A 55,871-nucleotide genomic window follows, 5' to 3' on the forward strand; every position below is an offset into this window, starting at 1 on the left:
CGCCGAGCTGAAGATCTGGGTCTCGGGCAGCTCGGTGCCGATCGAGAAGACCTTCACCAAGGGCGTCGACATCTACGAGGTGCAGGCGATCCTCACCCAGTTCGTCGCGAAGTAGCAGCAGCGGCAGAAGCGGCGAAGCAGAAGCCGAAGCAGCGGGCCACGGCCCTCCCGCCTCCCCCTCCGCACTGGCCGGAAGTTGACCAAGTCTTGGTAATATCCGGCCACTTGTGCGAGGGCGGGGGCCCTCGCAGGGGAGGGAAACTCACGTGGGCAGACACGCCCTGAGACGGGGCGGTCTGACCGCCGCCGTCTCCTCGCTCGCGGTCGCCGTGGCGACCGCGTCCGTCGTCGTCCTCACCGAGGGCGACGACTCCGCGCAGGCCGCCGAGACCGCCGTGGCCACCACCGCGGTCACGCTCGTCGACCCCAGCTCGACGACCCCGCGCACCGACCGGCCCTACGTCGACGGGGACACCGGGTTCCTGCACCGGCAGACGGGCCGCGACGGACTCCTGTGGACGGACTTCACGACCGGCGCGACGGTCACCGTCGAGAACGAGACCGGCGTCTACACCCCGGGCACGGGCTGCACGACGATCGGCGCCGAGTGCCGTACGGCCTGGTACGGCACGGACGGCGACCTCGTCGCCCTGCCGACCACCGCCAACGACGCGTACGCCACCCTCTGGGACCCGGCGACGGCCACCTCCCGGAAGGTCGGCTGGAGCTCCAGCGGCCAGGGCTACTACCGTGCGCTCGCCGGGGACACGATCGTGACCTCCTACTCCCTGATCGACGAGGTCGACGGTGAGTGGCGCACCCGCAGGGTCACCGGGGACACGGCGACCGTGACGGCCGGCGGTGTCCTGGCGGCGGACGCCTCCGGGCTGCTGGTGCAGAACACCACCTACGGCTCGCTGCACTACATCGACGTCGAGTCGGCGGTGAGCACCGAGGTCTTCCCGGAAGCCACCGGCAACTCCTCGTTCGTGATGAGCGAGGACCTGGTCGGCTGGTACTACAACGGCACCGCCGAACTGCATCTGAAGTCCCGCACCGATCCGACCGCCGCCGAGCGGGTGGTCACGCTGCCCGAGAACCCGGGCGCCCTGGACGGCGACCCGGTCCTGGTCGGCCACTGGCTGCTGCTGCCGCTGTCGTCCAGCGCGCTGGGCTCCCAGCTGGTCGCGGTCGACATCGACGACCCGTCCGTGCGGCAGACCCTGCTGACGAGCGCGAACCCGTACGCCCTCGCGGCCGGTGACGGCACCGCCCTGGTCACCGGCGGCACCGACGCCACCGACTGGTGGGTGCAGCGGGTGGGCCGGGCCGAGGACGGCGGCCTCACCCTGGAGAAGGTGCAGCAGTCCCCGGCGATCGAGAACGCCAAGACGGGCCTCTCGCTCAGCCGCGGCAGCCTGCGGGTCGCCGAGTCCGACCGCACGACGTCCGTGCGCACCCTCACCACCGACGGCTCCGGCCTGCTGACGGCGTCCGACGCGACGGCGAGCTCCTCCGTCTCCTCCACCGCGGTCTGCCCCTACACCGGCACCACCTGCGTGCAGCTGTGGGGCAACCTCGACGACGAGGACGTCTACCTCTCGACGTACAACGGCGAGGACCGCCTGGTCTCCATCGGGTACGTCCCCCTGGAGTTCGGCACCAAGGGCGGATCGGTCGTCGACGTCTCCGACGACTACGCGGTCTACGACGCGGGTTCCACCCAGTACGTCGGCCAGTTCGGCTACGCGACGAAGCTGACGCGGACCGTCCGCGCCGCCGCCCTCAACGGCCCCACCCTGTGGAGCGCCACGACCACCGCGGGCAGGCTGACCTCGTACGACATCGCGCGGGAGAAGACGCTCGGCACGGTCACGGTCCCGAACCTGTCCTGCGTCCCGAGCGAACTCCAGGCCGCCGGACGCTGGTTGTACTGGGCGTGCGGCACGGACTCGGCGGGCGTGTACGACACGAAGGCCGGTACGTCGACGGCGGTCACCCCCGGTGACGTCCTCCTCGGCGACGGCTTCACGGTCCGCCACGACCACACGGCCGACACGCTGGTCCTGACCGAGGCGGCCACCGGCACCACCCGCACGATCGCCTCCGGCCTCGCCCCGAACGCCCTGGACCAGGACCGGCGTTACCGCTGGACGGTCGACGAGTACACGGGCCTGGTCGCGTGGACCGACGCCTACGAGCGCACGCACGTCACCACGACCGGCATCGCCCCGTCGGCGGTGACGGCCTTCGAGGCGTCGGCCGATTCCTACCTGTCCGCGGGGACGTCCCTCACGGTCGAGGCGGTGCTGTCCCGCCCCGCCACCTCCTGGTCGCTCACCTTCACCTCGGTGCAGAGCGGCCCGACCGGCAAGGGCACCCGGACGATCACCGGCGGCGCGACCACGGCCCGGCTGTCGGCGTCCTGGAACGGGAAGACGGCGAGCGGGAGTTACTTCCCCAACGGCCATCTCACCTGGACCCTGAGGGCGAAGGGCCTCGGCAGCGCGACGACCGACACGGTCACCTCGGGCGAGGTCTTCCTCCAGCAGGGCTCCCCGGTGCGTCACGACCATGTCAGCGTCGACGGCGTCGACGGCCGCGGCGACCTGCTCACCCTCAACTCCTCCGGCGGCCTGACCTTCCACGAGGGCACGGGCACCGGCAAGTTCGGCGACAAGTTCACCGGCTCCGGCTGGGCGACCAGCGTCAAGGCGATCCCGGTCGGCGATCTGAGCGGCGACCGCTGCAACGACGTCCTCGTCCGGTACAGCTCGGGCGCGCTGCGCCTGTACAAGCCGGGCTGCAACAAGACGGTCAAGCCGTCGACGTCGTACACGACCCTCGCGACCAGTGGCTGGACGCAGTACGACGTGCTGACGGCTCCCGGTGACGTCAGCGGGGACGGCCGTCCCGACCTGATCGCCCGCAACGCCTCCACGGGGACCGTGTACCTGTACAAGGGCACGAGCACCGGCAAGCTGTCGTCGCGCGTGAAGCTCTACGACAACTGGAAGACGTACAAGAAGGTCATCGGCGCCGGGGACCTCAACGGCGACGGCATCGGCGACCTCCTCGCCCAGGACAAGTCGAACAACCTCTACCGCTACGACGGCAAGGGCGACGGCACCTTCAAGGCACGCGTCAAGCTCTTCACCGCCTGGGGCGCCTCCTACAACACCGTCGTCGGCGTCGGTGACATCACCGACGACGGGAAGGCCGACCTGGTCTCCCGCGACACCGGCGGCACCCTGTGGCGCAACACCGGCAACGGCAAGGGGTCCTTCGCGGGCCGGGTGAAGATCGCGACCGGCTTCGGCGGGTACAAGTTCCTCTCCTAGCCGTCTGATCGGCGGCGGGGCGGTGTCACAGCAGAGCGGGCGCCCGCCCCGCCCACCAGGGCGCGCTGTACCAGCCTCCCGGGACGCGGCGGCCGGCGACCACGCCTCCGGCGTAGTAGTACGGCGTCGCGTCCCGGCGGCGGTTGGAGACGACGTAGGTGACGGCTTCGACGAGGACGCGGCCGTCGCGGGCCGTGACGGCGGGGGTGCCGAGGGCGGGCAGGGCGGGGCCGGGGTCGAGTCCGAGGGCGACCCTGGCCCCGCGGACGTAGTGCAGCCCTTCCAGCACGTTCCGGGTGACCCGCTCGTAGTGGCCCGCGGCCAGGTTCTCGCGGGCGGCCCGGCAGCGCTCGCCCGCGTCGGCGAGCGCCTGCGCGGCGGCCCGGTCGGGTCCGGCGTCGAGGCCGACCAGGCCGCCGCCGAGCCGCGCGAGCCACCGTTCGGCCTCGTCCCGTCCGTCGGAGGGCACGGCGGCGGCCACCGGCTCGGCGGCCGGGATCTCCGCGCCGGTCTGCGGACGCTCCTGGCGCCCGCGCCGTTGCCGTCGCTGGGCAACGACGCCGAACACGGCTCCGGCGATCAGCAACAGGGCGAGCAGCACGACGACGACCATCGCTTCCTCCAGCGGTCACAGGGCCCTCTTCGGGTACCCCACGGGCGGGGGCGGACCCGCCCCGGTACGTCCCATGAGAAGCCCGGCCGCTGTGGGGAGTCGTCGGAGCCTCTGTACGGCTCCTGTGAGTCGTCCATGGCACCTCACGCGCGCGGGGCGCCCGGGACCGTCAGGTCCCCGGGCGCCCCGGCGGGTCGGTACGCCGTGCGTACGCCGTGCGTCCTACATCGTGGTGTTGTCGTTCTCGGCGTCCGGGTCGACGCCCATCGTGAGGGAGCCGACGACGCCCTTGGCGATGTTCTTCTTGTTGTACTTCAGCTTGAGGAGACCGCCCGTGGTGCCGCTCTGGTCGTAGATGGTGTCCTCGGTGAGCGTGGTGCGGGTGGTGGTGCTGGTGGAGTACGGATCGACCTCGGCGGAGGCGAGCACCGACTCCTCGCTGAAGAAGAACTGGCCGGTGTGGCAGGTGTTGCCGCCCTCGTACCCGGCGTCCGTCCACTCGCCGTTGACGTGCACCTTGGTGTGGATGTGCACACAGCGGCCCTGGTACCAGCCCGGGAAGACGGTCTGGAAGGTGACCTGGCCGTGCTTGTCGGTCCGCCAGGTGCCGCGCAGGTAGCGCTCGTCGTCGGTGGGCTCCTGGTGGATGGAGCCGCCGGTGCCGCCGGAGGGGGCGCCGGACGGCGGCTCACCGGTGGGCGTGGCCCCGTCGGTGGGCGCGTCGGTGGGCGCGTCGGTGGGCGCGTCGGTGGGGATGCCGCCACCGCCGGTGGACATGGCCTCGTAGCCGGAGTAGATGCCCAGCGCGTCGCAGTGCCAGATGTCGACGGCGGCGTTCGCGATCGGTTTGCAGGTCTCGGAGTCGATCACCTTGAGCTTGAGGACGAGCGGGATGCCCTCCTTGTCCTCGGTGATGTCGTGCCGGATCTTGTCCGCGTCGATGTAGTACGGCCCCTCGGTGGTCTCCGAGGTGAGCTTGTAGCACGCCTCGGCGGCGGAGTCGCTCGCGGTGGCGGAGGCGGTGCCCGTCGTCTCGTCCGCGAACGCGCCCGAGGCGAGTGCGGCGCCCGCGCCCACGGCGACGGCGGCGCCCGCACCCGCCACGACGACCTTGCGGCGCGTCAGGTCCCGCTTGTGCTTCGGTTCGGTGCTCTGCTGATTTCCCGTCATGGGCAAGGAACGTAGGTAAGAATCCTTGGAGGCCCACGGGAACGGCCTGTGATCACATCACAGGCTGAGGATAGGCAAGCCTTTCCTGAGCTTCAGCCCGATGGTCTTCACTTGGCCGCGCGAGCCGTGTCCGCCGTCCCCCCGGCGCCCTGCGCGAGCGCCGCCCCGTCCGTCGCCCGGGCGCCGCGGATGTACCGGGCGGCGACCACCGCCAGCAGCGAGGCCGCCGACAGGGTGTACAGGCCGCCGTTGGTGCTGCCGGTCGTGTCCTTGAGGTAGCCGAAGAGGGTGGGCGACACGAATCCGCCCAGGTTGCCGAGGGAGTTGATGAGCGCGAGCCCCGGTGCGGCGATCCGCAGGTCCAGGCCGGACTGGGCCATCGGCCAGAACAGCGTGGCCGCGCACTTGGACCCCACCCCGGCGAGGGTGATCGCGGCGAGCCCGAACCAGGGCGAGCCGAGGGTGGCCAGATAGGTGCCGATCGCGGACAGGACGAGCATCAGCGCCAGATAGGGGCGCCGGTCGGGCGCGCGGTCGGTGAAGTGGCTCAGCGGGTACATCGCGAGCATCGAGCAGATGGCGGGGATGGCCGAGAGCAGCCCGACCTGGAAGGACGACAGCCCGCCGATCTCCTCGATCAGGCTCGGCAGCCAGAAGGTGATCGCGTACCCGGTGAGCGTCATCGCGAAGAACGCGCCGGTGAGCAGGGCGACCTGGGGGTGCAGCACCAGCTTCCAGCGCGAGGTGCGCGGGGCCCGGCTGCGCACGTCCTCGTCCCGGGCGACGGCGGTGCGCAGCGCCCGCTTCTCGTCGTCGGCCAGCCAGCGCGCGTCCTCGATGCGGGAGACGAGGAAGAACCCGGCGGCGATCCCGACGACGATCGAGAAGGTGCCCTCGATCGCGAACATCCAGCGCCAGCCGGCGAACCCGCCCGCGCCGTGCAGTTCCAGCAGGGCGCCGGTGATCGGGCCGGTGATGATGCCGGCCGCCGCGGACCCGCCGAGGAAGATCGCGGTGGCCCGGCCGCGGTGGGCGTCGGGCAGCCACTGGGTGATGTAGAGCATGGCGCCGGGGAAGAAGCCCGCCTCGGCGACCCCCAGCAGGAAGCGCAGGACGTAGAACATGGTGACGTTGTGGATGAAGCACATCGCCACGATCACCAGCCCCCAGGTGATCATGATCCGGGTCAGCCAGACCCGGGCCCCGAACCGCTCCAGGAGCATGTTGCTGGGCACCTCGAACAGGGCGTACCCGATGAAGAACAGTCCGGCCCCCAGGCCGTACGCCGTGGCGCCGATGCCCACGTCGGCCTGGAGGTCCTCCTGGACGAACCCGATGTTCGTCCGGTCCAGGTTGTTGACCAGCAGCATCAGCACCAGCAGCGGCATCATCCGGCGCAGGAACTTGCCGACGGCGCGGGACTCGGGTGCTGACATCGGCTCTGACATCGTTGTCTTCCCATCTTGCCGTACATCTGTTGTTCATATGCATGAATCACGATCACGTTCTTGGGAACGATATGGAGGCAAGCCCTCCAGGTCAATGGGCTGTCCACGTAACCATGTATGTGAACGACGGAGGGGCCCACGGCACTCGGCCGGGGCCCCTCGGTGCTGCGCTACGGCTCAGCTCGCGGACGCGGACGGGGAGGCCGAGTCGGTCGGCGCCGGGCCGCCGCCCCCGTCCTGGCCGTCGTTCGTCGCCTCCGGGTCCACACCGACCTTGATCGACGCCAGGACGCCGCGGGCGATGTCGTCCTTGCGGTACCGCAGCCTCAGCAGACCGCCCGCGGCGCCCGTGCCGTCGTAGATGGTGTCCTCGTCGAGGGTCGTGCGCTCGGCGGCGTTGGAGGCGTACGGCTCCACGACCGTCGTCAGCAGCACCGACTCCTCGTCGAAGAAGAACTGGCCGGTGTGGCAGGTGTTGCCGCCCTCGTACCCGGCGTCCGTCCACTCGCCGTTGACGTGCACCTTGACGTGGACGTGGATGCAGCGGCCCCGGTACCAGCCCGGGAAGAGCGACTTGAAGGTGACCTGGCCGTGCCGGTCGGTCCGCCAGGTGCCGCGCAGATAGCGGGTGTCGTCCGTCGGCTCCTGGTGACCGCCGCCACCGCCGCCCGGGGGCGGGCCGGTCGGGACGTCGGTGGGCACGTCCGTGGGGACGTCGGTGGGGGTGCCCGTCGGGGCCGGACCGCCACCCCCGCCCCCGCCGTTGCCCATGTCCTCGTACCCGGAGTAGATGCCCACCGCGTCGCAGTGCCAGATGTCCACGGCGGCGTTGCGGATCGGCGCGCAGGTCTCGTTGTCGATGACCTTGATCCTCAGAAGGAGCGGGATGCCCTCCTTGTCCTCGGTGACATCACGGCGGATCTTGTCCGCGTCGATGTAGTAGGGGCCCTCGGTGGTCTCCGAGGTCAGCACATAGCAGTCCTCGCCCGCCGCCGCCGGTTTCGCTCTCCCCGGTGCGCCCTCGAAGGCGTTCGCCGCGAACGCGGTCCCGCCCACACCCACCGCCGCGACCGCTCCGGCGCCCACCGCGACGACCTTACGGCGCGTCACATCACGTACGTCTGTGGCCTCTTGAGGCTGATGATTCGCTGTCATGCGCCTGGAAGTTAGGTATGAACCCTGTCAACAGGCTGAGAAAACAGCAGGAATTCCGGGGCAATGCGAAAGGGACCTGAAATCGACGGGCGATTTCAAGTCCCTTTGCGTTCAAGCGAGTTGCAAGTCTTGCCTTACTTCGGCTGCGGCTTGCGCACCGACAGGTGCAGCTCCCTCAGCCGGGCCTCCTCCAGCTCCGTCGGCGCGCCCATCATCAGGTCCTGGGCGTTGCCGTTGAGCGGGAAGGAGATCGTCTCGCGGATGTTCGGCTCGTCGGCCAGCAGCATCACGATGCGGTCGACACCGGGGGCGATCCCGCCGTGCGGCGGGGCGCCGAAGCGGAACGCGCGCAGCATGCCGGCGAACTTGTCCTCGACGGTCTCACGGTCGTAGCCCGCGATCTCGAACGCCTTCAGCATGATCTCGGGCTCGTGGTTGCGGATCGCGCCGGAGGACAGCTCGACACCGTTGCAGACGATGTCGTACTGCCAGCCCAGGATGTCCAGCGGGTCCTGGGTCTCCAGGGCCTCCAGACCGCCCTGCGGCATGGAGAACGGGTTGTGCGAGAAGTCGATCGCGCCGGTCTCCTCGTCCTTCTCGTACATCGGGAAGTCGACGATCCAGCAGAACCGGAACACGCCCTCCTCGAAGTGCCCGGCGCGCTTGGCGGCCTCGACCCGGACCGCGCCCATGATCTTCGAGACCTCGTCGAACTCGCCCGCGCCGAAGAACACGGCGTGACCGGCGGCCAGCGAGAGCCGCTTGGTCAGCTCCGCCACGTTCTCCTCGGTGAGGAACTTGGCGATCGGGCCGGTGAGCGAACCGTCCTCGGCGACCCGCACCCAGGCCAGACCCTTGGCGCCCTGCGAGACGGCGTAGTCACCGAGCTGGTCGAAGAACTTGCGGGGCTGCGCGGAGACGTCCGGCACCGGCAGCGCGCGCACGTGCTTGCCCGCGAAGGCCTTGAACTCCGAGCCCTCGAAGATGTCGGTGATGTCGACGAGCTCCAGCTGGGCCCGCAGGTCCGGCTTGTCCGAGCCGTACTTCAGCATCGACTCGCGGAACGGGATCCGCGGGAACGGCGAGGTGACCTCACGGCCGCCGCCGAACTCCTGGAACAGCTCCGTCATCAGCCGCTCGACGGGCTGGAAGACGTCCTCCTGCTCGACGAAGGACATCTCGATGTCGAGCTGGTAGAACTCGCCCGGCGAACGGTCCGCACGCGCGTCCTCGTCGCGGAAGCAGGGCGCGATCTGGAAGTAGCGGTCGAAGCCGGAGATCATCAGGAGCTGCTTGAACTGCTGCGGCGCCTGGGGGAGGGCGTAGAACTTGCCCGGGTTGAGCCGGGACGGCACGACGAAGTCACGGGCGCCCTCGGGGGAGGTCGCGGACAGGATCGGCGTCGCCATCTCGTTGAAGCCGAGGGCCACCATCTTGGAGCGGATCGAGGCGATCACCGACGACCGCAGCATGATGTTCTTGTGCATCCGCTCGCGGCGCAGGTCCAGGAAGCGGTACTCCAGGCGCCGCTCCTCGTTGACCCCGTCCTCGGTGTTGATCGTGAACGGCAGCGGCGCGGCGGCGCCGAGCAGCTCGACCTCGCCGACCTCGACCTCGATCTCACCGGTGGGCAGCTCGGTGTTGATGTTCTCGGCACCCCGGGAGACGACCTTGCCGTCGATCCGGACCGTGGACTCCTTGGACACCTTGTCCAGCGCCTCGTAGGCGGGCGTGCCGGGACGGGCGACGAGCTGCGTGATGCCGTAGTGGTCCCGCAGATCGATGAAGAGGATGCCGCCCAGGTCGCGCCGATTGTGCAGCCAGCCACTCAGCCGGACGTCGGTACCGACGTCAGAGGAGCGGAGCTCGCCGCAGGTGTGGGACCTGTACCGATGCATCGTCGTTCATCCAGTCTTCGCGGATCGGGGGGCTTGTTTCACGTGAAACACCCCCAGCCTACCGGGGCCCCCGAGATCGACTCCCCACCATTACCGGGCCCGGCGGCCTGACCGGAGGGCCGCACGGCCCGCGAGAGACCCCCGGCCGGAGCGCGGCCGAGCCGCGATCAGTGGCACTTTCCGATCACCTCTTCTTACAGTGGGGCAATGCGCACTGGTGAGCCCCTGCCCGCCGTGGGGGAGGTCCTCGCCGCCCTCGCGACCGGCCTGTGGCACTGGGACACCGCGAAAGCCCTGGTCACGGTGGACGCCGAGGCCGCCCGGCTGCTCGGGCTGCCCCCCGAGCCGACCACCCTCACCGAGGCCCAGACCCGGGCCCGGCTGCACCCCGTGGACTGGAACGAGATCACCGGCGTCGTCCAGCTCGCCGTCGCCGAGAACACCCTCGCCGAGGTCCGCATCCGGATCATGGACGAGCAGGGCCGGATCATCCGGGTCGTCCGCAGCCGCTCCAAGCCCCGCTACGACCCCGCACGCCGCGCCTACGTCCTCATCGGCGCCATGCAGGAGGTCACCGACCCCTCCCCGGGCACCGTGGCCGCCCGCTCCGCCGCCATCACGGGCGACTGGCGCCGCTCCCGCGAGGCGTTCCTGCTGGACGCCGGCCGCGCCCTCGCCGAGGCCCGCTCCACGGAGGAGGTCCTGCGGGTGGCGGCCGGGCTGTCCATGCCCGGCTTCTCCCCGGACGGACTGGCCGTCTTCGGCGCCGAGGGCGACCGGCTGAAAATCATCGGCCACCACGGACAGCAGCCCGGCGACGAGGACCCCTTCACCCATATGCCGCTGGACACGGACTACCCGGCTACGGAGGTCGTCCGCACCGGCCGCGCGGTCTATCTCTCCTCCCCCGAGCAGTACAAGTCGCGCTACCCGGTCACCTGGCCGCTCGCCGAGCACTTCGGCCGCCAGTCCTGGGCCTTCCTCCCGCTGACCGTGGCCGGCCGCACCATGGGCGCCTGGATGGCCGCCTTCACCTACCCCGTCGCCTTCACCCCCGACGAACGCTCGGTCCTCACCACCGTCGCCCGCATGCTCGCCCAGGCCCTCTCCCGTGCCGAGGCCACCGAGTCCGCCCGCGAGCTCACCGACGGACTCCAGCGCTCCATGCTGCCCAAGCTCGGCCCCGAGATACCCGGCATGCGGGTCGCCGCCCGCTACGTCCCCACCGGCGGCGGCCTCCAGGTCGGCGGCGACTGGTACGACATGATCCCGCTGCCCGGCGGACGCTTCGCCCTGGTCATCGGCGACGTCCAGGGCCACGACGTCCGCGCCGCGGGCCTCATGGGCCAGCTCCGCATAGCGCTGCGCGCCTACGCCTCGGAGGGTCACCGCCCCGACGCGGTCCTCTCCCGGGCCTCCCGCTTCCTGCACGGCATGACCTACGACGACGACCAGGACTCCCCGGACCTGCGCTTCGCGACCTGCCTCTACGTCGAGGTGGACCCCGCGAACGGCACCCTGGACATCGCCCGCGCCGGCCACCCCGACCCCGCGATCCGCATGGCCGACGGCACCGTCCTGCTGCGCCGCACGGACGGCGGCCTCCCGCTCGGCATCGACCCGGACGCCGACTACCCGACGACCCGCCTCACCCTGGAACCCGGCGAGACGGTCATGGTCTGCACGGACGGACTGCTGGAGACCGGCGGCCACGACCTGGACACCGGCTGGCAGCGGGTGCGCTCCATCCTGGAGGGCCACCGGGGCGACGACCTGGAGGCCCTGGCCGACGCCCTGGTCCAGGCGGTCCACGGCCCCTCCTCGCACCACACCAGGGGCCCGCTGACCGACCGCCGCGAGGACGACATAGCGGTCCTGCTGCTGCACCGCGAGGGCGCCGGCTGCGCGTGCGGCGGTCCCGCGCTCACCCTCCCGGCGATCCGGCGCACGATGCTCACCGTGGCCCAGGCGGAGCCGGAGCGGGTCGCGGTCGCCCGCGAGCAGCTGCGGGAGCTGCTGCACGACTGGACCTCCCGCGACCAGGTCGACTCGGCGGTCCTGCTGCTGTCGGAGACGCTCACCAACGTCCTCGTCCACACCGACGCGGACGCGCTGCTGCTGGCCGAGGTCCACGGCTCGGCCGCGGCCCGCCGCATCCGCGTCGAGGTCACCGACACCAGCGACGACCTGCCCCACAAGCGCCGCCCCGGCGAACTGGCCTCCTCCGGGCGCGGCCTGATGCTCATCGAGCTGCTCGCGGACGCGTGGGGCGTCGATCCGCGCGGCAGGGGCAAGAGCATCTGGTTCGAGCTCTACGAGCCGACGGAGCCCGCCGAGCCCGCCGCCTCCTCCGGTGCCTCCGAGGAGTAGCGCAGCCGCAGTTCGTGAACCACCCCGAAGACGGCGGCGGTGAGCGGGACGGCCAGCAGCATCCCGAGGACGCCGGCGACCGAGGCCCCCGCGGTGATGGCCACCATGACGACCGCCGGATGCATCTGCACGGTGCGGCTCTGGATCACGGGCTGGAGCACATGCCCTTCGAGGACCTGCACGGCGAGCACCACCCCGAGCGCCCACAGCGCGATCACGAACCCCCGGTCGGCGAGCGCGACGAGCACGGCGACCGCCCCGGAGATGAAGGCGCCCAGATAGGGGATGTAGGCCCCCACGAACACCAGCGCCCCGAGCCCGACCGCGCCCGGCACGTCCAGGACCAGCAGCCCGACGGTGATGCAGACGGCGTCGATCAGCGCGATGAGGGTGGTCCCCCGCATGAACCCCTCGACCGCCTCGAAGGCCCGCCGGGCGATGGCCTCGGCGAGATCCCCCGCCGACCGGGGGAAGAGCGACCGCACGGCACCGGAGGCCCGATAGGAGTCCCGCAGGAAGAAGAAGACGAGAAAGAGCGCGAGCACGGCCATGGCGAGCGTCTCCCCGACGACACTGACCCCGCTGATCACCCCCGAGGCGGCCGTGCCGCCGAACTTGGTCAGCAACTCCTTGGCGTTGGAGGCGAGATCGTCCAGCGAGGTCCCGGCCGCACCGAAGTGCGCGGCGATGTCCTGCGCGGCGTTCTTCAGCGAGGCGACGATCTGGTCCCCGGTGTCGATGAGCGCCGCGACGACGATGTACACGGCCCCGCCCACCACGCACACGACGGCGACACAGGTGAGCCCGGCGGCCAGCGACCGGTTCATCCGCCGCTCGACCAGCCACCGGTGCAACGGCCCCAGCAGCGCGGTCCCGAGCAGCGCGAGCAGCACCGGCACCACGGCGGTCCGGAACTCCACGCACAACCGGATCCCGACGTAGACGACCCCGGCGAGCAACAGCGCCACCGCACACCAGGCGGCGAACCGCCGAACGACTTCGGGAAGCAAGGGACGCACGGGAGCCTGCATGCTCCCATCTGGCCATACGTCAGTTCCCCTGTCGCGCGGGCTCGGCCGAACGGGAAGGGCCCGAAGACGCGGTCGGTCGCGTCTCCGGGCCCTGGTCGTCCCTCGGGGGTCGGCGTGCCCTTACAGGCCGCCCTCCGACATCCCGTGCACCGCGGGGATCGTCCCCAGGCGGCCCTTCTGGAAGTCCTCGAAGGCCTGCTGGAGTTCCTCGCGGGTGTTCATCACGAACGGGCCGTAGTGGGCCATGGGCTCACGGATCGGCTGTCCGCCCAGCAGCACGACCTCCAGGTCGGGCGTGTGGGAGTCCTGCTTCTCGTCCGCGCGCACCGTCAGGGATCCGCCGTCGCCGAACACGGCGGTCTGGCCGGTGCGGATCGGGCGGCGGTCGGCACCGACGGTGCCCTGTCCGGCCAGCACGTAGGCGAGGCCGTTGAAGTCCTCGCGCCAGGGCAGGGTGACCTCGGCGCCGGGGGCGACGGTGGCGTGGATCATCGTGATCGGGGTGTGGGTGATGCCGGGTCCGGCGTGCCCGTCCAGGTCGCCGGCGATGACGCGCAGGAGCGCGCCGCCGTCCGGAGTGGTGAGGAGCTGGACGCTGCCGCCGCGGATGTCCTGGTAGCGCGGGGCCATCATCTTGTCCTTGGCGGGGAGGTTCACCCACAGCTGGAGGCCGTGGAAGAGGCCGCCGGACACGACGAGGGACTCCGGGGGCGCCTCGATGTGCAGCAGGCCGGAGCCCGCCGTCATCCACTGGGTGTCGCCGTTGGTGATGGTGCCGCCACCGCCCTGGCTGTCCTGGTGGTCGAAGACGCCGTCGATGATGTAGGTCACGGTCTCGAAGCCGCGGTGCGGATGCCAAGGAGTCCCCTTGGGCTCTCCAGGCGCGTACTCCACCTCACCCATCTGGTCCATCATGATGAACGGGTCCAGGTGCCGGTAGTTGATCCCCGCGAAAGCGCGGCGCACCGGGAAGCCCTCGCCCTCGAAACCGCTCGGCGCGGTCGTGACGGCGAGTACGGGACGGGCCACGGCGTCTGCGGGCGCGGTGACGCGCGGCAGCGTCAGAGGGTTCTCGACGGTCACTGCAGGCATGGTTCCTACCTCCTTGATGCGACCACTTTAGTTGAGTGTTGAACTTTCTGCCACCCGTAACAGAGAAAGCCCGGAGGGCATTCCCTCCGGGCTCTCGTCGGTACGCGTCAGCCGTACATCCGGCGCATGGCGAACTCCACCATCTGCTCGACGGCCTTCGCGTCGAAGACCATCCGGTGCTCGCCCTCCATGTCCACCACGAAGCCGTAGCCGGTGGGCAGCAGGTCGATCACCTCGGCGCCGGTGATCACGAAGTACTTGGACTCCTTGCCCGCGTACCGGCGCAGCTCCTTGAGGGAGGTGAACATCGGGATCACCGGCTGCTGGGTGTTGTGCAGGGCGAGGAAGCCGGGGTTGTCCCCGCGCGGGCAGTAGACCTTCGACGTGGCGAAGACCTGCTGGAAGTCCTCGGCCGCCAGCTGGCCCGTGGTGAACGCCCGCACCGCGTCCGCGAGCGACGGCGCCGACGGCTCGGGGTACAGCGGCGGCTGCTGGCCGTACCCGCCGGCCGCGCCGGGCATCTGCTGCTGCGTGGCGTACTGCTGCTGCGCGCCCGCGCTCTGGTCGTAGCCGTACATGGGCGCAAGCGTACCCAGCCCACCGGGAGCGGCGGGGGCGGATGGCGGCCCCGGCCGTTCCGGTGGGAACCGTCACAGATGGCCGGATCGGGGTTGCGGCTTATTACCGACGGGTAGCATCATCGTATCGAAGCTACTTGCCGGTATGTGATCTAGCGCGAGGATCCAGTGCCTCGCCCGTCTCTCCAGGGAGCCGTCGCCATGGGGCACTACAAGTCGAATCTCCGCGACATCGAGTTCAACCTCTTCGAAGTACTCGGCCGCGACAAGCTGTACGGCACAGGTCCCTTCGAGGAGATGGACGTCGAGACCGCGAAAAGCGTCCTCGACGAGCTGACGCGCCTCGCGGAGAACGAGCTGGCGGAGTCCTTCGCCGACTCCGACCGCAACCCCCCGGTCTTCGACCCGGAGACCAACACCGCGCCGGTCACGCCCTCCTTCAAGAAGTCGTACAAAGCGTTCATGGAGTCCGAGTACTGGCGTCTGGGCGTGCCCGAGGCCATCGGCGGCACGACGGCTCCCCCGTCGCTGATCTGGTCGTACGCGGAACTGATCCTCGGCGCCAACCCGGCCGTGTGGATGTACTCCTCCGGTCCGGCGTTCGCCGGCATCCTCCACGACGAGGGCAACGACGTACAGAAGAAGATCGCCCAGATCGCCGTGGAGAAGACCTGGGGCTCCACCATGGTGCTGACCGAGCCGGACGCGGGCTCCGACGTCGGCGCCGGCCGCACCAAGGCGATCCAGCAGGAGGACGGCTCCTGGCACATCGAGGGCGTGAAGCGGTTCATCACGTCCGGTGAGCACGACATGGAGGAGAACATCCTCCACTACGTGCTGGCCCGTCCCGAGGGCGCCGGGCCCGGCACCAAGGGGCTCTCCCTCTTCCTCGTGCCCAAGTACCTCTTCGACTTCGAGACCGGCGAGCTGGGCGAGCGCAACGGCGCCTACGCCACGAACGTCGAGCACAAGATGGGTCTGAAGGCCTCCAACACCTGCGAGATGACCTTCGGCGACCGCCACCCCGCCAAGGGCTGGCTGATCGGCGACAAGCACGACGGCATCCGCCAGATGTTCCGCATCATCGAGTTCGCCCGGATGATGGTCGGCACGAAGGCCATCTCGACGCTGTCGACCGGCTACCTCAACGCCCTGGAGTACGCCAAGGAGCGTGTGCAGGGCACCGACCTGGCCGCCTTCGGCGACAAGGCCGCGCCCAAGGTCACCATCACCCACCACCCGGACGTGCGCCGCTCGCTGATGACGCAGAAGGCGTACGCGGAGGGCATGCGCGCGCTCGTCCTCTACACCGCCTCCGTCCAGGACGCGATCGCCGTCAAGGCCGCCGCGGGCGAGGACACCAAGGCCGAGCACGCCCTGAACGACCTGCTGCTGCCGATCGTGAAGGGCTACGGCTCCGAGAAGGGCTACGAGCAGCTCGCCCAGTCGCTCCAGACCTTCGGCGGCTCCGGCTTCCTCCAGGAGTACCCGATCGAGCAGTACATCCGGGACTCCAAGATCGACACCCTCTACGAGGGCACCACCGCGATCCAGGGCCAGGACTTCTTCTTCCGGAAGATCGTCCGCAACCAGGGCGCGGCGCTGAACTCGCTCGCCGAGGACATCAAGAAGTTCCTGGCGCTGGGCACCGGCGGCGAGGAGCTCTCCACCGCCCGCGAGCACCTCGCCAAGGCGGCCGTCGAGCTGGAGGCGATCGTCGGTCTGATGCTGACCGACCTCGCGGCCACCGAGCAGGACGTCAAGAACATCTACAAGGTCGGCCTCAACACGACCCGGCTGCTGATGGCCTCCGGTGACGTCGTCGTCGGCTACCTGCTCCTCAAGGGCGCGGCCGTGGCCGCCGAGAAGCTCCAGACCGCCTCCGCCAAGGACGTGCCCTTCTACACCGGCAAGATCGCGGCTGCGAAGTTCTTCGCGGCCACCGTCCTGCCCGGTGTCACGGGTGCGCGCAAGCTCGCCCAGGGCGTCGAGCTCGACCTGATGGAACTGGACGAGGCCGCGTTCTAGGACACATCGGCACAGCTGTCCGGAAGTCCGCACCGTCCGCGCCAGGGCCCGCTTCCCATCGCCGGGAGCGGGCCCTCGTACGTCGTTAAGGTGAACACCATGAGCGAACCCCCCCGCTTCGACCGCGGCCACACCGACGACCTCATGTCCTTCCTCGCGACGAGCCCCTCGCCGTACCACGCCGTGGCGAACACCGCCGAGCGGCTGGAGAAGGCCGGCTTCCGGCAGGTCGCCGAGACGGACGCCTGGGACGGGACGAGCGGCGGCAAGTACGTGCTGCGCGGCGGTGCGATCGTGGCCTGGTTCGTGCCCGAGGGCGCCGAGCCGCACACGCCGTTCCGGATCGTCGGCGCGCACACCGACTCCCCCAATCTGCGCGTCAAGCCGCTGCCGGACGCCGGGGCGCACGGCTGGCGGCAGATCGCCGTCGAGATCTACGGCGGTCCGCTGCTCAACTCCTGGCTCGACCGCGACCTCGGGCTCGCGGGCCGGCTGACCCTGCGGGACGGCACGACCCGGCTGGTCAACGTCGGACGTCCACTGCTGCGGGTCCCCCAGCTCGCGATCCACCTGGACCGTTCCGTCTCCGCCGACGGCCTCAAGCTCGACAAGCAGCGCCATCTCCAGCCTGTGTGGGGGCTCGGCAGCGACGTCCGCGACGGCGATCTGATCGCGTTCCTGGAGGAGGAGAGCGGGATCGCCGCGGGCGAGGTGACCGGCTGGGACCTGATGGTCCACTCCGTGGAGCCGCCCGCCTATCTGGGCCGGGACCAGGAGCTGGTGGCCGGGCCCCGGATGGACAACCTGCTGTCGGTGCACGCGGGGGTCGCCGCGCTGGCGGCCGTCTCGGCCGAGACCGGGCTGTCGTACATCCCGGTGCTGGCCGCCTTCGACCACGAGGAGAACGGCTCGCAGTCCGACACGGGCGCGGACGGGCCGCTGCTCGGCAGCGTGCTGGAGCGTTCGGTGTTCGCGCGCGGCGGCTCCTACGAGGACCGGGCGCGGGCGTTCGCCGGCACGGTCTGTCTCTCCTCCGACACCGGTCACGCGGTGCACCCCAACTACGCGGAGCGGCACGACCCGACGCACCACCCGCGCGTCAACGGCGGGCCGATCCTGAAGGTCAACGTCAACAACCGCTACGCCACGGACGGTTCGGGCCGGGCGATCTGGGCGGCGGCCTGCGAGAAGGCCGGTGTGCCCTTCCAGTCGTTCGTCTCCAACAACTCCATGCCGTGCGGCACCACGATCGGTCCGATCACCGCGGCCCGCCACGGCATCCGGACCATCGACATCGGCGTGGCCATCCTGTCGATGCACAGCGCCCGCGAGCTGTGCGGCACGGACGACCCGCATCTGCTGGCCAATTCGCTGGTCGCGTTCCTGGAGGGGTGAACCGCCCGGGGCCGGGTACCCGGCCCCGACGGAATCACCCTCCAGGGAGGACAGCCATGGGTCTCGGCGGATGCATCATCCTGATCGCCGTGGGAGCGATCCTGACGTTCGCGACGGACTGGGACATGCAGGGGGTCAATCTCGACCTCGTCGGCATCATCTTCATGGCCGTCGGCCTGATCGGCGTCGCCACGTTCAGCAGCATCGCCCGGCGCAGGCGGGTCATGGTGCCGCCCGCCACCACCGTCGTCGAGGACGACCGCCGTTACCGGGACATGTGAGCCGCGCGGTGGCACGGCGGACGAACCGGACTTGTGCGGATTCCGTGAAGGCCCGGCCGCTCGGAAGCCGCCCGGGGAACCGGTGAGGACATGAGATTCCTCGTACGCGACCGGCTCCTCGGCTTCGGTGACGACTACTGGATCGAGGACACCGACGGCAACAAGGTGTTCCTCGTCGACGGCAAGGCGATGCGCCTGCGGGACACCTTCGAGCTGAAGGACCGCCAGGGGCGGGTCCTCATCGACATCCGGCAGAAGATGCTCGCCCTGCGCGACACCATGCTGATCGAGCGGGACGGCGAGCCGCTCGCCACGATCAAGCGCAAGCGGCTGTCCCTGCTGCGCAACCACTACCGCGTCGCCCTCGCCGACGGCAGCACCGAACTCGACGTCAGCGGCAAGATCCTCGACCGGGAGTTCGCCGTGGAGTACGACGGCGAACTGCTCGCCGTCGTCTCACGCCGCTGGATGCACCTGCGCGAGACCTACGGCGTCGACATCGTCCGCGACGACGCCGACCCGGCGCTGCTGATCGCGGTGGCGGTCTGTGTGATCCACCTGGCGGAGAAGGAACGCGGCGAGGACTGAGGGGGCGGCGACGGCGGGGCGGCGTCAGCGGCGCGGGGCGTCCAGGCCCAGCACCCGGTCCTTGAGCGCCGGGAACCGCTCCCGGGTCGCGCCCGCCTCGGCGGGGTCGAACTCGACGGTGAGGACCTCCTCGCCGGGGCCCGCCTCGGCGAGGACCTCGCCCCACGGGTCGACCACGAGCGAGTGCCCGGCCTGCGGAACGCCCGCGTGCGTCCCGGCCGTTCCGCAGGCGAGCAGGAACGCCTGGTTCTCCAGCGCCCGCGCCCGGGCCAACAGCGTCCAGTGCGCCCGGCGCCGCTCCGGCCAGCCCGCGGACAGCACGAACGTCTCGGCGCCGGCGTCGACGAGCCCGCGGAAGAGTTCGGGGAACCTCAGGTCGTAACAGGTGCCCAGGCCGAGGGTGGTCGCGGGCAGACGGACCGTCACCAGCTCGTGGCCCGCGCCCATCAGCACGGCCTCGCCCTTGTCGAAGCCGAAGCGGTGGATCTTGCGGTAGGCGGCGACCAGCTCACCGGAGGGGGAGAAGACCAGCGAGGTGTTGTAGAGGGCGCCCTCGGTGGCGCCCTCGGCGGAACCGTCGCCCAGCGGCGCGCGCTCGGGGATCGAGCCCGCGTGCAGCCACACGCCCGCGTCGCTCGCCGCCTTCGCCATCGCCTCGTACGTCGGCCCCTCCAGCGGCTCGGCGCCGGTGGCGAACTCCTCGTAGGCGAACGCGCCGGTGGTCCACAGCTCCGGGAGGACGACCAGATCCGCCCCGGCCTGTTCGCGGACGAGCGAGGCCGCACGCAGCCGACGCGATTCGACCGATTCACCCTCGGTTACGGCGATTTGGATCAACGAGGCGCGCACACTACCACCGTCCTGGCATTCGAGCCGTGAAGACCGGCCTACGATCGTCACACGAAAGCACTGCCGGGGTGCCTCACAGCAGCGTAACTTAGCGTCCCAGACACCCGCCGTCAGCCACCTCCCGCAGGCAACGCCGCCGCCGCTTCATCCGCCCGTGTACCGACCGCCGAGGGGTCCCGTTCCGTGAGTCTGCATCCCACCCTCCAGCCCTACGCCGACGCCTGGACCCACTCCATCGACGCGATATCGGAGCTGGTGACCCCGCTCGTGGAGGGAGAGTGGAACCGGCGTACGCCCTGCCCGGGCTGGTCGGTCCGTGACGTGGTCTCCCATGTCATCGGTCTGGACTGCGAGATGCTCGGCGACCCCCGCCCCATCCACACCCTGCCGCGCGACCTCTACCACGTCACCAACGAGCAGCAGCGGTACACGGAGATGCAGGTCGACGTCCGCCGCCACCACACGGCGCCCGAGATGACGTCCGAGCTGGAGTACGTGATCATCCGCCGCAACCGCCAGCTGCGCAACGAGTCGCGGGACCCGGGCGCCAAGGTGCGCGGCCCCTACAGCACCGAGCTGACGCTGGAGCAGTCGATGCGCCGGCACGCCTTCGACGTCTGGGTGCACGAGCAGGACCTGCGGGCCGCCCTCGGCCGCCCCGGCAACCTCGACTCGCCGGGCGCGCACATCGCCCGCGACGTCCTGCTCGCGGAGCTGCCCGCGGTCGTCGCGGAGAAGGCCGACGCGCCCCGCAGCTCGGCCATCGTCTTCGACGTGCACGGCCCGGTGGAGTTCCTGCGCACGATCCGCGTCGACATCCAGGGCCGCGGCACCCTGGAGACCGCCCCCGCCCTCGGCCCGGCGGCCACCCTCACCCTCGACTGGGAGACCTACGTCAGGCTCGCCTGCGGGCGGGTCACCCCGGACGCGGTGCAGGACCGGCTGAAGACGGAGGGCGACGCCGAACTGACGGCGGCCATCCTGCGGAACTTCACGGTCACCAGGTAGTCCCGGGCGCGCCCGGCACGGCCCGCGGGTCTCCGCGGCGGTCCCACGGCCTGCGGGGTGTCCCCGAGGGGGCACTCACGCGGGCACGTGCACCGTCTCCACCCGGCTCGCCACGAGCCGCTCCCGCTCGCGGCGGATGGCCCGCTTGCGCAGCCGCAGGATCTGGCTGACGCCCAGCGCCTGGAGCACGAACACGGACGAGAAGGCGACGGTGTAGTCCTCGTCGGTGGCGTCCAGCAGGACCCCGACCGCGAACAGCGTCGTCATGGAGGCGACGAACCCGCCCATGTTGGTGATGCCGGACGCGGTGCCCTGCCGCTCGGGCGGGTTCGCGGGACGGGCGAAGTCGAAGCCGAGCATCGAGGCGGGACCGCAGGCCCCGAGCACCGAGCAGAGCACGACGAGCAGCCACATCGGCGCGTGCTCACCGGGATACGCCAGCGTCAGGGCCCACACGAGCGCCGTCGCGGCGACGGTCCCGAGCGCGAGCGGCAGCCGCGCCCCGTGGTGCCGGGCGACGACCTGGCCGTAGACGAGCCCGACGACCATGTTGGAGAGCACGACGAGGGTGAGCAGTTCACCGGCGGTCGCCCGGGACAGGCCCTGCGCCTCGACGAGGAAGGGCAGCCCCCACAGGAGCAGGAACACCATCGCCGGGAACTGGGTCGTGAAGTGCACCCACAGGCCGAGCCGGGTGCCGGGCTCCCGCCAGGACGCCGCGATCTGCCGGCGGACGTAGGCCGCGCCCTGGTGCGGGAACGGCTCCGGCTCGTGGCCCTCGGGGTGGTCCTTGAGGAACAGCACGAGCAGCACCAGGACGACCACACCGGCGAGCGCGCTGCCCGCGAAGGCCGCGGTCCAGCCGATGCCGTGCAGCAGCCGCGCGATGACCAGCGTGGAGACCAGGTTGCCGAGCATGCCCGCGAGGCCGGCGAGCTGGGCGACCAACGGCCCGCGCCGGGCGGGGAACCAGCGGGTGCCGAGCCTCAGGACGCTGATGAACGTCATCGCGTCACCGCAGCCGAGCAGGGCGCGCGAGGCGAGCGCGGTGCCGTAGGAGGGGGAGAAGGCGAAGCCCAGCTGGCCCGCGGTGAACAGCACCACGCCGATGGCCAGCACCTTCTTGGTGCCGAGCCGGTCGACGAGCAGCCCGACGGGTATCTGCATGCCCGCGTAGACGAGGAGCTGGAGGATCGAGAAGGTCGACAGGGCGGAGGCGTTGACGTGGAAGCGGTCGGCGGCGTCGAGGCCGGCCACCCCCAGCGAGGTGCGGAAGATGACGGCGACGAAGTAGACGGAGACACCGACGCTCCACACGGCCATCGCGCGCCGGCCGCCGGGCGGGTCGCCGGGCAGCGCGGTGGTGCCCGCCGAGCTGGAAGCCGGGCTCATCGGACCTCTCCCCGGGCCAGGTGCGAGAACCAGCCCACGTGCCGGTGGACGATGTCGACGGCGGCCTCCGCGTCACCGGAGCGCAGCGCCCGCAGGATCTCCTCGTGCTCGGCGAGGGTCTTGGCGATCCGGTCGGGGTGCGAGTGCAGGACCGCGACGCCCATCCGCAACTGCCGGTCGCGGAGCTGGTCGTAGAGCCGGGAGAGGATCTCGTTGCCGCCGCTGCGGACGATCTCGGCGTGGAAGCAGCGGTCGGTGACGGCCGCTGCGGCGAGGTCGCCCGCGGCGGCCTGCGCCTTCTGCTTCGCGAGGAGCTCCTCCAGCCGCTCGACGAGCCCGGGCGGGGCGGGCACGGCCTTGCGCGCCGCGTGCTCCTCGACCAGCAGCCGGGTCTCCACGACGTCCGCGATCTCCTGCGCGGAGACGGGCAGGACCAGGGCGCCCTTCTTCGGATAGAGCTTGATCAGCCCTTCCGCCTCCAGCCGCAGCAGCGCCTCACGGACCGGGGTGCGCGAGACGCCGACGGCCTCGGCGAGCTCGCCCTCGGTGAGCAGGGCGCCGCCCTCGTAGCGGCGCTCCAGGACGCCCTGCTTGACATGGGTGTAGACGCGGTCGGCGGCGGGTGGCGGCTTGACGGGCAGGGCGGGCGCGGAAGGCATGCGCACATCATAGATACAACAGGTACGCAAGCCGACCGCCGTCCAGGATGCGGACCCGGGGCGGACGGGCGGGCCGGACGAGCAGGGCGGACGTCAGCGGGCGGCCCCGGCGTCACTCTCCCGAGGTTCCTCCCAGTCAATCCCAGCCGCCGCACAACCTTCCGTGCTACTTACATGTCACACAGGTGCGGCCCCACCTTCTTCCCCTCCAACTCGGCCGCACTTCAGGGGCATTCGACGTATTCGGGGTATTTCAGTTGATAACCGCTACAAAGAGTCTCCGTGTCCGCAGGGCCACCGCCGTCGCGTTCACCGCCGGCGCCGTGCTCGCCACCGGAGCTCTCACCGCGGCACCCGCGCAGGCCGTGACGACGCCCACCATCACCGCCAAGAGCGGCTTCCTGATGAACGGCGCCACGGGCACGACCCTGTTCAGCAAGTCCGCGAGCACGCACCGCCTCACCGCGTCCACCACGAAGATCATGACCGCCAAGGTCGTGCTCTCCCAGTCGAACCTGAACCTGGACGCCAAGGTCACCATCAAGAAGGCCTACAGCGACTACATCGTCTCCAAGGGCGCGTCGTCCGCCCGGCTCATCGTCGGCGACAAGGTCACCGTCCGTCAGCTGCTCTACGGGATGATGCTCCCGTCCGGCTGCGACGCGGCGATGGCGCTGGCCGACAAGTACGGCACCGGCTCCACGGTCGCGGCCCGCACCAAGAACTTCATCTCCAAGATGAACAAGACGGCCGCGAGCCTCGGCATGACGAACACGCACTTCGACTCGTTCGACGGCATAAGCAACGGCTCCAACTACTCGTCCGCGAAGGACCTCACGCTGCTCGCCCGCAGCGCGATGAAGAGCTCCACCTTCAAGACGGTCGTCAAGACCAAGTCGTACACGGCGAAGACGACCACCAAGTCCGGCACCACCCGCACCATGGCGGCCTGGGCCAACACCAACACCCTGCTCGGCTGGAACGGCACGCTCGGCATCAAGACCGGCTCCGGCACCGAGTCGAAGTACTGCCTGGTGTTCGCGGCCACCAAGAACGGCGAGTCGGTCATGGGCGCCGTCCTGACGGCCTCCTCGGCGGCCAACCGCACCACCGACGTCAAGAAGCTCATCAACTACGGCTACGCGAAGATCAGCTAGCCGGCAGCGCACAGCACAGAGGGGGCCTGCGGCGGCAGGCCCCCTCTGTCATGTCCCCTGTCGTGTCACGACGGCGGGTTGCCCGTGGAGATGCCGAACTGCATCTCCGGGGCGTTCTCCGGGTCGAAGTCCGTGTCCGCGGCGGGGAACTGGTTCATGACCGTGCCCTGGCCGTACGTGTTCTCGTCGTAGTTCTTCACGTCGTAGTTCCAACCGGCCGCCTGGAGGCACTTCTTGACGGAGTCCCAGTTCTTGTACCGGAAGTCCGGCATCTTGACCTGGTCGGGGTCGTTGTACGACTCCTGCGGCTCGGTGCAGTCCGTGGTCTCGACCGTCTTGGTCGCGTCACCGGTGCGGTAGCCCGAGGGCTCGCTCGACTCGGAGGTCTCGGAGGCGCTCGCGCCGGGGTCCTTGCCGTCGTCGTCCGTGCCGCCCCCGTTGAGCGTCAGCGCGGCGATCAGACCGCCGACCGCGAGCACCGACACGAGGATCGAGCCGATGACGACCGGCCGGTTGCCCTTGCCGCCGCCCCCGGACGGCGCACCGTGCTGCTGCGGCGCGATGGTGTACGGCGGCGGGGTCGAGGCGGCGTACCCGTGCGGCGCGGGCGTCTGGTAGGCGCCCTGCTGCGGATAGCCGTACGACGGAGGAGGCGTCTGGGCCGGGGCCGGGGTGCCGTAGGGGTGGGGCGTCGGCTGGTACGGGGAGTGCACGGGGCCGGTCGGCGCCAGCGTCGACTGGTCGACCGGCGGGAACACCGCGGACCCCACGCCCGCGCCGCTCGCGGTCGGCGCGCCCGGGACGATGCTCGGCGCGGCGGCCTGGAAGGACGCGGCCACCCTGAGGCACTCGGTGCGCATCGCGTCGGCGCTCGGGAAGCGTTCGTTCGGGTTCTTCTTCAGCGCGCGGGCGACCAGCGCGTCGACGGCCGGGGGCAGCGATCTGTTGACGGAGGACGGCGCGACCGGCTCCTCCTGCACATGCGCGTACGCGATCGCCAGCGGCGAGTCCGCGTCGAACGGGAGCCGCCCGGTGACCAGTTGGAACAGCATGATGCCGACCGAGTAGAGGTCGGAGCGCGCGTCCACGCCCCGGCCGAGCGCCTGCTCCGGGGAGAGGTACTGCGGGGTGCCGACGACCATGCCGGTCTGCGTCATGGAGGTGACGCCCGACTGCATGGCGCGGGCGATGCCGAAGTCCATGACCTTGACCACACCGCGCTTGGTCATCATCACGTTGCCCGGCTTGATGTCCCGGTGCACCAGCCCCATCTCGTGGCTGATCTCCAGCGCCGCCAGCACATCGGCGGTGATCTTCAGCGCCTTGTCGGCGGGCATCGCGCCGAACTGCCGTACGTCCTCGTCGAGCACGGAACCCAGCGGGCGCCCCTCGACGTACTCCATGACGATGTACGGCATCGTCGTCCCGTCGAGGTTGTCCTCGCCGGTGTCGAAGACGGACACGATGTTGGTGTGCGTGAGCTTGGCCACGGCCTGCGCCTCGCGGCGGAACCGCTCACGGAAGGCCTGTTCACGGCCGAGTTCGGTGTGCAGTGTCTTGATCGCGACGGGGCGGTCGAGGACGGTGTCGTGCGCGAGGTGGACGGAGGCCATGCCGCCCTCGCCGAGCAGGTCGCGCAGTTGATAGCGGTTGTTCGCGAGCGCCCGCCCCGCGTACCGGCCCTGTGCGCCGTCCTGGCTCATCTTCCGCGTCCCCCATCGGCCTTCAGGCGCCGGCCCGACCGTCGTCGTGTGCGTCCCTGGCTCTGTCATTGATCGAATGAGTCATTCCCGGCCAAGTCTGCCCCACGGCACTGACAGGTCAAGCTCGGTGCCCGTTCCGTGACCGTACGCGAAAGAAGCGTCGCGGAAGAGTTACAGGGGCAGTACGGGCGGTACACAGAATTTGCACGACAGCGCGTGTTACCGCTTTGATGGCCGGTCCGTCCGGGGCCGGTCCACGGGTTCGACCCGGAACGAAGGCTTGCGCCGAGGCTGTAGCGTGGCCGACGGAGACCGTGACAACACCGCGCTCACCGCGGGCAGAAACGACGGCGAGGACTGATGGCACAGCAGCAGCGCGCTCAGGGCCCGTCCGACCCCGAGGCGACTGGCGGCGGGATGTCGGATGCGCCGGAGCTGTGGGGTAACAACGGACTGGTGGGGGACGGCCGGTACCGGCTCACCCGCAGACTCGGCCGGGGCGGTATGGCCGAGGTGTTCGCCGCCGAGGACGTCCGGCTCGGCCGGACGGTCGCCGTCAAGCTGCTGCGCGCCGACCTCGCCGAGGACCCCACGTCCAAGGCCCGGTTCACCCGCGAGGCGCAGTCCGTCGCCGGTCTCAACCACCACGCGATCGTCGCCGTGTACGACTCCGGCGAGGACTTCGTCGGCGGGCAGAGCGTCCCCTACATCGTGATGGAGATCGTCGAGGGCCGCACGATCCGCGATCTGCTGATCAACGCCGAGGCCCCGGGCCCCGAGCAGGCCCTGATCATCGTCTCCGGTGTCCTGGAGGCGCTCGCCTACTCGCACCAGCACGGCATCGTGCACCGCGACATCAAGCCGGCGAACGTCATCATCACGCACAACGGCGCCGTCAAGGTCATGGACTTCGGCATCGCCCGCGCGCTGCACGGCGCGTCCACCACGATGACGCAGACCGGCATGGTCATGGGCACCCCGCAGTACCTCTCCCCGGAGCAGGCGCTCGGCAAAGCCGTCGACTACCGCTCCGACCTCTACGCGACCGGCTGCCTGCTCTACGAACTCCTCGCGCTGCGGCCCCCGTTCGTCGGCGAGACCCCGCTGTCGGTGGTCTACCAGCACGTCCAGGACATCCCGACCCCGCCCTCGGAGGTCTCCGACGGCTCCCCGCCGGAGCTCGACGGCCTGGTCATGCGCTCCCTCGCCAAGGAGCCCGACGACCGTTTCCAGACCGCCGAGGAGATGCGCGGCCTGGTCCAGTACGGCCTCCAGATGCTGTACGACCACGGCGGCCACACCGGCACCTGGAACACCGGCCCGGTCCTCGCGCACGACGGCCGGCAGACCCCGCCGGGCGGCTTCGCCGGCACGACGGTGATGCACCACGCCGACGGCGGCCCCGGCGCCGGCACCACGCAGATCCCGCAGCCGATCCTGCCCACCGGGTACGGCGGCGGTGACGACGGCGGCTTCGAGGGGCACGGCAACCGGGGCAGTGGCCGCGGCAAGCTGTGGATCCTGGCGGTCCTCGCGGTGATCGCGATCGCGGCCGGTGTCGCGCTGGCGCTGAACGGCGGGAACGGCGACGGCGGCGACGGCGGCACCTCCCCCTCGCCGACCACCTCGCAGACCACCGGCGAGGAGACGGCCAGCGAGAGCCCGAGCGACGACACCACCGACGAGCCGACGGACGAGTCCACCGACGACACCTCCGGCTCCGGCTCGGACTGGACCCCGTCCTACACGCCCTCGCCCACCCCGTCGTACACGCCCTCGGAGACCGCGACGGAGCCCACGGACGAGCCGACGACGGCCGATCCGACCACCGCGGACCCGACGAACGTGCCGAGCGAGACCCCGGAACCGAGCGACCCGGACGAGGGAGAGACGAACGGCGGCACGACGGGCATCATCAACGGCGCCGGCTGAGTCGAACGGCCTCCGCGTCGAACGGCCTCCGCGTCAGCGGCGCTGTTGCTCCGCCTGGGTGCGGGCCACGTAAGCCGCCGCCTGTGAGCGCCGTTCCATGCCGAGTTTGCCCAGCAGGCTGGACACATAGTTCTTGATCGTCTTCTCGGCGAGGTGCATCCGTTCGCCGATCACCCGGTTGGTGAGCCCCTCGCCGATCAGGTCGAGGATCCTCCGCTCCTGGTCGGTGAGGTGCGCCAGCCGCTCGTCGCCCTTGGGCGTGCCGCCGCCGCGCAGCCGTTCGAGCACGCGGGCGGTGGCGACCGGGTCGAGCAGGGACCGGCCGGCCGCCACGTCCCGTACCGCCGTCAGCAGTTCGTTGCCCCGGATGGCCTTGAGGACATAGCCGGAGGCGCCCGCCATGATGGCGTCGAAGAGTGCCTCGTCGTCGGCGAACGAGGTCAGCATCAGACAGTGGATGTCCTCGTTCCCGGACCGGATCTCGCGGCAGACCTCCACCCCGCTGCCGTCCGGGAGCCGTACGTCGAGCACCGCGACATCGGGCCGGGTGGCCGGGATGCGGGCCAGCGCGTCGGCCGCCGTGCCGGCCTCGCCCACCACCTCGATGTCGTCCTCGACCGAGAGCAGCTCATGGACGCCACGCCGGACGATCTCATGGTCGTCGAGCAGAAATACGGTGATTTTTCCGTCTTCGGGCACGCCGCAAGTCAAACACACAAACTCTTCCCGTGACCTGGGCACCCGGGATAACGTGCCGTTGCTCCGGCCGCCTGCAAGGCTGTGACCAGCGACTGTTCCCGATTTTGCCTTCTTTACTTGGAAATCCAAGTAAAACCGCAGGTCAGGAGGGGTTTCACAGAATTGTGGACCACTGGGTAACGTGCCTCTTGCAGGGCGCTCGCCGGGGCACCTGTCACGCCTGTGCCCGACCGGACCGCACCCACCCCGTGCGTCCGCGGGGCCACAGGTGAGCCGCACTGGCACCCGGCGAACCCGGATGCCGGACCGACGGAGGAGCACACGTGACCGTGGAGAGCACTGCCGCGCGCAAGCCGCGACGCAGCGCCGGGACCAAAAAGTCCCCCAGCACCGAGCCCGAGCTGGTTCAGCTGCTGACGCCCGAGGGCAAGCGCGTCAAGAACGCCGCGTACGACAAGTACGTCGCCGCCCTCACCCCCGACGATCTGCGCGGTCTGTACCGCGACATGGTGCTCACCCGGCGCTTCGACGCCGAGGCCACCTCTCTTCAGCGCCAGGGCGAACTGGGCCTGTGGGCGTCGCTGCTCGGCCAGGAGGCCGCCCAGATCGGCTCAGGGCGCGCCCTGCGCGACGACGACTACGTCTTCCCGACCTACCGCGAGCACGGCGTGGCCTGGTGCCGCGGGGTCGACCCGACCAACCTGCTGGGCATGTTCCGCGGCGTGAACAACGGCGGCTGGGACCCCAACAGCAACAACTTCCAGCTCTACACGATCGTCATCGGCTCGCAGACCCTGCACGCCACCGGCTACGCCATGGGCGTCGCCAAGGACGGCGCCGACAGCGCGGTCATCGCCTACTTCGGCGACGGCGCCTCCAGCCAGGGCGACGTGGCCGAGTCGTTCACGTTCTCCGCGGTCTACAACGCCCCGGTCGTGTTCTTCTGCCAGAACAACCAGTGGGCGATCTCCGAGCCGACCGAGAAGCAGACCCGCGTCCCGCTCTACCAGCGCGCGCAGGGCTACGGCTTCCCGGGCGTCCGGGTCGACGGCAACGACGTGCTGGCCTCCCTCGCGGTCACCAAGTGGGCGCTGGAGCGCGCCCGCAACGGCGAGGGCCCCACCCTCGTCGAGGCGTACACGTACCGGATGGGCGCCCACACCACCTCCGACGACCCGACCCGCTACCGGGGCGACGAGGAGCGCCAGTCCTGGGAGGCCAAGGACCCGATCCTGCGCCTGCGCCGGTACCTGGAGGCCTCAAACCACGCGGACGAGGGATTCTTCGCGGAACTGGAGTCCGAGTCCGAGACGTTGGGCAGGCGAGTGCGTGAGGCGGTCCGCGCCATGCCGGACCCGGACCACTTCGCGATCTTCGAGAACGCGTACGCGGACGGACACGCGCTGGTGGACGAGGAGCGCGCCCGGTTCGCCGAGTACCAGGCGTCGTTCGCGGACGGAGAGGGGGCCTGACATGGCGGCGGAGAACGTGACCACGAAGAACCTGGCGCTGGCCAAGGCGATCAACGAATCGCTGCGCCACGCGCTGGACGCCGACCCCAAGGTCCTGATCATGGGCGAGGACGTCGGCAAGCTCGGCGGCGTCTTCCGGGTGACGGACGGACTCCAGAAGGACTTCGGCGAGCAGCGGGTCATCGACACCCCGCTCGCCGAGTCCGGCATCGTCGGCACCGCGATCGGCCTGGCCCTGCGCGGCTACCGACCGGTCGTGGAGATCCAGTTCGACGGCTTCGTCTTCCCGGCCTACGACCAGATCGTCACCCAGCTCGCCAAGATGCACGCCCGCTCGCTCGGCACGGTCAAGCTGCCGGTCGTCATCCGCATCCCCTACGGCGGTGGCATCGGCGCCGTGGAGCACCACTCGGAGTCGCCCGAGTCGCTCTTCGCGCATGTCGCGGGCCTGAAGGTGGTCTCCCCGTCGAACGCCTCCGACGCGTACTGGATGATGCAGCAGGCCATCCAGAGCGACGACCCGGTGATCTTCTTCGAGCCCAAGCGCCGCTACTGGGACAAGGGCGAGGTCACCACCGAGGCCATCCCCGGCCCCCTGCACAAGGCGAAGGTCGTCCGCGAGGGCACCGATCTGACCCTGGTCGCCTACGGCCCCATGGTGAAGACCTGCCTGGAGGCCGCGGACGCCGCCGCCGAGGAGGGCCGCTCGCTGGAGGTCCTCGACCTGCGCTCGGTGTCCCCGCTCGACTTCGACACCGTCCAGACCTCCGTCGAGAAGACCCGCCGGCTGGTCGTCGTCCATGAGGCGCCGGTGTTCTTCGGCTCGGGCGCGGAGATCGCCGCCCGGATCACGGAGCGGTGCTTCTACCACCTGGAGGCCCCGGTGCTCCGGGTCGGCGGCTACCACGCCCCGTACCCGCCGGCCCGCCTGGAGGACGAGTACCTGCCGGGCCTGGACCGGGTGCTCGACGCCGTCGACCGCGCCCTGGCGTACTGAGGAGAGGGACGTGACGACGATGACCGAGACGTCCGTACGCGAGTTCAAGATGCCCGACGTGGGCGAAGGGCTCACCGAGGCCGAGATCCTCAAGTGGTACGTCCAGCCCGGCGACACCGTCACCGACGGCCAGGTGGTGTGCGAGGTCGAGACCGCCAAGGCGGCCGTCGAACTCCCCATCCCCTACGACGGGGTGGTGCGCGCGCTGCACTTCCCCGAGGGGACGACGGTCGACGTGGGCACGTCGATCATCGCGGTCGACGTGTCGGGCGGTGCCGCCGCCGAGGCGCCCGCGGCTCCCGCTCCCGCCGCCTCCGAGCCGGAGCCGGAGAAGAAGCCCGAGGGCCGTCAGCCGGTCCTGGTCGGGTACGGCGTCGCCGCCTCCTCGACCAAGCGGCGCCCCCGCAAGGGCCCGCAGGTCCCCGCCCAGGAGGCTCCGGCCGCCGCGGGCGAGGTACCGGCGGAGCTGAACGGGCACGGGGCCGCCGTCAAGGAGCGCCCGCTGGCGAAGCCGCCGGTGCGCAAGCTGGCCAAGGACCTCGGCGTCGACCTGACGACGGTCGTCCCGACCGGCCCGGACGGCGTCATCACCCGCGAGGACGTCCACGCGGCCGTGACGGTCCCCGAGACCCCGGTCGCGGCGCCCGTCCAAACGGCCCCGGCGCTCCCCTCCCCGACCTACGACGGTGCGCGGGAGACCCGCATCCCGGTCAAGGGCGTACGCAAGGCGACGGCGGCGGCGATGGTCGGATCCGCCTTCACCGCCCCGCACGTCACCGAGTTCGTCACCGTCGACGTCACCCGCACAATGAAGCTCGTCGAGGAACTCAAGCAGTCCGCCAAGTACGGCATGCAGGGGCTGCGGGTCAATCCGCTGCTGCTCATCGCCAAGGCTCTGCTGGTCGCGATCAGGCGCAACCCGGACATCAACGCGTCCTGGGACGAGGCGAACCAGGAGATCGTCCTCAAGCACTACGTGAACCTGGGCATCGCCGCCGCCACCCCCCGCGGACTCATCGTCCCGAACATCAAGGACGCGCACGCCAAGACCCTGCCGCAACTGGCCTCGGAGCTCGGGGAGCTGGTGTCGACCGCCAGGGAGGGGAAGACGACCCCGGCGGCCATGCAGGGCGGGACGGTGACCATCACCAACGTCGGCGTCTTCGGCGTGGACACCGGCACCCCGATCCTGCCGCCCGGCGAGTCCGCGATCCTCGCCATCGGCTCGATCAAGCTCCAGCCGTGGGTCCACAAGGGCAAGGTGAAGCCCCGCCAGGTCACCACGCTGGCACTCAGCTTCGACCACCGTCTCGTCGACGGCGAACTGGGCTCCAAGGTGCTCGCCGACGTCGCCGCGATCCTGGAGCAGCCGAAGCGGCTGATCACCTGGGCGTGAGCGGCGGACCCGACCGTCGGACATGAGTGAAGGGGCCGGCGCCCGAGAGCGCCGGCCCCTTCCTGGTCCTGTCCCTGTCCCTGTCCCTGGTCCTGTTCTTGTCCTTGTCGCCGGTCCGGATCCGGATCCGGACTACAGGTAAGGCCCGCCCGTCCGGCCGCCGGCCGGTCCTTCCTCGCCCTCGTGCCCGACGCCCGGCGGCAGCGCGCGGCGCATCTGCTCCAACTGGGCGCGCGCGGCCATCTGCTGGGCGAACAGGGTGGTCTGGATGCCGTGGAAGAGGCCCTCCAGCCAGCCCACCAACTGGGCCTGCGCGATGCGCAGTTCCGCGTCGCTCGGGGTCGACCCGTCGGAGAAGGGCAGGGACAGCCGCTCCAGCTCCTCCACCAGCTCCGGCGCCAGCCCGTCCTCCAGCTCCTTGACCGAGCTGCGGTGGATCTCCTTGAGCCGGGCCCGGCTCGCCTCGTCCAGAGGAGCGGCGCGGACCTCTTCCAGCAGCTGCTTGATCATGCTGCCGATCCGCATCACCTTGGCGGGCTGCTCGACCATGTCCGTCACCGGGATCTCACGGGAGTCGTCGTCCCCGGTGCCACCCAACGCCATCCCGTCCTGTCCCACGACCAGGATCTGGGGCTGCTCGGGTGACCGTTCGTTCCTCGGCATCTCCATACCGTCATTCTCTCGCACCCCTCCACCTCATCACCGGGGTGCCCCCGGTGGAGGGTGATCCACCGTTTTCCCGCGTGCGGCCCAACCCGTGATGCCGAAGCCGGGAGGGGGTGTGACGCTGGGTGCGTGACGCGACGGCTGCGCACGGTGCGCGCTACGGGACTGCTGGTCGCCCTTCTCTCCCTGGGCGCCGGGACGCCCCCTGCCGCGGCGGCGGGCGACCCCTCACCCGGGGTCCACGCGCCCCGTGCGGAGCCCTCCCGGGCGGGCAGCAGGGCCGGGGAGGGCCGTGAGCGCCCGGGACGCCGCGAGCCGGTGCCCGACCCCGAGGCCGCGGCCCCCCGGACGGCCACCCCCAGCGGCGTACCGGAGCCCGTACGGACCCCGGTGCCGCCGCCGTCCCCGGTCGCCCAGCAGGCCGTCACCCCGGACACGCAGCCCACCGGGCCGGTCCTGCGCGTCCTGCCCCTGGGCAGCGGCCTGGTCCTGATCGGTCTGGGCCTGGGCACCGCGCTACTGGGCTGGCGCCTGCGCCGCGGCTGACGCGGGGGAGGCCCGCGCAGGCGCGCGCCGACCCCGCATCCGCGCCGCCCCCGCCCACATCGACACCGGCGTCCCCGCCGCGTTCCGCCGGACCGGGTCCTACGGGGCGACCAGGAGGACCTTGCCCACGTGGGTGCTCTCCTCCAGTACGCGGTGGGCGGCGGCCGCGTCGCTCATCGGGAGCTCGCGGTCGACGACCGGCCGGACCTGACCGGAGTCGATCAGCGGCCAGACGTGTTCGCGCACGGCGGCGACGATCGCCGTCTTCTCGCTCAGCGGGCGGGCGCGCAGGGAGGTCGCGCTGACGGCGGCGCGCTTGCCCAGCAGGGTGCCGATGTTCAGCTCGCCCTTGATGCCGCCCTGCATGCCGATGATGGCGAGGCGGCCGTTGACGGCGAGGGCGCGGACGTTGCGGTCCAGGTACTTGGCGCCCATGTTGTCGAGGATGACGTCCGCGCCGGCGCCGTCCGTGGCCTTCGCGAGCTCTTCGACGAAGTCCTGCTCCTTGTAGTCGATCAGGATGTCGGCGCCGAGGGCCGCGCACCGCTCCAGCTTCTCGCGGGAGCCCGCCGTGACGGCGACCTTCGCGCCGACGGCCTTCGCGAGCTGGATCGCCATGGTGCCGATGCCGCTGGAGCCGCCGTGCACGAGGAGGGTCTCGCCGGGGCGCAGGTGGGAGATCATGAAGACGTTGGACCAGACCGTGCAGGTGACCTCCGGCAGCGCCGCGGCCCTCTTGAGGTCCAGTCCCTCGGGCACGGGCAGGAGCTGGCCCGCCGGGACGGCGACCTTCTGCGCGTAGCCGCCGCCCGAGAGCAGGGCGCACACCTCGTCGCCGACGGCCCAGCCCGTCACGCCGGGGCCGAGTGCGGCGATCCGGCCGGAGCACTCCAGACCGGGGTAGGGGGAGGCACCGGGCGGCGGGTTGTAGAAGCCCTGGCGCTGGAGGATGTCGGCCCGGTTGACGGCGCCGGCCACCACCTCGACCAGCACCTCGCCCTCGCCGGGCACGGGGTCCGGCACCTCGCTCCAGATCAGCGCCTCGGGACCGCCGGGTTCGGGAATCGTGATCGCATACATGGCGCCGACGCTACTCCCCGGCCCCCGCACCGCCGGGTCCCTGGTCGCGGCCTGTCCCGGTCTCCGGTCGCGGCCCGCCCGGGTCTCCGGTCGCGGCCCGCCCGGGTCCCTGGTCGCGGCCCGTCCCGGTCCTTCGGCGGGGCCCGGGGAAATTTCCTGTGCGGCACCGATGAGTTTGCGCGAAGGTAAAGGTCTCCCCATGCGTAGCCCAAGCACATGCCCGCTCCAGCACGTGGAAGCAGCGACAAGCACGCGGAAGGACGACCCACCATGAGCCAGCACACCTCCGGCCTGGCCATCGAGACCGCGGGTCTGGTGAAGACGTTCGGCGAGACCAGGGCGGTCGACGGAGTGGATCTCTCCGTCCCGGCCGGCACGGTCTACGGCGTCCTCGGCCCGAACGGCGCAGGCAAGACGACGACGGTGAAGATGCTCGCCACGCTGCTGCGCCCCGACGGCGGCGAGGCCCACGTCTTCGGCCACGACGTCGTCCGCGAGGCCGACGAGGTGCGCGGCCGGGTGAGCCTGACCGGCCAGTACGCCTCCGTCGACGAGGACCTCACCGGCACCGAGAACCTGGTCCTGCTGGCCCGGCTCCTCGGCCATCACAAGAAGGCCGCGCGAGGCCGCGCCGACCGGCTCCTGGAGGCCTTCGGGCTGACGGACGCCGCGGCCCGCCAGGTCAAGCACTACTCCGGCGGCATGCGGCGCCGTATCGACATCGCCGCGTCCATCCTCAACACCCCCGACCTGCTGTTCCTGGACGAGCCGACGACCGGCCTCGACCCGCGCAGCCGCAACCAGGTCTGGGACATCGTGCGCGCGGTCGTCTCCCAGGGCACCACCGTGCTGCTGACCACGCAGTACCTGGACGAGGCCGACCAGCTGGCGTCCCGGATCGCCGTCATCGACCGGGGCAGGGTGATCGCCGAGGGCACCAAGGGCGAGCTGAAGGCGTCCGTGGGCGCCGGCTCCGTCCATCTGCGGCTGCGGGACCCGGCCCGGCGGCCGGAGGCGGAGGCGCTGCTGCGGCTGGCCCTGGACACGGACGTCCAGCTGGAGCCCGACCCGGTGGCCCTCACCGCGCGGCTCTCCGCCGCGACCGGCGACTCGGCCGCCGAGCAGGCCTCGCGCGCGCTCGCCGAACTGGCCCGCACCGGCATCACCGTCGACAACTTCTCGCTGGGCCAGCCCAGCCTGGACGAGGTCTTCCTCGCCCTCACCGGACACGGCACCCCTGACTCCGAGGAGGTGGCGGCATGACCGCCCCCGCGACCACCGAGGCCAAGGACCTGGCCCCCGTCAGCGCCGAGTCGCTCGCCGCGCTGCTCGTCACCGGCGAACGGCCCCCGCGCCCGAGCGCCCTGTCGGCCTCGCTGACCTTCGGCTGGCGGGCGATCCTGAAGATCAAGCACGTCCCCGAGCAGCTCTTCGACGTGACCGCGTTCCCGATCATGATGGTGCTGATGTACACGTACCTGTTCGGGGGCGCTCTCGCCGGTTCCCCGAAGGAGTACATCCAGTTCCTGCTGCCGGGCATCCTCGTGATGTCGGTCGTGATGATCACGATGTACACCGGGGTCTCGGTGAACACCGACATCGAGAAGGGCGTCTTCGACCGCTTCCGCTCGCTGCCGATCTGGCGGCCGTCGACGATGGTCGGCTATCTCCTCGGCGACGCCCTGCGCTACACGATCGCCTCGGTCGTCATGCTGACCGTCGGCATGATCCTCGGCTACCGGCCCGACGGCGGGGTGGCCGGTGTCCTCGCCGGGATCGTGCTGCTGGTCGTGTTCTCGTTCGCGTTCTCGTGGATCTGGACGATGTTCGGGCTGATGCTGCGCAGCGAGAAGTCGGTCATGGGCGTCAGCATGATGGTGATCTTCCCGCTGACGTTCCTGTCCAACGTCTTCGTCGACCCCCGCACCATGCCGGGCTGGCTCCAGGCGTTCGTCAACAACAGCCCCATCAGCCATCTGTCCTCCGCCGTGCGCGGGCTGATGGCGGGCGACTGGCCGGCCGACGAGATCGCCTGGTCGCTGGGGTGGGCGGGCCTGCTCCTCGCGGTCTTCGGCCCGATCACGATGCGGCTCTACAACCGCAAGTAGCCCGCCCTCCCGTGAACCCCCGTCAGTCCTGCGGCAGCGGACGCGCGTCGGGCGCCACCTGGGTGCCCGGCGTCGCCCGCACGATGGTGATCAGCCGGTCGGTCAGCTGGAGCGACCCGACGTCCGGATCGTCGTACCCCAGCACGCGGTGGCCGCGTACGACGCTGACGACGAGGTCGTCGGTCTGCCGCGGGCTGCGGCCCACCTCGGCCTTTATGACCGGCCGTTCGACGATGTCGAGCCCGCTGCCCTGGTGGATGAGGTCCTCCATCACCATGCCCGCGGCGGGGCTCAGGCAGGAGAGCCCGAGCAGGCGTCCGGCGGCGCTGGCGCTGGTGATGACGGCGTCGGCGCCGGACTGCTTGAGCAGCGGCGCGTTCTCCTCCTCGCGCACGGCGGCCACGATCTTCGCGGCCCTATTGAGCTGCCGGGCCGTCAGCGTCACCAGGACGGCCGTGTCGTCGCGCTGCGTGGCGATGATGATCTTCCGCGCCTTGTGCACCTCGGCCCGCCGCAGCACATCGCTGCGCGTGGCATCGCCGACGACTCCGGCGAAGCCCTCCGCGGTCGCCGCGTCGATCACCTTGGAGCTGGGGTCGACCACGACCACCTGCTCCTTCTTCAGCCCGGTCGCGCAGACGGTCTGGATCGCCGACCGCCCCTTCGTCCCGAAGCCGATGACGACGGTGTGGTCGCGCAAGGTGGACCTCCAGCGGTTGAGCCGCCATTCCTCCCGGGTGCGTTCGGTGAGGACTTCGAGCGTGGTGCCGACCAGGATGATCAGGAACAGCACGCGCAGGGGCGTGATGACGAGGATGTTGGTGAGCCGGGCGGCGTCGCTGACCGGGGTGATGTCGCCGTAGCCCGTGGTGGAGAGGGTGACGGTGGCGTAGTACGCCGCGTCAAGGAAGTCGACATGGCCGTCGGAGTTGTCGTTGTACCCGCCGTTGTCGGCGTAGACGATCAGCGTGGTGGCGACCAGCAGCAGGAACGCCACCGAGACCCGCTTGGCTACCTGCCGGAACGGGTGCTGCACCAGCTTCCTCGGCAGCTTCACCCGATGGGTCACGAGATGCTCGTCGGCCTGCCGGGCGATCGCGTCATGGCCCGGAAGTTTCACGTGAAACACACCTCGATCCCGGCGGACGCCCAGGGCAGATCGAGCAGTTCGACCTCCTGCCCCGCCCGCGCACCCCCCGGCGGTACGACGGCCAGCGCGTCGGCCGCCGCGATCCCGCGCAGCATGGCCGGCCCGTTGTAGTGCAGCGGTACGGCGCTCTCCCCGCGCAGGACGACCGGGATGAGCCGGGTGTCGTACGGATGCCCGTGCACCTCGTCGCGCAGGGGCAGGACGAAGGGCTCGGGGGCGGGACGGGCCGCGAGGGTCCGCAGCAGCGGCTCGGCGAGCGTGAGCAGCCCGGAGACGGCGGCGAGCGGATTGCCCGGCAGCCCGACGACGTACTGGTGCTCCTTGACCCGGGCCAGCAGCATCGGGTGCCCGGGACGCACCTTGACTCCGTTGACGAGCAGTTCGGCGTCGATGCGCCGGAGCGTGGGGTGGACATGGTCGACGGGGCCGGAGGCGGTGCCGCCGGTCGTGACGATCAGGTCGGCGTCCGAGGTGGTGATCGCCTTGTGCAGCGCCTTGGCGTCGTCCCCGAGGCGGCGGACGGCGATGACCTCGGCGCCGAGCGAACGCAGCCAGGGCGGCAGCATCGGGCCGAGCGCGTCCCGGATCAGCCCGTCGTGGGGCAGGCCCCCGGTGAGCAGCTCGTCGCCCAGGACGAGGACGTCGACACGGGGGCGGGGGACGGCGGCGAGCGTGTCGTACCCGGCGGCGGCGGCGAGCCCGAGGACGGCCGGGGTGACGAAGGTGCCGACGGGCAGGAGCTGGTCGCCGCTGCGGCACTCCTGGCCGCGGGGGCGGATGTCCTGGCCGTGGGTGAGGTCCCGGGTGGCGTGCAGTCGGCCCTGGGTGTCGGTGCGGCCGTGCTCGCTGCGGATGACCGCCGTGGCGTCCGACGGGATCCGGGCGCCGGTCGCGATCCGCACCGCCTCGCCGTCGCCGAGCCGCCCGGGTTCGGCGTGCCCCGCGAGCACGCCCTCCTCGCGCACGGCCCAGGGGCCGGGGCCCGCGACCGCCCAGCCGTCCATCGCGGAGGTGTCGAAGGAGGGCAGGTCGGTGAGGGCGGTCAGGGGCGCGGCCAGGGTGAGGCCGAGGGCCGCGTCGAGGGGCACGGAGACGGGGGCCCGGCGGTCGCCCCGCATCGCGGTGCGGGCCGCGCGGGCGGCGACGGCACGGGCCTGGGGCCAGGGGGTCGCCTTGTGGTGGTGCGGCGCGGGCCCGGGTGCGCCGTCCGGTGCGCCGGCCTGGGACGGGGGCGCCTTGTCCGCGGGCGCGGAGCCTTTGTCGCCGTTCACCAGGGCGAGCACCTCCTCGACGTCGAGGTCCTCGGCGTCGGCGGCGTGGGGACGGGCGGTCATCCGGCGTCCGTGCCGGGCTCGGCGGCGGGCCGGGCGTCGGGGGCGTCCTCGTCGGGCCAGGCGAGCGCGAGGGCGGAGGCCTTGCGGGCGGCTTCGGCGACGGCCTCCGGGCCGCCTCCGGCCAGCGCGGCGGCGTAGCCGACGAGGAAGGTGGTCAGCGGCGCCCCGGGGCGGGCCACGTTGTGCGCGGCGTCGCGGGCGAGGTCCAGCAGGAGACGGGTGTCGACGTCGATGTCGATGCCCAGCTCGTCCTTGACTGCGGAGATCCATTCATCCAACACGTGCCCATGCTCCCTGATCCGTGCCCTGGCGGTGGCGATGTCGTCCCAGGTGTCGCAGTCGAAGGACGCGACGGGGTCGGGGACGCGGGTGAGGTCGAGCGCGCCGGTCAGCCGGCGCAGGGGCAGCCCGGTGAGGGCGCCCTCGTGGTCCCGGGCGAGCGTGCCGAGCCCGCCGCGCAGCGCGTCCGCGCGGTACGCGGCGACCAGCGGCTGGTCGCGGCCGTCGGCGTCGGTGAGCAGCGCGCCGTCGCCGCCGCCCGAGCGGAGCGCGGTCAGCAGCCGCCGGACGGTGTCCCCGGTGAGGAACGGCAGATCGGCGGAGAGGACGACGACGTCCGCGGCGGTGGTGTGCGCGAGCCCGGCGCCGAGCGCGGCGAGCGGTCCGCCGCCGGGCGGGTCCTCGCGGGCCCAGGTCACCGGCCGTGCGGTGGGGCCGGGTTCGGCGACGACGACGGTCGTGGCCGCGTCGGCGCAGGCCGCGAGGACACGGTCGAGCAGCGCCCGGCCGCCCACCCGGACCCGGGGCTTGTCCACACCGCCGAGCCGCCGGGCGGCACCCCCGGCGAGCACGACGACGTCGTATGCGGTCACCCCCCGAGTATGCGTGCCGTGGCGATCACAGGGAACGTGCGCGGGGCCACGCGATCACCGGGTGCGCGGCGGCACCGGATTCACAGGGTGCGCAGCAGCACCGCCGGCTGTTCCACGCAGTCCGCGACATACCGCAGGAAGCCGCCCGCGGTGCCGCCGTCGCAGACCCGGTGGTCGAAGGTGAGGGAGAGCTGCACGACCTGGCGCACCGCCAGCTCCCCTTCGTGCACCCACGGTTTGGCGGCGATGCGGCCGACGCCGAGCATGGCCGCCTCGGGGTGGTTGACGATCGGGGTGGAGCCGTCGACGCCGAACACCCCGTAGTTGTTCAACGTGAAGGTGCCGCCGGTGAGTTCGGCGGGGGTGAGGCCGCCCGTGCGCGCGGCCTCGGTCAGCCGGGCGAACTCCGCGGTCAGCGACTCCGCGCCGCGCGTGTGCGCGTCGCGGACGACCGGGACGACCAGGCCGCGGTCGGTCTGCGCGGCGAACCCGAGGTGGACGTGGTCGAGGCGGACGATCTCCCGGGCCTCCGTGTCGACCGTGGAGTTGAGCTCGGGGAACCGGGCGAGGGCCGCGGTGCAGACGCGGGCGAGGAGGGCGATCAGGGCGATCCTCGGCCCGCCCGCCGCGTTCATGGCCGTGCGCGCGCGCAGGAGTTCGGTCGCGTCGGCGTCCACCCAGCAGGTGGCGTCGGGGATCTCGCGCCGGCTGCGGGAGAGCTTGTCGGCGACGGCCCCGCGGACGCCCTTGAGGGGAATCCGCGTGCCTCCGGCGACAGAGGCGGGGGCCGGGACGGGAGCGGGGACGGCGGCCGGGGTGCGGTCCTGGGCGGCGCCGGCGCGCAGCGCGTACTCGACGTCGGCGCGCACGATCAGCCCCTCGGGGCCCGACCCGGTCAGCTCCCGCAGGTCCAGGCCGTTCTGGCGGGCCAGGCGGCGCACCAGGGGCGAGATGACCGCCACGGGGCCCTCGGGCGCCTCCTGGCGGACGGTGACGGGAGCGACGGCGGTCCCGTTGGTCCCGGGCGGCGCGGAGCGCACCCGGCGCCGGCGCGCCGGGGCCTGTGACGTGCCGTATCCCACCAGGACGTTCCCGGAGCCCTCCGGCTCGGCGGCCGGCTCCGGTGCCCCGACCGCCACGGTGATCAGCGGTGCGCCCACCGGGAGTTCGCTGCCCTCCTCGCCGAAGCGGGCGGTGACGACACCGCCGTAGGGGCAGGGCACGTCGACGAGCGCCTTGGCCGTCTCGACCTCGACGACCGGCTGGTCGACGGCGACGACGTCGCCGACCTGGACCAGCCAGCGCACGATCTCCGCCTCGGTGAGTCCCTCCCCGAGGTCGGGGAGCCTGAACTCCAGGACCTGAGCCATCAGTTCTCCGCCTCCCACTGAAGACGCGCGACCGCGTCCAGGATCCGGTCCACGCCGGGCAGGTGGTGACGCTCCAGCATCGGCGGCGGGTAGGGGATGTCGAACCCGGCCACGCGCAGCACCGGCGCCTCCAGGTGGTGGAAGCAGCGCTCGGTGACGCGGGCCGCGATCTCCCCGCCCGGGCCGCCGAACCCGCCCGACTCGTGCACGACGACCGCGCGCCCGGTCCGGCGGACCGAGGCGGCGACCGTCTCGTCGTCGAACGGCACCAGGGAGCGCAGATCGACGACTTCGAGGTCCCAGCCCTCCGCCCGCGCCGCCTCGGCGGCTTCGAGGCACACGGGTACGGACGGCCCGTACGTGATGAGTGTGGCGGTCCGCCCCGGCCGGCGCACCACCGCCCTCCCGATCGGTTCGACCTCGGTGGGGTGCTCGGGGTTCCAGGAGTCCTTCGACCAGTACAGCCGCTTGGGCTCCAGGAAGACGACGGGGTCGTCGGAGGCGATGGCCGCGCGCAGCAGCCCGTAGGCGTCCTCGACGGTGGCGGGCATGACGACGTGCAGGCCCGGGGTCGCCATGTAGTACGCCTCGGAGGAGTCGCTGTGGTGCTCGACGCCGCCGATGCCGCCGCCGTAGGGGACGCGGATGGTGACCGGGAGCGGCATGGCGCCGCGGGTGCGGTTGCGCATCCGGGCGACATGGCTGACGAGCTGCTCGAACGCCGGGTAGGCGAAGGCGTCGAACTGCATCTCGACGACCGGCCGGAGCCCGTACATGGCCATGCCGACGGCGGTGCCGAGGATGCCCGCCTCGGCGAGGGGGGTGTCGGTGCAGCGGTCCTCGCCGAACTCGGCGGTGAGGCCGTCGGTGATGCGGAAGACACCGCCGAGGGCGCCGACGTCCTCGCCCAGGACGTGGACGGCGGGGTCCTCGGCCAGGGCGTCGCGCAGGGCGCGGGTGAGGGCCTGCGCCATGGTGGCGGGCTTCACCGCGGTGGTGGTCATCGGTCGCCCTCTTCCTGTTCCGCCGCGAGTTCGGCGCGCAACTGGGCCCGCTGTTCGCGCAGTTGCGGGGTGGGCTCGCTGTAGACGTGCGCGAAGAGGTCCATGGGGTCCAGGGCCGGGTCCTGGTTCATGCGCTCGCGCAGATCGGCGGCCATGGTCTCGGCGGCGTCGCGGGCGGCCTGGACGCCGGCCTCGTCGAGGAGCCCGCGCTCGGTCAGTTCGTGCTCCAGGAGGGCGATCGGGTCGTGGCCGCGCCAGGTCTCGACCTCCGCCTCGACCCGGTAGCGGGTGGCGTCGTCGGCGTTGGTGTGGGCGTCCACCCGGTAGGTGATCGCCTCGACGAGGGTGGGGCCGCCGCCCGCGCGGGCGCGGCGCACGGCGTCGGTGAGGACCTCGTGGACGGCGGCGGCGTCGTTGCCGTCGACCAGGCGGCCGGGCATGCCGTAGCCGACGGCCTTGTGGGCCAGCGACGGGGCCGCGGTCTGCTTGGCGAGCGGTACGGAGATCGCGAAGCCGTTGTTCTGGACGAGGAAGACGACCGGCGCCTGCCAGACGGCGGCGAAGTTCAGCGCCTCGTGGAAGTCGCCCTCGCTGGTGCCGCCGTCGCCGACCATGGCGAGCGCGACCACGTCGTCGCCCTTGAGGCGGGCGGCGTGGGCGAGACCGACGGCGTGCGGGAGCTGGGTGGCGAGCGGGGTGCACAGGGGGGCGACGCGGTGCTCGCGCGGGTCGTAGCCGGTGTGCCAGTCGCCGCGCAGCAGGGTGAGCGCCTGGACGGGGTCCAGGCCTCTGGCGACGGCGGCGAGGGTGTCGCGGTAGCTGGGGAAGAGCCAGTCGCGCTCCTCCAGGACCAGCGCGGCGGCGACCTCGCAGGCCTCCTGGCCGGTGCTGGAGGGGTAGACGGCGAGGCGTCCCTGCTTGGTGAGGGCGGTGGCCTGCGCGTTGTAGCGACGGCCGCGCACCAGCTCCGCGTACAGGCGGCGCAGCAGGGCGGGGTCCGCCGCGCCGGCCGCCTCCGTGCCGAGGACGCGGTGGGGCTCGGCGTCCGGCAGCAGCGGCGCGGGGTCCATCCGGGGCTGCCAGGCGGGCGGCGGCGATGGCCGGTACGCGCCCCGCTGCTCCATGACCGTCATGACGGCACCTCCTCGTGGGAGCGGCTTACGGCGCGCCACGGGTTGTGATGCGCCTCACCTACCGATTGTTCGGTCGTCGGCACATTTTGGCTACAGGCCCCCTCAGGCTGTGGACAAACGGTTCTCCACAGCCTGAGATGGACGCAGTACGTCCATGGTAGGGAGGCGGGGGGACATGGCACCTGAACAAATGGCCGAAGGCCCGGAGGGCGGCACCCCGCTGCCGCCGCCGCGCCCGCTGGACGCGATCGACCAGGACATCCTCCAGATGCTCCAGGCGGACGGCCGCGCCTCGATACGGTCCGTCGCCGAACGCGTCCACGTCTCGCGCGCCAACGCCTACGCGCGGATCAACCGGCTCATCGAGGACGGCGTCATCCGCGGCTTCGGCGCCCGCGTCGACCACGAGCGCGCGGGCCAGGGCACCTCGGCGTACATCACCCTGAAGATCGTCCAGAACACCTGGCGCACGGTGCGCGAGCAGCTGCGGGCCCTGCCCGGCGCCTCGCACATCGCCCTGGTGGGCGGCGACTTCGACGTCCTGCTGCTCGTCCACACCCCGGACAACCGATCCCTGCGCGAGCTGGTCCTCACCCGCCTCCAGGCCATCCCCGAGGTGCTCAGCACCCGCACCCTGCTGGTCTTCGAGGAGGAGGACCTGGAACCGCAGGGCTAGCACCGGCCAGGAGGTGCCCCGCCGCACCCCTCTAGGCGCTCCTGAGGCCGCCGAAGACCAGGTGGACCACCGCGTCCGCCACCTCGCGCTCGTTCATGCCGCGGCCGTCCGGGCGGTACCACTCGACGATCGAGTTGATCATGCCGAAGACGAGCCGGGTGGCGAGACGGACCTCGACGTCACCGCGTACGTCGCCCTCGGCCGCCGCGGCCTTGAGGAGTTCGGCGACCTCGTGGTCGAAGTCGCGGCGGCGCTCCAGCGCCCAGCGCTCGGTGCCGGTGTTGCCGCGCACACGGAGCAGCAGGGTCACGTAGGGCAGCTCCGCGATGAGGACCTCGACCATGCGGCGCACGACGTACTCCAGGCGTTCGGCCGCGTGGCCCGCGCGCGCGTGCTCCTCCTGGAGGATGCCGAACAGGCCGTCCAGGGCGCGGCTGACCGCGCGGCGCAGGAGCTCCTCCTTGCCGGTGACGTGGTGGTAGATCGACGACTTGGAGATGCCGGCCGCCTTGGACAGGTGCTCCATGGAGGTGCCGTCGTAGCCGCGCTCGTTGAAGACCTGGACGGCGACGGACAGCAGCGTCTCGGGGGTGTACGTGTCCCGCTTGGCGGTGGTCATGAGGTACTGCCCTCCCTCTTGTCGGTGGCGTACGCGTGGCGGTACAGCGCGAGGGACGGGGCGTACCGCCCGGAGGGGTCGCGCAGGTGGAGGTCGTCGAGGAGCGCGTAGGCCCAGTTGCGGCCCAGCCGGCGGCTCCATTCGAAGGGCCCCAGCGGGTAGTTGACGCCGAGCCGCATCGCGGTGTCGATGTCCTCCTCGGTGGCCACGCCCTTGGCGACGGCGTCGTGCGCGAGGTCCACCACCCGGGCGACCGTGCGGGCGACGATCATGCCGGGCACGTCACCGATGACGCTGACGTCCTTGCCGAGCGCCTGGAACAGGCCGATCGCCTCGGCGAGGGTCTGCTGGGCGGTGTCCTGGGAGGCGGAGAGCGCGATCCGGGTGGCCCTGCGGTAGTCCAGCGCGAGGTCGAAGTAGACGACGTCCCGGAACTCCACCGAGGTCTGCCCGTCGGCGAGGGCGAGCTGGCCGCCGCTCGGCAGCACCAGCCGGGTGCCGTGGTCCTCGTCCTCCTCGCGGACCGGGACGCCCGCCTCGCGGATCAGGGCGAGCAGCTCGGACGCGGGGCCCAGGTCGCCCTCGGCGACGACGTACGCGGGCGCCCTGGCCGGTTCCGCGGTGTGCGGTTCGGCGGGCTCGGCGTCGGGCCCGTGCTCGTACCAGCCCTGTCCGCTCTTGCGGCCGAGGCGGCCGGACTCGACGAGGCGGCGCTGGGCGAGGGAGGGCGTGAAGCGCACGTCGCGGAAGAAGGCCTCCCACACGGAGCGCGTCACCGACTCGTTGACGTCCTGCCCGATCAGGTCGGTCAGTTCGAAGGCGCCCATCCGGAAGCCGCCGCACTCGCGCAGCACGGCGTCGATGGTGGCCGGGTCGGCGCCCTGCGCCTCGTGGACCGCGAAGGCCTCGGCGTAGAAGGGCCGGGCGATCCGGTTGACGATGAAGCCGGGGGTGTCGGCGCAGGCGACCGGCGTCTTGCCCCAGGCACGCGCGGTCTCGTACGCGCGCGTGGCCGAGGTGACGTCGGTGGCGAACCCGGAGACGACCTCGACCAGCGGCAGCAGCGGGGCGGGGTTGAAGAAGTGCAGGCCGACGAACCGCCCCGGGTTGCGCAGGGCGCCGCCGATGGCGGTCACCGACAGGGAGGAGGTGTTGGTGGCGAGCAGACAGTCCTCGCCGACCACGTCCTCCAGTGCGCGGAAGAGCTCCTGTTTGACCTCCAGCCGCTCCACGACCGCCTCGATGACGAGGGTGCAGTCGGCGAGCCCGGCGATGTCCTCGACGGGCGTCAGCCGCGCGCGGGCGGCGTCCCGGTCGGCGCCGCCGAGCCGGTCCTTCTCGACGAGCCGGTCCAGGCGGGCGCCGATCGCCTCGGCCGCCTCACGGGCCCGTCCGGGCAGCGAGTCGTACAGGCGTACGGCGTGGCCGGCGGTCAACGCGACCTGGGCGATGCCCTGTCCCATGGTGCCGGCGCCGACGACGGCCACGGGGCTGCTGAGGTCGAGTGCTGTCATGTGCGCGATCCTCCCGCACGGGGTTTTCCACAGATGCGGCGGACCCCCTTGTCCCGACCGATCGTTCGGTTACTCTAACTCCGACGGGCTGGTCCTGCCCATGTTCCTGCCCGGGCCACCGCCCGGGTCCGCCGCCAGGTCATGAGCTCGACGAAGAGTTCTCGACGACTAGGAGTTGGTCCCGCATGACCTCCGAACCGACCGCCCACGCCCTCATCGCCCGGCACCGGCCCACCCTCGACCAGGCGCTGGAGGCCATCCGTACCCGCGCCTACTGGTCCCCGCACCCCGAACACCCCAAGGCCTACGGCGAGAACGGCAGCCTGGACGCGGCGGCGGGCAAGGCCGCCTTCGACGCCCTGCTCGGCACCCGCCTCGACCTCGGCCAGCCCGGCACGGACGGCTGGGTCGGCGGCGAGGTCTCCCCGTACGGCATCGAGCTGGGCGTCGAGTACCCGCACACGGACGCGGACGTGCTGCTGCCCGCGATGAAGGCCGGCCAGCGGGCCTGGCGGGACGCGGGCGCGGAGATCCGCGCGATGGTCTGCCTGGAGATCCTCAAGCGCGTCAGCGACCGGACGCACGAGTTCGCGCACGCGGTCCAGCACACCTCCGGCCAGGCGTTCATGATGGCGTTCCAGGCGGGCGGCCCGCACGCGCAGGACCGCGGCCTGGAGGCGGTGGCCTACGCGTACGCGGAGCAGATCCGCACCCCCGACACCGCGGAGTGGACCAAGCCCCAGGGCAAGCGGGACCCGCTCGTGCTCGGCAAGCGGTTCACGCCGGTCCCGCGCGGCATCTCGCTGATGATCGGCTGCAACACCTTCCCGACCTGGAACGGCTACCCGGGCCTGTTCGCCTCCCTCGCCACCGGCAACGCCGTCCTGGTCAAGCCGCACCCGCGCGCGGTGCTGCCGCTCGCGCTGACCGTCCAGGTGGCCCGCCAGGTGCTGGGAGAGACCGGCTTCGACCCGAACCTGGTCGCGCTCGCCGTCGAGCGGCCCGGCGAGGGCATCGCCAAGAGCCTCGCGACCCGCCCCGAGATCCGGATCGTCGACTACACCGGCTCCACGGCGTTCGGCGACTGGCTGGAGGCCAACGCCCGCCAGGCGCAGGTCTACACGGAGAAGGCCGGCGTCAACACGGTGCTCGTCGACTCCACGGCGAACTACCGGGGCATGCTCTCCAACCTGGCCTTCTCGCTGTCCCTGTACAGCGGCCAGATGTGCACCACCCCGCAGAACCTGCTGATCCCCCGCGACGGCATCCGCACCGACCAGGGCCCGCGCACCTTCGACGAGGTCGTCGCCGACCTCGCCCGCGCGGTCGACGGCCTGCTCGGCGACGACGCCCGCGCCAACGCGTTGCTCGGGGCGATCGTCAACCCGGACGTGAAGGCGCGCGTGGAGGCCGCGGCGGGCCTCGGCGAGGTCGCCCTGGCTTCCCGGGAGATCGTCAACCCGGAGTTCCCGGACGCGGTCGTGCGCACCCCGGTCGTCGTCAAGCTGGACGGCGCCAAGCCGGACGACGAGGCGGCCTACATGAGCGAGTGCTTCGGCCCGGTCGCCTTCGCCGTCGCCGTCGACTCGACCGCCGACGCGGTGGAGCTGCTGCGGCGCACGGTCCGGGACAAGGGCGCGATGACGGTCGGCGCGTACACGGACGACCCCGAGGTCGAACAGGCCGTGCAGGAGGTCTGCTTCGAGGAGGCGGCCCAGCTGTCGCTGAACCTCGTGGGCGGGGTGTACGTCAACCAGACCGCGGCGTTCTCGGACTTCCACGGGTCGGGCGGCAACCCGGCGGCCAACGCCGCGCTGTGCGACGGGGCGTTCGTGGCGAACCGGTTCCGGGTGATCGAGGTCCGCAGGGAGGTCTGAGCCCCCGCCCGCAGCCCGGCCGCAGCCCGCCCGCAGCCCGGCCGCAGCAGCGCCTAGAAGGGCGCCGCGGTCGACGTGCTCCAGTGGTAGAGCGTCATCCCGACGCTCGTCGCCAGGTTGTAGCTGGAGACCTGCGGGCGCATCGGCAACGCCACCAGCTGGTCGGCGCGGGCCCTGAGCGCGGCACTCAGCCCGCTGCGCTCGGAGCCGAACGCGAGGACGGCGTCGTCCGGGACCTTCACGGCCCGGATGTCGTCGCCCTCGGGGTCGAGCGCGAACAGGGGTCCCGGGGGCAGCTCCGGGACCGTCAGCCGTTCCACGGCGGTCGCGAAGTGCAGTCCCGCACCGCCGCGCACGACCGTGGGATGCCAGGGGTCGAGGGTCCCGGTGGTGACCACGCCGGTCGCCCCGAAGCCCGCCGCGAGCCGGATCACGGCGCCCGCGTTGCCGAGGTTGCGCGGCTCGTCCAGGACGACGACGGGCGCGGTGCGCGGCAGCCGGGCCAGCCGCTCCAGATGGGCCGCGCGGGACGGCCGTACCGCCAGCGCGGCGACGGCGGTGGGGTGCGGGCGGGCGACGAGCGACTCGTAGACCGCGCGCGGGACCTCGGTCAGCAGGGCGTCCAGGGTGCCGCGGACATCGGGCGCGAGGTCGTCGGCGAGGGCGAGCGCGGCGGCCCGGTCGGCGGTGACCGCCAGCGGGACCTCGGCGCCGAAGCGCAGCGCGTGCTTGAGGGCGTGGAAGCCGTCGAGGAGCACGCGGGAGTCGGCGAGCCGGTGCCAGGCACCCACGGGGTCGGTCATGCCGTGAAGCCTACGTGCGGCTCCTCGGTGCCCTCCGGGTCCCGGGACGTGCCCTCCGGGTCGCGGGCGCCCTCGGGGTCCCTGGGCGCGGGGACGGCCGCCCCGGAGCCCTTCCCGCGGCCCCTGAGCCGCTCCCGCGCACGGGCGGCGAGGCCCCCGAGGCGGCGCAGGAAGGACGTCGGCAGGAAGACGGCGTCGGCGGCGATCATCGCCAGCGAGAAGAACGGCAGCCCGAGGACGACCGCGATCACCGCGTGCTCGGTCATCATCGCGGCCAGCAGGACGTTCTTGACCCGCCGGTTGAACAGCGTGAACGGGAAGGCGACCTGCACGGCGACGGTGCCGTAGGTGATGAGCAGCACCATCACGGCGCTGGAGGACAGCACGTCGGCCAGGGCCGGCCAGGGCGAGAAGTAGTCCAGGTGCAGCGGGTAGTAGACGGCGGTGCCGTCCTGCCAGCGCGAGCCCTGGATCTTGTACCAGCCGGCCGTCGCGTAGATCAGACAGGCCTCGGCCATGACGACGAGCAGGGCGCCGTTGTGGACGACGGAACCGATGACGTCGAGCAGGATGCGCGGCTCGGCGCCGCCCCGCCGCTCGACCAGCCACCACAGGCCCAGCGCGAGCCACACCGTCCACAGCAGCACGGGCACGAACGGGTCGCCCTCGAAGAGCCGCCCCGCCCCGGTCGCCGCGACCAGCACCAGCCCCAGCGCGACCCAGAGCACGGGCCCCACCCGGTCCCGCGCCCCGGGCGTACGGGCACGGCGCCGGGCGTCCAGCGACCACACCTGGCCGCAGCGCGTGAAGACGAGGTAGACGCTCATCAGGTGGAGCACGTTGTCGCCGCCGTCGCCCATGAAGATGCTGCGGTTCTGGAGGGAGAGCACGCCCACCATGAACAGCACGGACATGGTGCGGGTGCGCCAGCCCACCAGGAGCAGCGCGCTCGACACGACGGCGAGGGCGTAGACCAGCTCGAACCAGAACTGGCTGTTCGACCAGATCAGAGCCGTGAACGCGCCGTTGCCGGAGATGAGCTGCTCGGCGAGGTCCCAGCTCCAGGGGCCGTCGGGCCCGTACAGCTCCTGGCGGTGCGGCAGTTCGCGCAGCAGGAACAGCAGCCAGGTGGCGGCGAAGCCGATCCGGACCACGGCGCTCTGGTAGGGGCCGAGGGCGGACCCGGTGACCCGGGCGATGCCGCGGGACAGGGCCAGCGCGTAGCGGTTCACCGCGCCACCCCCTCGGTGTCGGCGGGCGTCACGGCCCACCAGGGCACCTCGCGGTAGACCGGCTTGTCGGAGACGCTCTCGCGGCTCCAGGAGGGCGGCGGCACGCTGGTCGTGCGCGAGCGCACCTGCACCCGCTCCACGGTCCCCGTCTCCTCGCGGCCGATCCGCATCACCACGATCCGGCGCAGATACGACTCCGAGAGCGCCCCGCGCAGCCCGGAGGGCCGGTTGTCGGCGGTGTGCGTGGCGAGGAAGAAGTCCCAGGCGCGGCGCAGCTCGTTCTGCTGGGTGTGGCTGGGCAGGAGGTTGCCGTCGATGGCGCGGCCGTCCTCGGCGGACAGGTCGTACCAGCCGGTGGTCCGCGTCCCGCCGTCCCGCGTGCGGATCTCGGCACGCGCCTGCACGGCGATGTTCTGCTGGAGGGGGTTGGGGGCGAACAGCTTCCAGTTCTGCTCGAACTCGGGGTAGATCCAGTCGTCGATCGCCGTGCCGTGCTGCTTGGTGACCACGTTCACTGGCGCGACGTGCAGGAACGTCATGCCCAGGTGCACGCAGACGGTGACCGCGACGACCGCGAGGGCCACGGCGGCGGCGATCTGGTAGCGCAGGGAGAGCGCGGCGACGCCGGTGCGGGGTTCGGCGGCGGGCAGGGCGTCGGGGTCGTCCCGCGGCCCGTGCCGGACGGCCGAGCCCGTGTCGTACGCGTCCATTCCGCCCCTGATTTCCCGGTTCCCACCGTTCGCCGGTCCCGTGCGCCGCGCCGTCGGCGCCGGAGGGGAACGGTACTGGGTCGGGCGGCACCGCCGCGATGCCCGTCCCGGGAGGACGCCGGGCAGGGCCCCGGGGACATGGCCGCCCCGTTCCCTTCTTCTAGAACCTGTTCTATCTTGACGGTCCGTCAGATCGGCCGGGGACGCCGATCGGCCAGGCCGTCGGGAGGACCGGGACCGTGGACTTCACCTTCACCGAGGAGCAGCAGGCCGCGGCCGAGGCGGCGCGCGGGGTGTTCGCGGGGGTCGTGCCGGACGGGGTGCCCAGTCCGGCGATGACCGCGGGCGCCGTCGCCGAGGGCTTCGACCGGCCGCTGTGGAACACGCTCGCCGACGCGGACCTGCTGAGCCTGCTGCTGGCCGGCGAACACGGCGGCGCCGGCCTGGACGCCGTCGCCCTGTGCCTGGTGCTGTGCGAGTCGGCGCAGGTGCTGGCCCGGGTGCCGCTGCTGGAGAACAGCGCCGCCGCGGCGGCCGTGCAGGCCTACGGCGGCCCGGAGCTGCGGGCCCGGCTGGTGGCCCGGGCGGGCCGCGGCGAGACCGTGCTGACCGTCGCCGCCAGCGGCCGCACCGGCCACGACCCGGCCGAGCTCGCCGTCACCGCGCGGCGCGAGAACGGCGCCTGGGTCCTGGACGGGGCGCAGACGGCGGTGCCCTGGGCGTACGACGCCGACCTCGTCGTCGTACCGGCGCACACGGCGGCCGGGGCGAGCGTGCTGGCGCTGGTGGCGCCGACGGGCGACGGGGTGGCGCTCGCGGAGCAGTTCTCCACGACGGGGGAGCGGCTCGGGGAGCTGCGCCTGGACGCGGCACGGGTGGCCGCGGGGGACGTGATCGACGCGGAGGGCGCCTGGGAGTGGCTGCGCGGCCTGCTGACCGTCGGGACGTGCGCGCAGGCGCTCGGGCTGGGCCGCCGGGTGCTGCGGATGACCGGCGAGTACACGAGCGGGCGGGAGCAGTTCGGGTTCCCCGTGGCCACGTTCCAGGCGGTGGCCGTGCAGGCCGCCGACCGCTACATCGACCTGCGCGCGATGGAGGCCACGCTGTGGCAGGCGGCCTGGCGGCTCGGCGCGGGCACCCAGGGGGCGCTGCCGGTGGCCGGGGAGATCGCCGTCGCCAAGATCTGGGCCTCGGAGGGGGTGCGGCGGATCGTGCAGACGGCCCAGCATCTGCACGGCGGGTTCGGCGCCGACGTCGAGTACCCGCTGCACCGGTACCACGCCTGGGCCAAGCACCTGGAGCTCTCGCTCGGCCCGGCCGCGGCCCACGAGGAGGCGCTCGGCGACCTGCTGGCGGCGCACCCCCTGGGGTGAGCCGCCGCGCGGCCTAGAGGACGAAGGCGGGCGAGCCGCTGTCGGTGACCATGGGGCGGCCCGCGCCGTCCCAGGCGAGCATGCCGCCGTCGATGTTCACCGCGTCCACGCCCTGCTGGACGAGGTACTGGGTGACCTGCGCGGAGCGACCGCCGACCCGGCACATCACATAGGCGGTACGGCCGTCCGCGACCGCCTCGGTCACCTCGCCGAAGCGGGCCACGAAGTCGCTCATGGGGACGTGCAGCGCGCCCTCGACATGGCCGGCGGCCCACTCGTCGGACTCACGGACATCCAGGACGAGGCCGTCGGCCGGGACACCGGCTACCTGGACGGACGGCACAGCAGCTCCGAAACTCATGGCCCCGAGGCTACCCGAGCGCGTCGCCCGCCCCGGCGTCCGGCTGCTGGGCCAGCAGCTCGCCCAGCTGCTGCTCGCGCTCGGAGACCTGGGTCAGCAGCTGCTCGGCGATCTCCTCCAGGAGCCGGTCGGGGTCGTCCGGGGCGAGCCGCAGCATCGAGCCGATCGCGCTCTCCTCCAGCTCCCGCGCCACCACCGTCAGCAGTTCCTTGCGCCGGGCCAGCCACTCCAGCCGGGCGTACAGGTCCTCGCTGGGCGTCGGGCCCTGCTCCGGCGGCTTGGGACCGGCGGCCCACTCCTCGGCGAGCTCCCGCAGCAGCGGCTCGTCGCCGCGCCCGTAGGCGGCGTTGACCCGGGTGATGAACTCCTCGCGGCGGGCGCGTTCCGTCTCGTCCTGCGCGAGGTCGGGGTGAGCCTTGCGGGCCAGCTCGCGGTAGAGCTTGCGGGCCTCGTCGCTGGGGCGCACCCGCTGCGGGGGCCGCACCGGCTGCTCGGTGAGCATCGCCGCGGCCTCCGGGAACAGTCCGTCGCCGTCCATCCAGCCGTGGAACAGCTCCTCGACGCCGGGCATCGGCATGACCCGGGCCCGCGCCTCGTCGGCCCGCCGCCGGTCCTCCGCATCGCCGCTGCGCTCCGCCTTCACCTCGGCGATGCGCGCGTCCAGCTCGTCGAGCCGGGTGTACATGGGGCCGAGCTTCTGGTGGTGCAGCCGGGAGAAATTGTCGACCTCGATGCGGAAGGTCTCCACCGCGATCTCGTACTCGATCAACGCCTGTTCGGCGGCGCGCACGGCCCGTTCCAGCCGCTCCTCGGGCCGCGGCGCGGCCTCCTCGGGGCGCTCCGCGGCCTCCTCGGGCGGGGTCACGTCGTTCTCGGGCACCGCCCGCGTCCCGCCGGCGACACCACCCTGCTCAGCTTCCGGGGTCGTCACCCGCCCAGCGTAGGCCACGCGCGCCGGGCCCCCGCGAGAAGACCGGGGGCCGCCCGGCCGGGGCCCGCCCGCTCAGTCGCCGGTCTCTGCCTCGATCCGCCCCGACCGCACCGCCGCCACCAGCTGCGCGTGGTCCTTCTCGGTGACGTCGGCGTAGGTGACCGCGAACGCGGCGACGGCCTCGTCGAGCTCCTCGGTCTTGCCGCAGTAGCCGGCCACGAGGCGGGGGTCGGCGCTGTGCGAGTGGGCCCGGGCGAGCAGGGCGCCGGTCATGCGGCCGTAGTCGTCGACCTGGTCGGTGGCGAGGGCGGCGGGGTCGACGCTGCCCTTGCGGTTGCGGAACTGGCGGACCTGGAAGGGGCGGCCCTCGACCGTGGTCCAGCCCAGCAGCATGTCGCTGACGACCTGCATGCGCTTCTGGCCCAGCACCACCCGGCGGCCCTCGTGCGCGACGGCGGGCACGTCGAAGCCCGCGGTCACCAGGTGGGGCAGCAGCGCGGAGGGGCGGGCCTCCTTGACCTGGAGGACCAGGGGCTCACCGCGGTGGTCGAGGAGCAGGACGACGTAGGAGCGGGTGCCCACGCTGCCCGTGCCCACGACCCGGAACGCCACGTCGTGCACCGCGTGCCGGGCCAGCAGCGGCAGCCGGTCCTCGGAGAGCGTGGCCAGGTACTCCTCCAGGGAGCCGGCCACGGCCGCCGCCTCCGCGTCCGGCACCCGGCGCAGCACCGGCGGGGCGTCGACGAAGCGGCGTCCGCCGTCCTCGGTGGGCTCCGTCGACTTCGCCGCGAAGCGTCCGCTGGTGTTGGCCCGCGCCTTCTCGGAGACCCGGCTCAGGGTGCCGACCAGGTCGTGGGCGTCGGTGTGGGAGACGAGTTCCTCGTCCGCGATGGCGTTCCACGCGTCCAGCGCCGGGAGCCTGGCGAGCAGCCGCATGGTGCGCCGGTAGGCGCCCACCGCGTCGCGGGCGGCCCTGCGGCAGGTGTCCTCGTCGGCGCCCGCCTCCCGGCCCGCGAGGACGAGCGAGGCGGCCAGCCGCTTGAGGTCCCACTCCCAGGGGCCCGGCACCGTCTCGTCGAAGTCGTTGAGGTCGATGACGAGGTCGCCGCGCGCGTCCCCGTACAGACCGAAGTTGGCGGCGTGGGCGTCGCCGCAGATCTGGGCGCCGATCCGGGTCATGGGGGTGCGGGCCAGGTCGTACGCCATGAGGCCCGCGGAGCCGCGCAGGAAGGCGAAAGGGCTCGCGGCCATGCGGCCCACGCGCAGCGGTGTCAGGCCGGGTATCCGGCCGCGGGAGGACTCCTCGACCGCGGCGACCGCGTCGGGCCGGCCGGGGTCCGCGTCGAACTCCGCGTGCGCGGCGCGGGGCACCTTGCGCCGCAGGTCCTTGCCCTCCTGCTTGGGCGACCCCGGGGCCGGCCAGGACGCGAAGCCCCGCGCCCTCGGCAGCCTGCCGCCGGCTCCCACGCCCGTCTCCGCACCGATCTCGGTCACACCGACCGCCTCCCCCGCACGCACGCGCCGAACATCAACTCGTGCCGACCGTACCGCCGGTGGCCGAAACTCGTCACGCCCTGTCCGGTGACCGGTCTCAGCAGTGCCCGCCCTGCTGTCCCCCGGGCAGATACCGCGTCGCCCACCGCCCCAGCTCCGCGAGCGCCGGTTCCAGCGCCGCCCCGGCCTCGGTGAGCCGGTACGAGACCCGCAGCGGCGGGCCCTCGTCGACCTCGCGCACCAGCAGCCCGGCCGCGCCCAGCTCGGTGAGCCGGTCGGACAGCATCCGCTCGCTGATGCCGGGGATCGCCCGGCGCAGGTCCACGAAGTACGCGGGTCCCGCGGTCAGCACGGACACGATCGGGCCGGTCCAGCGCTTGCCCAGCAACTGGAAGACCCGGGTGATCCCGTCGTCCACCCGCTTGCACGCGCCCACGTCGTGACTCTCGACCGCCATGCCCCTCAGGGTACTGCCCCGTGACGCAGGGGATGAAAAAAAGTAAGTGGCTATGTTATTAGTAGTGAAGTACGAACTTCTAGCTGCCAACTACTTACTAGTTACGCACTACACTCCAGTTACGCACTGCTCCTTAGGAGACCCCCATGGCCACGCTGCTGCACATCGACTCGTCCGTGTTCCCGCACGGCGCCTCCGCCTCGCGCTCCGTGACGGACGCCTTCCGCAAGGCCTGGCAGGAGCAGCACCCGGACGGCACGGTCGTCTACCGCGACCTGTCCACCGAGCCCGTGCCGCACATCACCGCCG

Annotated in this window: 50 protein-coding genes (2 of these 50 running past the window's edge); 20 read left to right on the forward strand and 30 right to left on the reverse strand. The window is 71.8% G+C overall.

Features of this window, described 5'->3' with window-relative positions:
• Positions 1-115: the 3' end of a PH domain-containing protein gene (locus ACIPSE_RS15545; protein ID WP_401662568.1), read on the forward strand. 251 nt of this gene lie to the left of the window's left edge; the window shows 115 of its 366 coding nt (coding positions 252-366); its start codon lies beyond the left edge, outside the window; its stop codon occupies positions 113-115.
• A gap of 151 nt (positions 116-266) precedes the next feature.
• Positions 267-3,341: an FG-GAP repeat domain-containing protein gene (locus ACIPSE_RS15550; RefSeq protein ID WP_401662570.1), complete on the forward strand. Its 3,075-nt coding sequence runs from the start codon at positions 267-269 to the stop codon at positions 3,339-3,341.
• 25 nt (positions 3,342-3,366) lie between these two features.
• Here the strand turns inward: ACIPSE_RS15550 and ACIPSE_RS15555 are convergent, their stop codons facing one another.
• The 5 genes from ACIPSE_RS15555 to aspS all read right to left on the reverse strand — a co-directional run bounded on the left by ACIPSE_RS15555 (position 3,367) and on the right by aspS (position 9,625).
• Complete coding sequence (locus ACIPSE_RS15555) at positions 3,367-3,954, reverse strand: hypothetical protein (RefSeq protein WP_401662572.1); 588 nt, start codon at positions 3,952-3,954, stop codon at positions 3,367-3,369.
• Between the two features lie 222 nt (positions 3,955-4,176).
• Positions 4,177-5,124 (reverse strand): dioxygenase, encoded by a 948-nt coding sequence (locus ACIPSE_RS15560; protein ID WP_401662574.1) that lies wholly within the window; start codon positions 5,122-5,124, stop codon positions 4,177-4,179.
• Positions 5,125-5,231: 107 nt separating this feature from the next.
• Complete coding sequence (locus ACIPSE_RS15565) at positions 5,232-6,560, reverse strand: MFS transporter (protein WP_401662576.1); 1,329 nt, start codon at positions 6,558-6,560, stop codon at positions 5,232-5,234.
• Between the two features lie 189 nt (positions 6,561-6,749).
• Positions 6,750-7,727: an intradiol ring-cleavage dioxygenase gene (locus tag ACIPSE_RS15570; protein ID WP_401662578.1), complete on the reverse strand. Its 978-nt coding sequence runs from the start codon at positions 7,725-7,727 to the stop codon at positions 6,750-6,752.
• Positions 7,728-7,861: 134 nt separating this feature from the next.
• On the reverse strand, positions 7,862-9,625 hold the full coding sequence (gene aspS / locus ACIPSE_RS15575) for an aspartate--tRNA ligase (protein WP_401662580.1): 1,764 nt from the start codon (positions 9,623-9,625) through the stop codon (positions 7,862-7,864).
• Between the two features lie 207 nt (positions 9,626-9,832).
• On the opposite strand from aspS, the gene ACIPSE_RS15580 reads away from it, so the two are divergent.
• A complete protein-coding gene (locus tag ACIPSE_RS15580) occupies positions 9,833-11,995 on the forward strand; it encodes a SpoIIE family protein phosphatase (protein WP_401662582.1) in 2,163 nt (720 codons plus the stop codon).
• Here the strand turns inward: ACIPSE_RS15580 and ACIPSE_RS15585 are convergent.
• The 3 genes from ACIPSE_RS15585 to ACIPSE_RS15595 form a co-directional block, all read right to left on the reverse strand.
• Positions 11,938-13,026: an AI-2E family transporter gene (locus tag ACIPSE_RS15585; RefSeq protein ID WP_401662584.1), complete on the reverse strand. Its 1,089-nt coding sequence runs from the start codon at positions 13,024-13,026 to the stop codon at positions 11,938-11,940. The genes ACIPSE_RS15580 and ACIPSE_RS15585 overlap by 58 nt on opposite strands.
• Before the next feature lie 120 nt (positions 13,027-13,146).
• Positions 13,147-14,118 (reverse strand): pirin family protein, encoded by a 972-nt coding sequence (locus tag ACIPSE_RS15590; protein WP_401662586.1) that lies wholly within the window; start codon positions 14,116-14,118, stop codon positions 13,147-13,149.
• A 107-nt stretch (positions 14,119-14,225) separates the two neighbouring features.
• A complete protein-coding gene (locus ACIPSE_RS15595; RefSeq protein ID WP_401662587.1) occupies positions 14,226-14,696 on the reverse strand; it encodes an SseB family protein in 471 nt (156 codons plus the stop codon).
• 201 nt (positions 14,697-14,897) lie between these two features.
• Here ACIPSE_RS15595 and ACIPSE_RS15600 point away from each other — a divergent pair, with 201 nt between their 5' ends.
• From ACIPSE_RS15600 to ACIPSE_RS15615, 4 genes are all read left to right on the forward strand, one after another.
• Positions 14,898-16,724, forward strand: a complete 1,827-nt coding sequence (locus ACIPSE_RS15600) for an acyl-CoA dehydrogenase (RefSeq protein ID WP_401662589.1) — start codon at positions 14,898-14,900, stop codon at positions 16,722-16,724.
• A gap of 99 nt (positions 16,725-16,823) precedes the next feature.
• Positions 16,824-18,119, forward strand: coding sequence for a M18 family aminopeptidase (locus ACIPSE_RS15605; RefSeq protein WP_401662591.1), 1,296 nt, complete (start codon positions 16,824-16,826; stop codon positions 18,117-18,119).
• A gap of 56 nt (positions 18,120-18,175) precedes the next feature.
• The gene (locus ACIPSE_RS15610; protein ID WP_401662593.1) at positions 18,176-18,400 is read left to right on the forward strand and encodes a DUF6458 family protein; all 225 of its coding nucleotides are present in this window, start codon (positions 18,176-18,178) and stop codon (positions 18,398-18,400) included.
• A 90-nt stretch (positions 18,401-18,490) separates the two neighbouring features.
• Positions 18,491-18,988 (forward strand): LURP-one-related/scramblase family protein, encoded by a 498-nt coding sequence (locus ACIPSE_RS15615; protein WP_401662595.1) that lies wholly within the window; start codon positions 18,491-18,493, stop codon positions 18,986-18,988.
• 24 nt (positions 18,989-19,012) lie between these two features.
• Here the strand turns inward: ACIPSE_RS15615 and ACIPSE_RS15620 are convergent, their stop codons facing one another.
• On the reverse strand, positions 19,013-19,837 hold the full coding sequence (locus tag ACIPSE_RS15620) for a carbon-nitrogen family hydrolase (protein WP_401662597.1): 825 nt from the start codon (positions 19,835-19,837) through the stop codon (positions 19,013-19,015).
• A 183-nt stretch (positions 19,838-20,020) separates the two neighbouring features.
• On the opposite strand from ACIPSE_RS15620, the gene ACIPSE_RS15625 reads away from it, so the two are divergent.
• Positions 20,021-20,845: a maleylpyruvate isomerase family mycothiol-dependent enzyme gene (locus ACIPSE_RS15625; RefSeq protein WP_401662599.1), complete on the forward strand. Its 825-nt coding sequence runs from the start codon at positions 20,021-20,023 to the stop codon at positions 20,843-20,845.
• A 75-nt stretch (positions 20,846-20,920) separates the two neighbouring features.
• Here the strand turns inward: ACIPSE_RS15625 and ACIPSE_RS15630 are convergent, their stop codons facing one another.
• On the reverse strand, positions 20,921-22,237 hold the full coding sequence (locus ACIPSE_RS15630; protein ID WP_401662601.1) for a nitrate/nitrite transporter: 1,317 nt from the start codon (positions 22,235-22,237) through the stop codon (positions 20,921-20,923).
• Positions 22,234-22,896, reverse strand: a complete 663-nt coding sequence (locus tag ACIPSE_RS15635; RefSeq protein ID WP_401662603.1) for a GntR family transcriptional regulator — start codon at positions 22,894-22,896, stop codon at positions 22,234-22,236. Before ACIPSE_RS15635 ends, ACIPSE_RS15630 begins: the two co-directional genes overlap by 4 nt.
• A 257-nt stretch (positions 22,897-23,153) precedes the next feature.
• Here ACIPSE_RS15635 and ACIPSE_RS15640 point away from each other — a divergent pair, with 257 nt between their 5' ends.
• Positions 23,154-24,053, forward strand: coding sequence for a D-alanyl-D-alanine carboxypeptidase family protein (locus tag ACIPSE_RS15640; protein WP_401662605.1), 900 nt, complete (start codon positions 23,154-23,156; stop codon positions 24,051-24,053).
• A 65-nt stretch (positions 24,054-24,118) separates the two neighbouring features.
• Here the strand turns inward: ACIPSE_RS15640 and ACIPSE_RS15645 are convergent, their stop codons facing one another.
• Entirely contained in the window at positions 24,119-25,756 is a 1,638-nt protein-coding gene (locus ACIPSE_RS15645) for a protein kinase (protein WP_401662607.1), read from the reverse strand.
• 360 nt (positions 25,757-26,116) lie between these two features.
• Here ACIPSE_RS15645 and ACIPSE_RS15650 point away from each other — a divergent pair, with 360 nt between their 5' ends.
• Positions 26,117-27,688, forward strand: coding sequence for a protein kinase (locus ACIPSE_RS15650; protein ID WP_401662609.1), 1,572 nt, complete (start codon positions 26,117-26,119; stop codon positions 27,686-27,688).
• Positions 27,689-27,721: 33 nt separating this feature from the next.
• Here ACIPSE_RS15650 and ACIPSE_RS15655 read toward each other — a convergent pair whose 3' ends face one another.
• Positions 27,722-28,387: a response regulator gene (locus tag ACIPSE_RS15655; protein ID WP_401662611.1), complete on the reverse strand. Its 666-nt coding sequence runs from the start codon at positions 28,385-28,387 to the stop codon at positions 27,722-27,724.
• A 323-nt stretch (positions 28,388-28,710) separates the two neighbouring features.
• On the opposite strand from ACIPSE_RS15655, the gene pdhA (ACIPSE_RS15660) reads away from it, so the two are divergent.
• Genes pdhA (ACIPSE_RS15660) through ACIPSE_RS15670 form a run of 3 tightly spaced genes read left to right on the forward strand, consistent with a single transcriptional unit; the run spans position 28,711 to position 32,252 of the window.
• Entirely contained in the window at positions 28,711-29,859 is a 1,149-nt protein-coding gene (gene pdhA / locus ACIPSE_RS15660) for a pyruvate dehydrogenase (acetyl-transferring) E1 component subunit alpha (RefSeq protein WP_401662613.1), read from the forward strand.
• A 1-nt stretch (position 29,860) separates the two neighbouring features.
• Entirely contained in the window at positions 29,861-30,856 is a 996-nt protein-coding gene (locus ACIPSE_RS15665; protein ID WP_401662615.1) for an alpha-ketoacid dehydrogenase subunit beta, read from the forward strand.
• Between the two features lie 10 nt (positions 30,857-30,866).
• Positions 30,867-32,252 (forward strand): dihydrolipoamide acetyltransferase family protein, encoded by a 1,386-nt coding sequence (locus ACIPSE_RS15670; RefSeq protein WP_401662617.1) that lies wholly within the window; start codon positions 30,867-30,869, stop codon positions 32,250-32,252.
• 132 nt (positions 32,253-32,384) lie between these two features.
• On the opposite strand, the gene ACIPSE_RS15675 is transcribed toward ACIPSE_RS15670, so the two are convergent.
• Positions 32,385-32,921: a bacterial proteasome activator family protein gene (locus tag ACIPSE_RS15675; RefSeq protein ID WP_401662619.1), complete on the reverse strand. Its 537-nt coding sequence runs from the start codon at positions 32,919-32,921 to the stop codon at positions 32,385-32,387.
• A 126-nt stretch (positions 32,922-33,047) separates the two neighbouring features.
• Here ACIPSE_RS15675 and ACIPSE_RS15680 point away from each other — a divergent pair, with 126 nt between their 5' ends.
• Entirely contained in the window at positions 33,048-33,464 is a 417-nt protein-coding gene (locus ACIPSE_RS15680; RefSeq protein WP_401662621.1) for a hypothetical protein, read from the forward strand.
• Positions 33,465-33,563: 99 nt separating this feature from the next.
• Here ACIPSE_RS15680 and ACIPSE_RS15685 read toward each other — a convergent pair whose 3' ends face one another.
• The gene (locus ACIPSE_RS15685) at positions 33,564-34,544 is read right to left on the reverse strand and encodes an NAD(P)H-quinone oxidoreductase (RefSeq protein WP_401662623.1); all 981 of its coding nucleotides are present in this window, start codon (positions 34,542-34,544) and stop codon (positions 33,564-33,566) included.
• Positions 34,545-34,814: 270 nt separating this feature from the next.
• On the opposite strand from ACIPSE_RS15685, the gene ACIPSE_RS15690 reads away from it, so the two are divergent.
• Both ACIPSE_RS15690 and ACIPSE_RS15695 read left to right on the forward strand, forming a co-directional pair.
• Positions 34,815-35,807, forward strand: a complete 993-nt coding sequence (locus tag ACIPSE_RS15690) for an ATP-binding cassette domain-containing protein (RefSeq protein ID WP_401662625.1) — start codon at positions 34,815-34,817, stop codon at positions 35,805-35,807.
• Positions 35,804-36,652: an ABC transporter permease gene (locus ACIPSE_RS15695; protein WP_401662627.1), complete on the forward strand. Its 849-nt coding sequence runs from the start codon at positions 35,804-35,806 to the stop codon at positions 36,650-36,652. Before ACIPSE_RS15690 ends, ACIPSE_RS15695 begins: the two co-directional genes overlap by 4 nt.
• A gap of 22 nt (positions 36,653-36,674) precedes the next feature.
• Here ACIPSE_RS15695 and ACIPSE_RS15700 read toward each other — a convergent pair whose 3' ends face one another.
• The 6 genes from ACIPSE_RS15700 to pdhA (ACIPSE_RS15725) form a co-directional block, all read right to left on the reverse strand.
• Positions 36,675-37,772, reverse strand: a complete 1,098-nt coding sequence (locus tag ACIPSE_RS15700; RefSeq protein WP_401662629.1) for a potassium channel family protein — start codon at positions 37,770-37,772, stop codon at positions 36,675-36,677.
• Entirely contained in the window at positions 37,769-39,136 is a 1,368-nt protein-coding gene (locus tag ACIPSE_RS15705; protein ID WP_401662631.1) for a molybdopterin molybdotransferase MoeA, read from the reverse strand. Before ACIPSE_RS15705 ends, ACIPSE_RS15700 begins: the two co-directional genes overlap by 4 nt.
• Positions 39,133-40,008: an NTP transferase domain-containing protein gene (locus ACIPSE_RS15710; RefSeq protein WP_401662633.1), complete on the reverse strand. Its 876-nt coding sequence runs from the start codon at positions 40,006-40,008 to the stop codon at positions 39,133-39,135. Before ACIPSE_RS15710 ends, ACIPSE_RS15705 begins: the two co-directional genes overlap by 4 nt.
• A gap of 80 nt (positions 40,009-40,088) precedes the next feature.
• Positions 40,089-41,378 carry a dihydrolipoamide acetyltransferase family protein gene (locus ACIPSE_RS15715; RefSeq protein WP_401662635.1) on the reverse strand — a complete coding sequence of 430 codons (1,290 nt, stop codon included), beginning with the start codon at positions 41,376-41,378 and terminating at the stop codon, positions 40,089-40,091.
• Positions 41,378-42,382: an alpha-ketoacid dehydrogenase subunit beta gene (locus tag ACIPSE_RS15720; protein WP_401662637.1), complete on the reverse strand. Its 1,005-nt coding sequence runs from the start codon at positions 42,380-42,382 to the stop codon at positions 41,378-41,380. Before ACIPSE_RS15720 ends, ACIPSE_RS15715 begins: the two co-directional genes overlap by 1 nt.
• On the reverse strand, positions 42,379-43,515 hold the full coding sequence (pdhA, locus tag ACIPSE_RS15725) for a pyruvate dehydrogenase (acetyl-transferring) E1 component subunit alpha (protein WP_401662639.1): 1,137 nt from the start codon (positions 43,513-43,515) through the stop codon (positions 42,379-42,381). The genes ACIPSE_RS15720 and pdhA (ACIPSE_RS15725) overlap by 4 nt, the downstream gene beginning before the upstream one ends.
• 190 nt (positions 43,516-43,705) lie before the next feature.
• On the opposite strand from pdhA (ACIPSE_RS15725), the gene ACIPSE_RS15730 reads away from it, so the two are divergent.
• Positions 43,706-44,191, forward strand: coding sequence for an Lrp/AsnC family transcriptional regulator (locus ACIPSE_RS15730; protein WP_401663117.1), 486 nt, complete (start codon positions 43,706-43,708; stop codon positions 44,189-44,191).
• A 31-nt stretch (positions 44,192-44,222) separates the two neighbouring features.
• On the opposite strand, the gene ACIPSE_RS15735 is transcribed toward ACIPSE_RS15730, so the two are convergent.
• Positions 44,223-44,810: a TetR/AcrR family transcriptional regulator gene (locus tag ACIPSE_RS15735; RefSeq protein WP_401662640.1), complete on the reverse strand. Its 588-nt coding sequence runs from the start codon at positions 44,808-44,810 to the stop codon at positions 44,223-44,225.
• Complete coding sequence (locus ACIPSE_RS15740; protein ID WP_401662642.1) at positions 44,807-46,324, reverse strand: 3-hydroxyacyl-CoA dehydrogenase; 1,518 nt, start codon at positions 46,322-46,324, stop codon at positions 44,807-44,809. The genes ACIPSE_RS15735 and ACIPSE_RS15740 overlap by 4 nt, the downstream gene beginning before the upstream one ends.
• A 185-nt stretch (positions 46,325-46,509) precedes the next feature.
• On the opposite strand from ACIPSE_RS15740, the gene paaN reads away from it, so the two are divergent.
• On the forward strand, positions 46,510-48,201 hold the full coding sequence (gene paaN, locus ACIPSE_RS15745; RefSeq protein ID WP_401662644.1) for a phenylacetic acid degradation protein PaaN: 1,692 nt from the start codon (positions 46,510-46,512) through the stop codon (positions 48,199-48,201).
• Between the two features lie 53 nt (positions 48,202-48,254).
• On the opposite strand, the gene ACIPSE_RS15750 is transcribed toward paaN, so the two are convergent.
• From ACIPSE_RS15750 to ACIPSE_RS15760, 3 genes are read right to left on the reverse strand one after another with little or no spacing between them, the layout of a single operon-like run.
• Positions 48,255-49,004 carry a TrmH family RNA methyltransferase gene (locus ACIPSE_RS15750; protein ID WP_401662646.1) on the reverse strand — a complete coding sequence of 250 codons (750 nt, stop codon included), beginning with the start codon at positions 49,002-49,004 and terminating at the stop codon, positions 48,255-48,257.
• Positions 49,001-50,236, reverse strand: coding sequence for an HTTM domain-containing protein (locus tag ACIPSE_RS15755; protein ID WP_401662648.1), 1,236 nt, complete (start codon positions 50,234-50,236; stop codon positions 49,001-49,003). The genes ACIPSE_RS15750 and ACIPSE_RS15755 overlap by 4 nt, the downstream gene beginning before the upstream one ends.
• Positions 50,233-50,946: a DUF5819 family protein gene (locus tag ACIPSE_RS15760; RefSeq protein WP_401662650.1), complete on the reverse strand. Its 714-nt coding sequence runs from the start codon at positions 50,944-50,946 to the stop codon at positions 50,233-50,235. Before ACIPSE_RS15760 ends, ACIPSE_RS15755 begins: the two co-directional genes overlap by 4 nt.
• A 239-nt stretch (positions 50,947-51,185) precedes the next feature.
• Between ACIPSE_RS15760 and ACIPSE_RS15765 the strand changes: the two genes are divergently transcribed.
• On the forward strand, positions 51,186-52,319 hold the full coding sequence (locus ACIPSE_RS15765) for an acyl-CoA dehydrogenase family protein (RefSeq protein WP_401662652.1): 1,134 nt from the start codon (positions 51,186-51,188) through the stop codon (positions 52,317-52,319).
• Positions 52,320-52,332: 13 nt separating this feature from the next.
• Here ACIPSE_RS15765 and ACIPSE_RS15770 read toward each other — a convergent pair whose 3' ends face one another.
• From ACIPSE_RS15770 to ACIPSE_RS15785, 4 genes are all read right to left on the reverse strand, one after another.
• The gene (locus tag ACIPSE_RS15770; protein ID WP_401662654.1) at positions 52,333-52,680 is read right to left on the reverse strand and encodes a rhodanese-like domain-containing protein; all 348 of its coding nucleotides are present in this window, start codon (positions 52,678-52,680) and stop codon (positions 52,333-52,335) included.
• A gap of 10 nt (positions 52,681-52,690) precedes the next feature.
• Positions 52,691-53,611 carry a J domain-containing protein gene (locus ACIPSE_RS15775; protein ID WP_401662656.1) on the reverse strand — a complete coding sequence of 307 codons (921 nt, stop codon included), beginning with the start codon at positions 53,609-53,611 and terminating at the stop codon, positions 52,691-52,693.
• A gap of 72 nt (positions 53,612-53,683) precedes the next feature.
• Positions 53,684-55,129 (reverse strand): DUF2252 domain-containing protein, encoded by a 1,446-nt coding sequence (locus ACIPSE_RS15780; protein ID WP_401662658.1) that lies wholly within the window; start codon positions 55,127-55,129, stop codon positions 53,684-53,686.
• A gap of 73 nt (positions 55,130-55,202) precedes the next feature.
• Entirely contained in the window at positions 55,203-55,562 is a 360-nt protein-coding gene (locus ACIPSE_RS15785) for a winged helix-turn-helix transcriptional regulator (protein ID WP_401662660.1), read from the reverse strand.
• Between the two features lie 146 nt (positions 55,563-55,708).
• Here ACIPSE_RS15785 and ACIPSE_RS15790 point away from each other — a divergent pair, with 146 nt between their 5' ends.
• Positions 55,709-55,871 carry the 5' portion of an FMN-dependent NADH-azoreductase gene (locus ACIPSE_RS15790; RefSeq protein WP_401662662.1) on the forward strand. It continues 491 nt past the right edge of the window, so the window shows 163 of its 654 coding nt (coding positions 1-163); it begins with the start codon at positions 55,709-55,711; its stop codon lies off the right edge, out of view.

The sequence above is a fragment of the Streptomyces sp. NPDC090106 genome, from assembly GCF_044747265.1.
Classification (GTDB): domain Bacteria; phylum Actinomycetota; class Actinomycetes; order Streptomycetales; family Streptomycetaceae; genus Streptomyces.

Excerpts from the sequence above, each read along its gene's own strand:
- ACIPSE_RS15665 (WP_401662615.1), top strand. The coding sequence starts at position 29,861 with ATGGCGGCGGAGAACGTGACCACGAAGAACCTGGCGCTGGCCAAGGCG.
- ACIPSE_RS15585 (WP_401662584.1), bottom strand. The coding sequence starts at position 13,026 with ATGCAGGCTCCCGTGCGTCCCTTGCTTCCCGAAGTCGTTCGGCGGTTC.
- ACIPSE_RS15750 (WP_401662646.1), bottom strand. The coding sequence starts at position 49,004 with ATGACCGACCCCGTGGGTGCCTGGCACCGGCTCGCCGACTCCCGCGTG.
- ACIPSE_RS15690 (WP_401662625.1), top strand. The coding sequence starts at position 34,815 with ATGAGCCAGCACACCTCCGGCCTGGCCATCGAGACCGCGGGTCTGGTG.
- ACIPSE_RS15650 (WP_401662609.1), top strand. The coding sequence starts at position 26,117 with ATGGCACAGCAGCAGCGCGCTCAGGGCCCGTCCGACCCCGAGGCGACT.
- ACIPSE_RS15730 (WP_401663117.1), top strand. The coding sequence starts at position 43,706 with ATGGCCGAAGGCCCGGAGGGCGGCACCCCGCTGCCGCCGCCGCGCCCG.
- ACIPSE_RS15760 (WP_401662650.1), bottom strand. The coding sequence starts at position 50,946 with ATGGACGCGTACGACACGGGCTCGGCCGTCCGGCACGGGCCGCGGGAC.
- ACIPSE_RS15715 (WP_401662635.1), bottom strand. The coding sequence starts at position 41,378 with ATGGCTCAGGTCCTGGAGTTCAGGCTCCCCGACCTCGGGGAGGGACTC.
- ACIPSE_RS15720 (WP_401662637.1), bottom strand. The coding sequence starts at position 42,382 with ATGACCACCACCGCGGTGAAGCCCGCCACCATGGCGCAGGCCCTCACC.
- ACIPSE_RS15675 (WP_401662619.1), bottom strand. The coding sequence starts at position 32,921 with ATGGAGATGCCGAGGAACGAACGGTCACCCGAGCAGCCCCAGATCCTG.
- aspS (WP_401662580.1), bottom strand. The coding sequence starts at position 9,625 with ATGCATCGGTACAGGTCCCACACCTGCGGCGAGCTCCGCTCCTCTGAC.
- ACIPSE_RS15615 (WP_401662595.1), top strand. The coding sequence starts at position 18,491 with ATGAGATTCCTCGTACGCGACCGGCTCCTCGGCTTCGGTGACGACTAC.
- ACIPSE_RS15695 (WP_401662627.1), top strand. The coding sequence starts at position 35,804 with ATGACCGCCCCCGCGACCACCGAGGCCAAGGACCTGGCCCCCGTCAGC.
- ACIPSE_RS15555 (WP_401662572.1), bottom strand. The coding sequence starts at position 3,954 with ATGGTCGTCGTCGTGCTGCTCGCCCTGTTGCTGATCGCCGGAGCCGTG.
- ACIPSE_RS15770 (WP_401662654.1), bottom strand. The coding sequence starts at position 52,680 with ATGAGTTTCGGAGCTGCTGTGCCGTCCGTCCAGGTAGCCGGTGTCCCG.
- ACIPSE_RS15610 (WP_401662593.1), top strand. The coding sequence starts at position 18,176 with ATGGGTCTCGGCGGATGCATCATCCTGATCGCCGTGGGAGCGATCCTG.
- ACIPSE_RS15785 (WP_401662660.1), bottom strand. The coding sequence starts at position 55,562 with ATGGCGGTCGAGAGTCACGACGTGGGCGCGTGCAAGCGGGTGGACGAC.
- ACIPSE_RS15630 (WP_401662601.1), bottom strand. The coding sequence starts at position 22,237 with ATGAGCCCGGCTTCCAGCTCGGCGGGCACCACCGCGCTGCCCGGCGAC.
- pdhA (WP_401662639.1), bottom strand. The coding sequence starts at position 43,515 with ATGACGGTCATGGAGCAGCGGGGCGCGTACCGGCCATCGCCGCCGCCC.
- ACIPSE_RS15635 (WP_401662603.1), bottom strand. The coding sequence starts at position 22,896 with ATGCCTTCCGCGCCCGCCCTGCCCGTCAAGCCGCCACCCGCCGCCGAC.
- ACIPSE_RS15580 (WP_401662582.1), top strand. The coding sequence starts at position 9,833 with ATGCGCACTGGTGAGCCCCTGCCCGCCGTGGGGGAGGTCCTCGCCGCC.
- ACIPSE_RS15735 (WP_401662640.1), bottom strand. The coding sequence starts at position 44,810 with ATGACCACCGCCAAGCGGGACACGTACACCCCCGAGACGCTGCTGTCC.
- ACIPSE_RS15590 (WP_401662586.1), bottom strand. The coding sequence starts at position 14,118 with ATGCCTGCAGTGACCGTCGAGAACCCTCTGACGCTGCCGCGCGTCACC.
- ACIPSE_RS15600 (WP_401662589.1), top strand. The coding sequence starts at position 14,898 with ATGGGGCACTACAAGTCGAATCTCCGCGACATCGAGTTCAACCTCTTC.
- paaN (WP_401662644.1), top strand. The coding sequence starts at position 46,510 with ATGACCTCCGAACCGACCGCCCACGCCCTCATCGCCCGGCACCGGCCC.
- ACIPSE_RS15645 (WP_401662607.1), bottom strand. The coding sequence starts at position 25,756 with ATGAGCCAGGACGGCGCACAGGGCCGGTACGCGGGGCGGGCGCTCGCG.
- ACIPSE_RS15740 (WP_401662642.1), bottom strand. The coding sequence starts at position 46,324 with ATGACAGCACTCGACCTCAGCAGCCCCGTGGCCGTCGTCGGCGCCGGC.
- ACIPSE_RS15605 (WP_401662591.1), top strand. The coding sequence starts at position 16,824 with ATGAGCGAACCCCCCCGCTTCGACCGCGGCCACACCGACGACCTCATG.
- ACIPSE_RS15705 (WP_401662631.1), bottom strand. The coding sequence starts at position 39,136 with ATGACCGCCCGTCCCCACGCCGCCGACGCCGAGGACCTCGACGTCGAG.
- ACIPSE_RS15570 (WP_401662578.1), bottom strand. The coding sequence starts at position 7,727 with ATGACAGCGAATCATCAGCCTCAAGAGGCCACAGACGTACGTGATGTG.
- ACIPSE_RS15685 (WP_401662623.1), bottom strand. The coding sequence starts at position 34,544 with ATGTATGCGATCACGATTCCCGAACCCGGCGGTCCCGAGGCGCTGATC.
- ACIPSE_RS15565 (WP_401662576.1), bottom strand. The coding sequence starts at position 6,560 with ATGTCAGCACCCGAGTCCCGCGCCGTCGGCAAGTTCCTGCGCCGGATG.
- ACIPSE_RS15595 (WP_401662587.1), bottom strand. The coding sequence starts at position 14,696 with ATGTACGGCTACGACCAGAGCGCGGGCGCGCAGCAGCAGTACGCCACG.
- ACIPSE_RS15560 (WP_401662574.1), bottom strand. The coding sequence starts at position 5,124 with ATGACGGGAAATCAGCAGAGCACCGAACCGAAGCACAAGCGGGACCTG.